We start from the raw sequence: 55,105 nt of genomic DNA, 5'->3' as shown, positions 1-55,105 counted from the left end.
CGCCGGGGCTGTTCCTCAGAGTCGCCAAGAAGTCGGCGGGCATCCCGTCGCTGACCGCGGCCGAGGCGGTCGAGGTGGCGCTGTGCCACGGCTGGATCGACGGCCGGGCCAACCGGGTGGACGACGACTGGTTCACCGTCCGGTACACGCCGCGGCGACCCAAGAGCGTCTGGTCGCAGAAGAACGTGCAGTCGGTGGCCCGGCTGACCGCGGAGGGGCGGATGCGCCCGGCGGGGCTGGCCGCGGTGGCGGCCGCGCAGGCCGACGGCCGCTGGGACCGGGCCTACGCCGGGCCCGCCACCATCACCGTGCCCGAGGACCTGACCGCCGCGCTGGCCGCTGAACCCGGGGCCGCCGAGGCGTTCGCCGGGCTGGACGGGGCGAACCGGTACGCCGTCCTGTGGCGGGTGCACACCGCGGCGACCCCACAGACCCGGGCGAAGCGGATCGCGGCCTGCGTCCAGCTGCTCGCCGAGGGCCGCCGCTTCCACGACTGAGCCCCGGCCCCGCTGCAGGGGCCCGCCGCGAGCTCGCGAGCGGTGGGGGCAGCGGGGTCCTTCCTCAGCCGGTGACGCGGCGGGCGCTGACGTAGCCGCCCTTGTCCACGCTGGTGACCGCGACCGGCCGGCCGGAGACGCTGGCGTGCACCATCTGGCCGTTGCCGATGTACATGCCCACGTGGCTGATCGGCGAGTAGAAGAAGACCAGGTCGCCGGGCTGCAGGTCGGCCCGCGAGACGGCGACGCCCAGCTGTGACTGGGCGCGGCTGGAGTGCGGCAGCGAGATGCCGGCCGCGGCGTAGGCGTACTGGGTGAGGCCGGAGCAGTCGAAGGAGTCCGGGCCCTCGGCGCCGATGCCGTACATGTCGCCGATCTGGGCGAGCGCGGTCTGCACGGCGACCCCGGCGGCCGCGGTGGGGGCCGGCGCGGGGGCGGGGGCGGCGACCTCGGGCCCGGAGATGACGTTGTGCACCCGCACCTGGTCGGCGGCCGACAGCCGGGCGAGGTCGGCCTGGTAGCCGGCGAGCTCGCCCTCCAGCTGCTCCTTCTGCGCCCGCAGTTCGGCCTCCGCCGCCGTGGCGGCCGCCGCGGCAGCGGTGGCCTCCTGCTGTGCCTGCTCGGCGGCGGTCCGGGCGGTGGCGGCCGTGGCGACGATGGCGTCGGCGTGCGTGGCCAGCTGGTCGAGGGTGTTCATCTGCTGGATCAGGTCGTCGGCCGAGCCGCTGGTCAGGAAGGCGGCGAGCCGGCCGCGGGTGGTGCCGACGTACCCGGTCTGGGCGATCGCCCGCAGCTGCGGCTCCAGCGCGACGAGCTGTGCCTGCGCCTGGGCGGCCGTGGCAGCGGCGGCGCCGGCGGCGGCCTGCTGCTGTTCGGCGGCGGCCTCGGCCTCGTGGACCTGCTCGTCCAGGGCGGTGATCTCCAGCCCGGCGTCGGTGACGGCCTTCCGGGCCTCGGCCGCGGTGGTCGGGGCGGCGGCGCCGATCGACGGGGTCAGGACGACGGCCGCGCCGACGGTCAGCGCGAGGGCGGCAGCGCGCGTCCACCGCCGGTTGGTCGATCGGTTCACTGGACCTCCGTCTGCGCACGTTCCGCCCGGGGAGGGGCGAGGGACTCCGTGCACGTCTCGACGGACGGTAGGGAGATCGCGCTCTTGTCAAGAGGCGCGGCGCGCCGGGACCGATCGGTCCACAGTCGACCCCAGTCCCACAGGCCTCGCGTGCCCCTCCCGTCCCGCGCGGGCGGCACGAGACGATCAGCGACGGCGCCCACCGCGCGCCGACGGCTGCGCCGGTGCCCCCGTGCACGACACGACACGGGCCGCCCGGAGTGCGGGCCGAGAACGACAGCGAGCCGCCCACCGGTTTCCCGGTGGGCGGCTCGGTCAGATCGGGTGGAGCTCAGCCGGCGGCCGGCTCCGAGGCGTCCAGGGCCTCGACCGCGGCGATGTCGCGCAGGATCGCGGACAGCTCCGTCGACGACCAGGCCTCGCAGCAGTCGCAGTCGCCGGTCTCGGTGAAGCTGCGCAGGCCGAGACTGCCACCGGCCTGGTCCTCGGCGAGGGAGAGCTGACCGTCCTCCGGGTTGCGGTGGCACCGGCACAGCGAGGCGCACATGCCCAGGCCCCAGCCGGAGACGATCACGGCCGGGCCGTTGTCGTGGACCTTGCCCACCTGGAAGATCGAGGGCTTCTGGCGGTACGTCATGTGGTGCTCCCCTCGCCGTCCTGCCGGGGAGGCAGGGGGTCGTCGTCGGCGTTCGTGGGGAAGTAGACATGAACCGCGTTTCATGTCCGTGACAACGGGGCATGAAACGCGGTTTCGACGACGCAGTGCACCCACCAGTCACGCGCATCCCGACCGTCACAGGGATCGCGTGCCGTACGCGCCGGTGCATCCACCGACGAGGAGCGGGGTAGGGCCGGGCCATGTCGATGAACGCACCGCTGGACCCCTTCCCGTCGAACCCGGACGACGGAATCCCCGCCGCCGACCCCGGTGCGGGGGCACCGCAGACTGCCGACGGCTTCGGCGTCGAGGGAGAGGAGCCGGCCGCCCCCGAGCAGAGCTCGGACGACGCCGAGGCGGCGCCGCCGACCGAGACGGCCTTCCCCACCCCGGACCCGGACGACGTCGGCCGCGGACCCGTCACGCCCTGACCGTTCCGGCCGGCCCGCACGCGGGTACCGGGCCGGCATGACCGAACCCGCCGGCTCCGACCCGGCCACCGAACCCACCTCCACGGACGCCGCCGCGCAGGGCCCCGAGCCGACCGGTGACCCGATAGACCCGGCGGTCGCCACCTCGAGCCCGGACCCCGGCCAGACGGGCCGCGACCGCCGCGAGCACTGACACCGTCCGGGCGGCGCACCGGCCGCCCGGACGAGTCGCCCGTCAGCTGGCCGGGCTGACCGAGCTCATGTTGAAGTCGGGGACCCGGAGCATCGGCATCGAGGCCCGGGTGAACCAGTCGTTCCACTCCCGCGGCAGGGTCCGCACGCTGCGGCTGGCCTCGGTGGCCCGGCCCAGCAGGTCGACCGGGGACTCGTTGAACCGGAAGTTGTTCACCGCGCCGGTCACCTCGCCGTCCTCCACGAGGAAGACGCCGTCGCGGGTCAGGCCGGTGACCAGCAGGGTCTGCGGGTCGACCTCCCGGATGTACCAGAGCGTGGTCAGCAGCAGGCCGCGCTCGGTGCGGGCGATCATCTCCGCCTGCGTGGCGGTGGCGTTCGGGTCCTCCAGGACGAGGTTGTCCACCGCCGCGGTCGCCGGTGCCGTCGTCTTCAGCGCCCAGGCCCGGGGCCGGATCAGGTTGGTCAGCACGCCGTCGCGGATCCAGTCGACGGCGGGTGTGGCCATGCCGTTGTCGAACACCGAGGCGCTCCCCGATGATCCGCCGACCACCTGGAACGGCGCGGTCTCCAGCCCGGGCGCGTACGGGTCGCTGCGCAGGGTCAGGGGGAGCTGCGCCAGCCGGTCACCGATCCGGTTGCCGCCCCCGGCCCGGGCGTACACGCTGCGGCCCTCGTCGGCGTCCCGGGCCTCCATCGCCCAGTAGGTCGGGATCATCAGGTCGCTGACCGTGGACGGCGGCAGCAGCGTCTCGTACCGCCCGGCCGGCAGCTCGACCCGCCGCTGCGACCAGGCCATCTTCTGCTGCACCTCGGCGGCGAGGTCGGCCACCGAGACGTCGGTGAAGTCGCGGGTGCCGACGCCGGCCCAGACGGACCGGCCGAAGTCGGTGCTCTTCCCGTTCAGCTCGACCCGCCCGGCGGGCTGGTCGTGCCGCAGCCGCAGGCCGGTGGAGGTGCCCAGGTAGGTGGTGGCGAGCTGGTGCTCGGCGAACCCGAAGAGCAGCTCCTCGCGGCTGCGCGCGGCGGCGAAGGCCTCACCCAGTCCGGGCGCAAAGCCGGCGAACACGTCGATGGAGGTGGTGGCCGCCTCGGCGTCCCAGTCGCCCGACCCGGCGGGGGCCTCGCTGATCAGCGGCATCGCGTCCTCGGCCGGCCCGGCGTCCCGCGCCGCGTGCTCGCTCATCCGCACCAGCTCGGCGATGTCCGGGGTGCCGGTCCGGGCCACCGTGCCGGTGGCCATGCCGGCGCCGCCGTCGACGAAGGAGATGACGACGACCTGCCGGGAGCGCATCGCGCCGTTGGTGGTCAGGCTGTTGCTCGCCCAGCGGAGGTTGGCCTCCGAGCTGTCGGTGACGTAGGTGATCTGCCCGTCCACCGTGGACGCCGCCAGCGCGGCCTCGACGAGCTGCTGCGGGGTCTGCGAGCTCATCGCCCACCCTCCTGCTTCGTGTTGAGGATGGTCGTGTTCTCGAACAGCGCGGTCGGGCAGCCGTGGCTGACCGGGGCGACCTGACCGGGCTGGGCCTTGCCGCAGTTGAAGGCGCCGCCGAGCACGTGGGTCTGCGGCCCGCCGACCGCCGTCATCGAGCCCCAGAAGTCCGTCGTCGTCGCCTGGTAGGCGACGTCCCGGAGCTGGCCGGCCAGCCGGCCGCCCTCGATCTTGTAGAACCGCTGGCCGGTGAACTGGAAGTTGTACCGCTGCATGTCGATCGACCAGCTGTTGTCCCCGACGACGTAGACGCCGCGCTCGACCCCGCCGATGATCTCCTCGGTCGAGGGGCCGTCGGGGGCGGGCTGCAGCGACACGTTCGCCATCCGCTGCACCGGCACGTGGGCGGCGGAGTCGGCGAAGGCGCAGCCGTTGGAGCGCTCCATCCCGCGCAGCCGGGCCATGTTGCGGTCGACCTGGTAGCCGACGAGCACGCCGTCGCGGACCAGGTCCCACTGCTGGCCGGCGACGCCCTCGTCGTCCCACCCGACGGTGGACAGGCCGTGCTCGGCGGTGCGGTCGCCGGTGACGTGCATCAGCGGCGAGCCGTACTGCAGCGTGCCGAGCTTGTCGACGGTCGCGAAGGACGTGCCGGCGTAGGCGGCCTCGTAGCCGAGCGCACGGTCCAGCTCGGTGGCGTGCCCGATCGACTCGTGGATGGTCAGCCACAGGTTGGACGGGTCGACGACCAGGTCGTAGCGGCCCGGGTCGACGGAGGGCGCCTTGACCTTCTCCCGCAGCAGCTCGGGGAGCTCGGCCAGCTCGGCCCGCCAGTCCCAGCCGGTGCCGGTGAGGTACTCCCAGCCGCGCCCCACCGGCGGGGCCAGCGTCCGCATCGACTCGAAGGTGCCGGTCGTGCGGTCGACGGTGAGCGCGGTGAACTCCGGGTTCACCCGGACCCGCTGCTGGTGGGTGCGCGTGCCGGCCGTGTCGGCGTAGAACTTCTGCTCCTTGACCTGCGAGACGCTGCTCTGCACGTGCTCGACGCCGTCGGCGGCCAGCAGCCCCTCGGAGAGCTCGACCAGCAGGGCGGTCTTCTCCGCGTCCGGGACGGCGAACGGGTCGACGTCGTAGGCCGACACCCACTCGCCGTCGGCGTACACCGGCTCGGGGGCCAGCTCGACGCGGTCGGTGTTCATCGCCGCGGAGACTCCGGCGACGGCGACGGCCTCCTCGGCCAGTCGGACCGCCTCGGCGGCGGTGAGCACCACGCCGGCGGCGAAGCCCCAGGTGCCCTCGTGCACGACGCGCACCGCCAGACCGAGGTCCTCACCGTCGGCCAGCGCCTCCAGCCGGGCGTCGCGCAGCCGGACGGCCTGGGTGCGGATCCGCTCGACCCGCAGGTCGGCGTGCTCGCAGCCCAGGTCGACCGCCCGGGTCAGCGCCGCATCGGCCAGCGCGGACAACGGGAGGGCGAGGAAGGACTCGTCGACGGATCGGGGCTGTGCCACGCCCCGTGTCTACCAGCCAGGGAAGACCGACGCCGTTGGTCACCCATTGCACCCTCCGGGGACGGGAGAGAGCATCCGGTGACCAACGGCGCATCCCCGGCGGGGAGTCGGGTATCCCGCTCCTCATGACCGTGCCCGGGGACGACGTCACGCTCACCTTCGGTGGCACCGCCACGACGCTGCTGCGCCTGGGCCCGTTCACGCTGCTGACCGACCCGAACTTCCTGCACCGCGGCCAGTGGGCACACCTGGGGTACGGGCTGCGCAGCCGGCGGCTGACCGACCCGGCGCTGGTGCCCGCCCAGCTGCCGGCGCTGGACGCCGTCCTGCTCAGCCACATGCACGGCGACCACTGGGACCGGGTGGCCACCCGGTCGCTGCCCAAGGAGACCCCGGTGGTGACCACCCCGGAGGCGGCCGGCTGCCTGGCGAAGCGGGGCTTCACCCAGACCTCGGACCTGCGGCCCTGGCAGACGCACGAGCTCAGTCAGGGCGGCGACACGCTGCGGATCACCAGCGTCCCCGGGGTGCACGGCCCCGGCCCGCTGGCCCGGCTGCTGCCGCAGGTGATGGGCAGCGTGCTGGAGCTGGTGCGCGACGGCACGGTGACCTGGCGCGGCTACGTCACCGGCGACAGCCTGTTCCGCCCGGTGCTCGGCGAGGTGCTGCAGCGCTGCGGACCGCTGGACGTGCTGATCCCGCACCTGGGCGGCACCAAGGTCGCCGGCATCACGGTCACCATGGACGCCCGGCAGGGCGCCGACCTGGTCGAGCTGCTGACGCCCCCGGTCACCGTGCCGGTGCACTACGACGACTACGGCCTCTTCAAGAGCCCGCTGGGCGACTTCGTCGCCGAGGTGGCCGCCCGCCGGGCACCGGGCGAGATCCGCGCCGTCGGCCGCGGTCAGACGGTCTCGCTGCGCGCCTGACCGCCCAGGGCCTCAGCCCAGCAGTGGGCGCACGTTCTCCGTCCAGACGTCCCAGCCGACCCGGCCGATCAACGCGGTGACGACGACCAGGAAGACGACCCGGATGAAGCGGCTGCCCCGAGCGGTCGCCGTCCGCGCGCCGAGGTAGGCCCCGAGCGTGTTGGCCGCGCCGAGCAGCAGCCCCAGGCCCCAGAAGACCGCGCCGTAGGGGACGAAGAAGAGCAACGCCCCCAGGTTGGTGGCGACGTTGACGATCTTCGCCTTGGCGCTGGCGTGGAGGAAGTCGTACCCGAGCAGCGACACCATGGCGAACACGAGGAACGACCCGGTGCCCGGTCCCAGGATGCCGTCGTAGAAGCCGATCGCGGCGCCCGTCGCCGCGGCGACGCCGTGGTGGCGACGTCCGCTGTGGCGCAGCGCGGTCACCTCCCCCAAGGCGGGACGCAGCACGGTGAACGCCGCGATCGCGACGAGCGCGACCACGATGACCGGTTTGAACACACTGGCGGGCAGCGCCGCGGCCACCGAGGCCCCCGCGAAGCTGCACGCCAGGGCGATCCCCGCCATCGGGAGGGCGGTCCGCAGGTCCGGGTGCACGCGGCGGTGGTAGGTGACGGCGCTCGTCGTGGTGCCGAAGATCGACGCCAGCTTGTTCGTCGCGAGGGCCTGGACCGGGCTGATCCCCGGGACCAGCAGCAGCGCGGGCAGCTGGAGGAGGCCGCCGCCACCGACGACGGCGTCGATCCACCCGGCGGCCAACGCGGTGAGCAGCACGAGCGCGAGCACCTCGGGGGTCAGGCCCTCGGGGAGGAGGCCACCCGGGACCACGTCGATCATCCCGGGGAGGATCTCATCCCCCGGGCCGGTCTCCGTCCCGCTGCCGGGACCGGCCGCTGCTCCGGGCGATCCGGCGGGCGGTGCGCCGGGCGTCCCGGTCGACGCCGTCGATGATCGAGGAGTTGACCCGGGTCTGCCACGGCAGCCCCATCCAGTGCAGCCCGGCCACCGGTGAGGCCCCGCAGCGGTGGACCGGCAGTCCGTCGGCGTCCAGCGCGCCCGGGACGTCGATCCAGCCGGTCTCCGGCAGGAAGCCGGTGCACCACAGCACGGCGGACACCTGCTCGGTCCGCCCGTCGTCCAGGTGGACCCGGTCGCCCCCCGCGCCGACCACCCGCCCGGTCCGCCAGCCGATGACGCCGTCGTCCCGGAGTCGGTGCAGCTCCCGGCCGATGATCGCGTCACCGCGCCGGCGGATGCCCCGGGCCACCCGGCTGTCGCCGCCGGCGTTGAGCACCCCGGACAGCAGCAGCCACCAGTAGACGCTCACCCCGAGCACCCGCTCCGGCAGGAACCGGGGTTCCCGCGGGCTGACCCCGGTGACCTCGTGGGTGGCCGACAGCTCGACGGCCAGCTGCGCCGCCGAGTTGCCGCCCCCGACGACGAGCACCGGGCCCGCGGGGAGGTCGGCGGGCCGGCAGTAGTCGGCGGAGTGCAGCTGGGCGACCGCCGGGTCCAGCTCCTGGGCCGCGGCCGGCACCCGCGGCCGGGCGAACGGGCCGGTGGCCAGCACCACGTGCCGGGCCAGCACCGGCCCCTCCCGGGTCTCGGCGCGGAAGCCCACCGGGTGCGTGGTCAGCCGGGTGACCGGGGTCCAGGGGCGCACCGGGACGTCGAGCCGGCGGGCGTAGCGGTGCAGGTAGTCCGCCATCTCGACCCGGTCGGGCGTCGGCGTCGCCCCGGCCGGGAACGGCACCCCGGGCAGGCTGCTGAACCGGCGGGGCGTGAACAGCTGCAGGCTCTCCCAGCGGCGCAGCCAGCTGCCCCCCACCTCGGCGGCGTCCACCACCACCACGTCGCGGACGCCCTTCCGGGCCAGCCACCAAGCCGTGCCCAGCCCGGCCTGGCCGGCGCCGACCACCAGCACGTCGTGCACCCGATCTGCCACGCCCGCGATCCTCCCCCGACCGGACGGCGCCGCGCCGGGTGCCCGCCTAGCGTGGGTCCGGTGACCCGAGGACGGACGTGGGACCTGCTCGTCATCGGCGGTGGCACCGCCGGGATCGTGGCGGCCACGACCGCCGCCGCCCTGGGCGCCCGGGTGCTGCTGACCGAGCGGGAACGCACCGGCGGCGACTGCCTGTGGACCGGGTGCGTGCCGTCGAAGGCGCTGCTGGCCTCGGCGACCGCGGCGGCCGACGCCCGCAGCGCCGCCCGGCTCGGGGTGGACGTCTCCGGCGTCGAGGTCGACTTCGCGCGGGTCATGATCCACGTGAAACAGGCCATCGCCACCATCGAGCCGGTCGACTCCCCTGAGACGCTGCGCAGCAAGGGCGTCACCGTGCTGACCGGCGACGCCGTGTTCACCGGGCCCGACCGGGCCACCGTCGACGGCCGGGAGATCAGGTTCCGGGCCGCGGTCATCGCCACCGGCTCGGGTCCGGTGCTCCCGCCCGTCCCCGGCCTGGCCGGCGTCGACCCGCTCACCAACGAGACCGTGTGGGACCTGACGACGCTGCCCACCCGGCTGGCGGTGCTCGGTGGCGGGCCGATCGGCTGCGAGCTCGGGCAGGCGTTCGCCCGGCTCGGCGCGCAGGTCACGGTGGTCGACTCCGCCGACCGGATGCTGGCCGTGGAGAGCGAGGAGGCCTCCGAGCTGGTCACCGCCGCGCTGGTCCGTGACGGCGTCGACGTGCGGAACGGCGCGCGGGCGATCGGGGTCACCGGCGACCGGGACGGCGGTGAGCTCCGGCTGGCCGACGGCGGCACCGTGCCCTTCGACCGGCTGCTGGTCGCCGTGGGGCGCCGGGCCCGCACCGAGGGCCTGGGCTGCGCCGCGGCCGGGGTGGAGCTGGCCGAGGACGGCAGCGTGGTCGTCGACGACGCCCTCCGCACCAGCAACCGGCGGATCTGGGCGGCCGGCGACGTCACCGGCGGCCCGCGGTTCACCCACGTCGCCGGCGTGCGCGGCAGCCTGGCCGCGAGCAACGCGGTGCTCGGGCTGCGCCGCCGGGTCGACCCCGTCGTCCCCCGGGTCACCTACACCTCCCCCGAGGTCGCCTCGGTCGGCATGAGCCCGGCCGAGGGGGCGGCCGCCGGGCTGACCGTGCGGCGCCTCCCGCACACCGAGATCGACCGGGCCATCGCCGAGGACCTCACCGCCGGCTCCGCGACGCTGGTGCACGACCGGCGCGGGCGGCTGCGCGGAGCGACCGTGATCGGCCCCCGGGCCGGGGAGAGCCTCGGCGAGCTGACCCTCGCCGTCCGACAGGGGCTGCGGGTGCAGGACGTCGCCGGCACCACGCACCCCTACCCGACCTACAACGACGCGGCGTGGAACGCCGCCCTCGCCGACGTGCGCGCCCGGCTGCGCGCCCCGGCGGTCCGGCTGGCGCTGCGCGGCCTGGTCCGGTTGCGCGCGGGGATGGATCAGCGCAGCGCCCGGTGACCCGCCCACATCCGGTGGACGGCGCTGATGCCCACCACCACCGCCCAGACCCAGGCCAGCTGCCAGGCGAACGCCGGCAGCAGCAGCCACAGCGCGTGCACCACGATCGTCTCGGTGCCCTCCGCCAGCCCGCCGAGGAAGGACAGCGACCGGCTGTCGTCCAACTGCCGGCCGGCCCGCTCGGCGAGCGAGGAGAAGGCGAGGAACGCCGCGCCGTTGACGTAGTAGGCGAGCAGGACGGCGGCGAAGGGCTCCCACGGGTCGCCCCGCCCGGCGGTCACCCCGAGGGCGACGCCCAGCACGCCGGCGCCGTAGACCAGGAAGTCCGCGGTGATGTCGAAGAACCCGCCGGCGCCGGCGTCCCCGGGGGCGCCGGCCGCGCGACGCCGCCGGGCCAGCGGGCCGTCCAGCCCGTCGGCCAGCCGGGAGAGCAGCCACAGCACCAGCGCCGGCCACCACAGGGTCACCGCCGCAGCGGCGGCGCTGCCCAGGCCCAGCACCAGGCCGACGGCGGTCAGCCGGTCCGGGCTCACCCAGGAGCGGTCCAGCACGCCGGCCGTCCGGGCGAGCGGCCGGTCGAGCACCCGCCGCGCGGCAGCGTCGAGCACCCGGGTCTCCGATCCTCGCCCAGCACGTCGACCCGGTGGCGGGGCACCATCGGGTAGGGCACGATCTTGGCGCAGCCCCTGGGCCGCGGCCACCCCGCCGGCAGGGCGGACCGACGCCAGGGAGGCAGACCCGTGACCGTGCTCCACCGCTGGTACGGCCGCGCGCTCGTCGCGGCGGGTGCCTCGGCCGTCGTCCTGACCGGGTGCGCCGCGCCGGACGCGGAGGCGCCGGCGGCCGAGGACCGCTCCTGGGACGACGTGCTCGCCGAGGCCGAGGGGCAGACGGTCGACCTGTGGATGTACGGCGGCGACGTGCAGGGCAACGCCTACGTCGACGACGTGCTGGCCCCGGCGGCGGCCGAGCTGGGGGTGACCCTGCGCCGGGTGCCGATCGCCGACACCGGGGACGCGGTCAACCGCGTCCTCTCCGAGCGGCAGGCCGGCGTCACCGAGGGCGAGGTGGACCTGGTCTGGGTGAACGGCGACAACTTCGCCACCGGTCGCCAGGCCGGCGCCTGGCTGTGCGACTGGACGTCGATGCTGCCGAACATGGCCGGCACCGATCCCGACGACCCGCTGCTGACCACCGACTTCGGCACCCCGGTCGACGGCTGCGAGGCGCCCTGGCACAAGGCCCAGTTCAGCCTGGTGTACGACGCCGCCCGGGTGCCCGACCCGCCGGCGACGCTGGCCGGCGTGCTGGACTGGGCGGAGGCGAACCCGGGCCGGTTCACCTACCCGGCCCCGCCGGACTTCACCGGCTCGGCGTTCCTGCGCCAGGTGCTCTACAGCGTGTCCGGCGGCGTCGAGGAGGTGCCCCTGGAGTACACGGACCAGGCCTACGACGAGCTGAGCCCGGCGCTCTACGACCGGCTGGCCGAGCTGGCGCCCGCGCTGTGGCGGGAGGGCGACACCTACCCGCAGAGCCAGCAGGAGCTCGACCGGCTGTTCGCCGACGGCCAGGTGGACATGACCATGACCTACGGCCCGGCGACCGTCGACGACCTGGTCGCCGACGGCACCTTCCCCGACACCACCCGGGTGCTCACCCTGGAGGAGGGCACGCTGGGCAACGCCAGCTTCCTGGCCATCCCCTCCACCTCCGGTGACCAGGCCGGCGCGATGGTGGTGGCCGACCTGGCGCTCTCGCCGGAGCAGCAGCTGGCCAAGGCCCGCCCCGAGGTCTGGGGGCAGTTCACCGTGCTGGACCTGGACCGGCTCGACGACGACGCGCGGGCCGGGTTCGAGGCGCTGCCCGACTCCGCGGTGGTGCCCAGCTACGAGGAGCTCTCCGCCGGTGCCGACCCGGAGCTCTCGGCCGACTGGGTGACCCCGCTGGACGACGGGTGGCGGCGCGAGGTCGCGGCCGGGTGACCGCAGCGGGCCGGCCCGGCGTCGGTGCCCGGCGCGCGACCCTGCTGGTGCTGCCCGCGGTGGTGCCGGTGGTGGTCGTCGTCGGCGCCGCCCTGACCTCCGCCGCCCTGCTGAGCCTGGGCCTGACCCCGCTGGTCGGCCGGCCGGAGCTGTCCCTGGACGCCTGGCGGGCCACCGAGCTGGGCACCTCGATCCGGCTGTCGCTGGCGATCGCGGCCGGGGCGACGGCGGTGGCCACGGTGGTCGGGCTCTTCCTGGCGCTGGCCGTGACCGCCGGGGCGCGCCGGAGCCGGCTGCTGGCCACGCTCAGCTCGCTGACCATCCCCGTCCCGCACCTGGTGGGCGCGGCGGCGATGGGGCTGCTGCTGGCCGACGCCGGGTTCCTGCCCCGGCTGCTGGGCATCGCCCCCGCGGACTGGCCGGCGCTGGTGGGCGGCCGCTGGTGGATCGCGGTGGGTGCGGAGTACGCCTGGAAGGAGTCGGCGTTCATCGCCCTGGTGGTCGCCGGGGCGCTGAGCAGCCGGGTGGCCTCCTACACCGAGACCGCCGCGCTGCTGGGCGCCGGCCGGTGGGCCCGGTTCCGGCACGTCACCCTCCCGCTGGCCGCCCCGGCGCTGGGCGCCTCGGCCGCGGTGAGCTTCGTCTACACGCTGGGCTCCTACGAGGTCGCCGCGCTGCTGGGCCGGCCGTCGCCGGAGCCGCTGCCGGTGCTGGCCGTCCGACTGTTCACCTCCATCGACCTCGCCGCCCGGCCCCAGGCCGCCGCGGTCGCGGTCACCACGTCGGCGCTGGGGCTGGTGGCGGTGCTGGTCTCGCTGCGGTCGCTGCGCCGGCTGGCGGCCGAGCAGTGAGCGCACCGGTGCTCGTCTCCCGGCTCGGTCGCGGCGCGCTCGCCGTCTGGCTGGTGCTCCCGCTGGTGCCGCTGCTGCTGTGGGCCGCCGCGGACCGCTGGTCGGCGCCGGCCCTGCTGCCCCAGGCCTGGGGGACGACCGGGCTGGCCGAGGCCCGGGCCGCCGGCGCCGGTCCCGCCGCCGTCCGGTCGGCGGTGCTCGGGACGGCGGTGGCCGTGCTGGCCACCCCGCTGGGCGCCCTGGCCGGCCGGGCGCTGACCTCGGGGGCGCTGCGCGCGCCCGGGCTGGTGTTCGCGGTGCTGCTCTCCCCGCTGGTGCTGCCGCCCTTCGCCGTCGCGCTCGGGCTGGACGTGCTGCTGCTGCGGCTGCGGGTGCCGGCGGAGGTCGGGCTGGTGCTGCTGCTGACCGTGGCGGCGATCCCGTACACGACCGTGGTGATGCGGGCCGCGTACGCCGCCCACGACCGGCACCACGACGAGGAGGCCCGGCTGCTCGGCGCCTCCGCCTGGCAGGTGGTGCGCTCGGTGCACCTGCCGCTGCTGGCCCCGGCGGTCGCGGGCGCGGCATTCCTGGCGTTCCTGGTCGGGTGGAGCGACTACGTCGTGACCCTGCTCGTCGGTGGGGGCCGGCTGGTCACCCTGCCGCTGCTGGTCGGCGCCGCCGCCTCGGCCACCGGCAACGACGCCCAGGTGGCGGTGCTGGCGCTGTCGGCGGTGCTGCCGCCGGTCGCGCTGCTCGTCGTGATCGGCTCGATCGGCCGGCGGGCCCGGCGGTGAGCGGCTCGCTGCAGCTGACCGGCCTCACCCGGGTGCACACCGCCGGGGCCCCGCCGGCCCTGGACGACCTGACCCTCGCCGTCCCGGCCGGGTCCTGCGTGGCGGTGCTGGGCCCGTCCGGCTCCGGGAAGAGCACGGTGCTGCGGCTGACCGCCGGGCTGGACGCCCCGACCCGCGGCACGGTGCACCTCGACGGCCGGGACCTGGCCGGCGTCGTCCCGGAGCGGCGCGGGATGGCGATGGTCTTCCAGCGCCCGCTGCTGTTCCCCCACCTGTCGGTGCGGGACAACGTGGGCTTCGCCGACCGGGTGCGCGGCCTGCCCCGGCGGGAGGTGCGCGAGCGCGCCGAGCACCACCTCGAGCTCGTCCAGCTGGGCGGGTTCGGCAACCGGCCGGCGCGGGCGCTGTCCGGCGGCCAGGCGCAGCGGGTGGCGCTGGCCCGGGCGCTCGCCGCCGAGCCCCGGGTGCTGCTGCTGGACGAGCCGTTCAGCGCGCTGGACACCGGGCTGCGCCAGGAGATGCACGAACTGCTGGCCGACCTCCGGCTGCGGCTGGCGCCCACGGTGCTGCTGGTCACCCACGACCCGGCGGAGGCCGACGCCCTGGCCGACACCGTCGCGGTGCTGGACGCCGGCCGGCTGCAGCAGCTGGGGCCGATGCGGGAGCTGTACGCGCGGCCCCGGTCCCTGGCGGTCAGCCGGCTGCTCGGCGGGCGCACCGAGGTGCCCGGCACCGTCACCGGCGGCCGGCACCGCTCCGCACTCGGCGACCTCGAGCTCCCAGCACCCGCCCCGGAGGGCCCCGGCGTGCTCGTCGTCCGCCCGGAGGCGGTCACCCTCGTCGCCGCCGCGGACGCCGACGCCCGCGGCACCGTGGTGCAGGTCCGCCGGCGCGGGCTGCGGGCGCTGGTCACCGTCGAGGTGGCCGGCCGCGGCACCGAGCCGGCCGCGGTGGCCGCCGAGCTGCCCCCCGGCGCGGAGGTCCCGGTCGGCGCCGAGGTCGGGCTGCGCATCCCGGTCACCGCCCGGTGCGTCGTCCCCCCGGCCGGCCTGTCGGAGGCGCGGGACGGTGCCTCAGCCCACGACCGTCAGCGGTAGCAGCTTTCGCAGCTGGGCGTTCTCGGCCAGGTCGAGCACGGAGTGCTGCGCGCAGGCCGGCACCAGCTGGCCGGTCTCCGGGTGGGCCATCGAGTAGGTGCAGGCGGCGAGCCGCTCCTGGGTGGCGCGCAGCTGCGGGTCGGCGGCCTGCTCCCCGCGCTGCATCAGCTCCCACGCCGGGCCGACCTGCGCGGCGTCCATGAAGCTGTGCACCTCGAAGGTCATCAGCCCGAGCGCGCCGGCGCGGGCGGCCCGCACCAGCGCCCGGGCGCCGCCGGCCCGGCGCACCGTGCGCCGCGCCCAACCCAGCGCGACGGGCAGGTCGCCGGGGTGCCGGCGCAGCACCCGGAGCACCTTGCCGACCAGCAGCAGCGGGGCCGTGCCGCCGAAGGCCACCCCGCCGAAGTGCGCGAAGAACCGGTCGCGGGCCGCGCGGTCGCGGGCATCGTCCGGGTCGATCACCCCGTGCCAGCGGCCGGCGACCAGGAACCCGAAGGCGACCCGGTTGCAGCGCGGGTCGCCGAACTCGATCCCCTCGTGCGGCACCCGGTGCCCCAGCGCCTGCTCCAGTTGCGCCCAGACCGCGTCGACGTCGACCGCGGTGTAGGACTCCTTCCACCGGCGGTCGTCCCCGACGTGCGCGGCGGGCTGGAAGCTCATCATCGAGAAGCCCATCGGCAGCACCGCGCGCACCGTCTCGGCCACCTGCTCGAGGTTGGCCGGGGTGACGGTCATGTTGTGCGCCAGGTAGTACCGCAGGCCCGTTTCGGCGCGCAGGTCGCGGAACATCTGCACGAACCGCGCGCGGAACGGGTGCAGCTCGGCCTCCGACCGGGGCTTCACCGCGCCGCGGCGGCCCCGCATCAGCATGTCGAAGTGCGCCGCGAAGCTCACCCGGTCGAACCGCAGGCCGCCGTCGTCGCCGGTCACCAGCGCACGCAGGTACTCGGGGTCGAAGTCACCGTGGGTCATCGACATCGGCGACCGCCCGTGCGCCCGCATCGCCTCGAGCGCCGCGGCGTGGTCGTCCGGCGGCAGCAGGCTCACCTCACCGCCGATCAGCTGGGCGTGGGCGTAGGGGCCGCGCCGCTGCTCGAGGTAGGCCATCTGCTGCTCGACCTGGTCGACGGTGTGCTGGCCGTCGATGCGCACCTTGTTGGCGTCGGCAGAGTGGTAGCAGGGCGTGCAGGTGAGGTTGCACTTCGGGAAGACGCCGTGCGTGCCCTCGCAACCGACCGCGTGCCGGCCCAGGCTCTGCGCCGGGGTCTGCACGTGCGCCGGCAGCGCCGCCCAGCGTTCGGCCAGCGCCCGCGCCGTCTCCGGGTGCACCGGCCGGGTGCGGGCGGCGATGCCCCGCAGTCGTCCGAGCAGCGTCATCGCAGTCTCCCGTCGTCCGCGCCGACAGCGCCTCGCCGCCCCACGGTAGCTGCGGCCCGCGGGGCCCACCGGCCGCGATGCCGGGCGGACACTGTGCGACTGCTGCCCGGGTCGGCGCCCGACCGGGCACGGGGCGCACAGTGCTCCCTGGGCACGCCTCGCTCAGCGGCCGAACAGCTCCCTGCGGCGTTGGTGGGCGGCTGCGATGTCGCGCTGGCAGGCGGCCGGCTCGCGGGTCAGCCGCGCGTAGCTGAAGCGCAGCACCAGCCAGCCGAGCGCGGCCAGTGCCGCGTCCCGCCGCAGATCGCGTTCCCGGGCCTCCCGGCTGCCGTGGAACGCCGCACCGTCGAGCTCCACCGCGAGCAGCAGCTCCGGCCAGGCGGCGTCCAGGAACGCCACGCCACGGGGCAGTTGCACGCGGTGCTGCTGCACGCACGGTGGGAGGCCGGGGACGTCGAGCACGTGGGCCATGCCCCAGATCTCCAGCTCGCTGTGCGACCCGCCGGCCACCTGCCCGACCAGCTCGACCAGCGCCGCCCGACCGGGCAGCTGCGGCCGCCGGGCCAGCTGCCCGTGCAGCACCGGCGCCGTGACCCGCCGGCCGCGGACCGCGGTGATCACCGCCGCCCGCGCGACGTCCTGGTCCCGCGAGCCTCGCCGTCCGCCGTGTGCCTGACCCCAGGCGTCCACCAGCGCCCGGGCCAGGGGGCTGACCGGCAGCCCAGCGACCCGGAGGGCGGACAGCCCGGTCACCCGGTGCACCGTCAGCAGGCGCATCCGGGCGGGGGCCCGGCGCCGCGCGTCGATCGACACGTGCACCCGATCGGCCTCCGGCCCCAGCCCGTGCGCCGTCAGCGCAGAGGCGTGGCTGAGCGCCCCGCCGGTGGACAGGACCGCGGCCAGCGCCCGGGTGCGCCAGCGCTCCGCGCACTCCGGCAGGACGACGACGTGCGGCAGCGGCCGCAGCAGCCGCCCGCCGGCGATCCACCGGGAGACGCTGGTCGAGCCGCTGCGCCCGGCGAGGTCGGAGATGCGCGCGACGCCGTCGGGCCCGAGGAGCGCGCGCAGGTCGACCACCACGGAGCGTGAGCGTGCCGGGTCAACGCCGGCGCCACCGACGCCCTGTGGACGGCGCCGGGCACTGTGCGCCCAGTGCCCGTTCAGCCGCCGGAACGGGCAGTCAGCGCACAGTGCCTCTCGGCGTCAGCCGGCGGCGAGGCGCATGGCGCGGGTCTGCACTTCCGCGCGGAGCTCCGCCTCGTCGACCGTCGTGGACACGCCGTCGGCCAGCACCTGCCGACCGGCGACCCAGGTGTCGCGCACGTGCCGGGAGCCCACCGACCAGACCAGGTGGGTCAGCAGGTCGGTGATCTCGCCGACCGGCACGAAGGCGATGTCCTCGGTGTCCACGTGCACCAGGTCCGCGCGCCGTCCGGCGGTGAGCTGGCCGAGGTCGTCGCGGCCGATCGCCGCGGCCGCCCCGCCGGTGGCCAGCCAGAACGCCTCCGGGGCGGTGAGCGCGGTGGCGTCCCGCTCGCGCAGCCGGGCCAGCTGGGCGGCGAGCCGGAGGTCCTCGAACAGGTCGAGGTTGTCGTTCGACGCCGGCCCGTCGGTGCCCATGCCCACCCGGATGCCGAGGTCGAGCATGTCCCGCAGCCGGGCGGTGCCGCTGGCCAGCTTGGTGTTGCTGCTCGGGCAGTGCCCGACGGCGACGTCGTACTCCCGCCAGAGCTCCAGGTCTCCGTCGTCCATGTGCACGCAGTGGGCGGCCAGCACCCGGCCGCCGAGCACGTCGTGCGCGGCGAGCAGCTGCGGCACGCTCAGACCGTGCTGGGCCAGCAGCCCGGCGCCCTCGGTGGTGGTCTCGGCGACGTGGGTGGTCAGCAGCAGGCCGTGCTCGCGCGCCACCTCGGCCGCCTGGGTGAGCACCGGCAGCGGCACGGTGTAGGCCGAGTGCGGGCCGATGCCCCACTCGACCTGCTCGTCGCCGGTGCCGGCCGACTCCGTGGCGCGGGCGAGCTGCTCGTCGAACGTGCCGAACCCGGGCAGGCCGATCAACGGGTGGGTGATGACCCCACGGGCGCCGGTGCGCCGCACGGCTGCGGCCATCCGGTCGGGGTGGAAGTACATCTCCACGCTGGTGGTCACGCCGTGCCGCAGCATCTCCGCGGACGCGGCGGTCATCGCCACCTCGACGTCCTCCGGGGTGAGCCGGCCCTCCCGCGGCCACATCACCTCCTGCAGCCACCGGTCCAGCGGCAGCCCCTCGCCCTGGCCGCGGAACAACACCATCGGCGCGTGCGAGTGGGTGTTGACCATGCCGGGGGTGAGCACCCCGGGCAGCGCGGTGACCTCGGCGTCCCCGGACGGCGGGGCCTCGGCAGCCGGCCCGACCCAGCGGATCAGGCCGTCCTCGACGTCCAGCACGGCATCGGGGACGACGGTGCCGGCGCGGTCCCCGACCACGGCGGCGCGAGCGGTGAAGCGGTGCACCATGAGCCCAGACCCTACGGTCGCCCCGGCCCGGTAGCAGGGCGGCGCACAGACGCCGCCGATACCGTGGGCCCATGTCCGTCCTCGCCGCCGCTGCATCCGACGAAGGCGGTATCACCGGCTTCCTGCTCGACCTCATCGACCGGCTCGGGGCGGTGGGCGTCGGCCTGACCATCCTGATCGAGACGGTCATCCCGCCGATCCCCAGTGAGGTCGTGCTGGGGGCCGCCGGGGTGCTGATCAACGACGGGCGGATGTCCCTCGTGCCGGTCATCCTCTGGGCGACCGTCGGCTCGGTGCTCGGGGCGCTCGTCCTCTACTGGGTGGGCCGGCTGTTCGGCCCCCGCCGGTCGCACGCCTTCCTCGACCGGCTGCCGCTGGTCGAGACCTCGGACGTGGACCGGACGTTCGAGTGGTTCGCCCGGCACGGTCGCGCCGCGGTCTTCTTCGGGCGGATGGTGCCGATCGTGCGCAGCTTCGTCTCGGTCCCGGCCGGCGTCGTCAAGATGCCGATGCTGCAGTTCCTGCTCTTCACCGCCGCCGGCAGCCTGATCTGGAACAGCCTGCTCATCGGCCTGGGCGTCGCCGCCGGCGACTTCGTGCAGGCCAACCTCCAGTACCTGGACTACGTGGTGGTGGTCGTGGCGGTCGCCGCGGTCGCCTGGTTCGTCTACAAGAAGGCGACCGGCCAGTTCCGGCGCCCGCCCACGGCCGGTGCCGACCTGCCCGTCGACGAGCGGGACCAGGCATGAGCACCCCGCGCACCCGGCCGGACGTCGTCGCCTTCGACGTCAACGAGACGCTGCTCGACATCAGCCCCCTCGGGGCGGCCCTCGCCGAGCAGGGCCAGTCGGCCGACCTGCTGCCCGCCGTCTTCTCCCGCGCCCTGCTGACCGGGTTCGCCGCCACCACGGCCGGCACCTGGTTCCCCTTCCGGGCCGCGTTCGAGACCTCGGTCGCCCAGGTGACCGGGTTGCCGGCCGACGCCTGCGCCGCGGTGGCCGGCTCCTTCATGGAGCTGTCCCCCCATCCGGACGTCGAGCCCGCACTCCGCCTGCTCACCGCGGCCGGGGTCCGGGTGGTGACGCTGAGCCACGGGTCGCCCGGGGTGGTCGAGGCGGGCCTGACCCGCGGCGGGGTGGCTGCGCTGGTCGAGCGGACGCTGACCTCGGAGTCGATCCGCGCGTGGAAGCCGAACCGGGAGGCCTACCTGTGGGCGGCCGGCGTCTGCGGCGTGGCACCGGAACGGATGGCGCTCGTCGCGGCGCACTCCTGGGACGTGCTCGGTGCCGGGCGGGCCGGGCTCACCACCGGCTTCACCTCCGGCCGGTCGGAGAAGGTGTTCGCCGACGTCTACGCGCCGCCGCACGTGCAGGGCGGGTCGCTGGTCGAGGTGGTCGAGGGGCTGCTCGCCCTGCCGCCGGCGTGATCACCGGGGAGGTCCCCACCCCGCTCGGCCCGGCCCACGTGCACCGCACGGAGCCAGCGGGCGATGCCCGCGGCACCCTCGTGCTGGGTCACGGCGCCGGCGGTGGGTCCGGCTCTGCGGACCTGCTGGCCGTCTCCGCCGCCGTCGGCGCGGCCGGCTGGCGGGTGCTCCGCGTGGACCAGCCGTGGGTGGTCGCCGGCAGGCGGATCGCCCCCGCCCCGGCCCGGCTGGACGAGGGCTGGACGGCGGTGCTCGGCGCCCTGCGCGCCGACGGCCTGCTGACCGGCCCGCTGGTGCTGGGCGGGCGCAGCGCGGGGGCCCGGGTGGCCTGCCGGACCGCGACGGCGCAGGGGGCCGCCGCCGTGCTCGCCCTGGCCTTCCCGCTGCACCCGCCGGGCCGGCCGGAGAAGAGCCGTGCGGCGGAACTGCACCAGGTCGCCGTCCCGCTGCTGGTGGTGCAGGGCGCCACCGACGCGTTCGGGCGCCCCGCGGAGGTGGTCACCGCGCTGGCCGGTCACCCGGGGGAGGTCCGGGCCGTTCCGGGCGACCACGGGCTGAGGAAGGACCCTGACCAGGTCGCTGCCGCCGTCGCGGACTGGCTGACCGGGCAGCCGTGGGACCACTCCCGCCAGGCGCCCACTCCGAACAGCCCCGTGAGCTCGGAGCCAGCCGACTGACGCCTGCCGGGCCAGCCAGGAGGGACCCCGAGCGCTTGTGCTCTGCTCACCAGGAGTGAGCAGAGCACAAGCGCCGCAGCGTGCTCCCTGTCCGGGCTCGCGCCCGGGGTGAGGTCAGCGCCGGCGGCGGCGCACCAGCAGGGCGATCAGCAGTGCCAGGACCGTCACGCCGGCCGCCGGGGCGGCGTACCGGATGACCGCCGCACCACCGGCCACCTCGAGCAGGTCGATCGGCTCCGGCTCGGCCGGGGTCAGCGGCCGCTGCGGCGAGCTGGGCGTGCTGCGCACGGGACCGCCACCGGCCGGGCGGTTCGGCGGGGCGGTGGTGCCGGCCGGCGGCTTGCTCGGCGCCTTGCGGGGAGCACCGACGGCGGCGTCGGCCGCCGTGGTCGAGGCGGGCTCGTCGTCGGGCGCCTGGTCCTCGACCGTCCCGGTGCCGGAGAACGGCGCGGCGTCTCCGGCGGCCGGGGCTGCGTCTCCGGCGGCGGGGGCGGTGTCACCGGCCGTGGGGGCGGTGGCGGCAGCGGCCGGCGTGCTCTTCGTCGGCGGGGTGAGCGGGTCGGGCACCGGCGCCTTGGCCGGTGCGCTCGCAGCCGGTGCGGCCTTCTTGGCCGGCTTCGCCGGTGCCGCCGCCGCCTCCTCCGCAGCTGCTGCCTTGTCCGTCGCGGCGGCGGCGGTCTTCTTCGCTGCGGCGCCGGCCTTCTTGGCCGCACCCGCCGCCGGGCTGTCGCCGGCAGCGCCCTCGACGCTCGCGGCGACCTCCTCCACCACGCCCGCGGTGGTCGCGGCGCCCTTGGCGGCAGCGGCGGTGGCCTTCCCCGCCACGGTCGGCTCCTGCGAGCCCACGGCAGCCGCGGCCCGGGAGGCGTCACCCTCGGCGTCGCCGCTGGCCAGCTGGGCGGAGAGCTTGTCGGCGAACTGGCCGAGCAGCTTGTTGCCGACGTCGGTCATGACGCCGCGGCCGAACTGTGCGGGCCGGCCGGTGATGTTCAGGTCGGTCAGGACGTCGACGCGGGTGGTGTCACCCTCGGCCGCGAGCGTGGCGGTGATGACGGCCGCCGCGGTGCCGTTGCCGCGCTGGTCCTTGCCGCGGGCGTCGATGACCGCACGGTGGGCCTCGTCGTCCTTCTCCACGAAGGACGCCTTGCCCTGGTAGGTCAGGTTGATCGGCCCGAGCTTGACCTTGACCCGGCCGGTGAAGTCGTCACCGGTCACCGAGTCCAGGGCGGCACCCGGCATACAGGGGGCGATGCGCTCGATGTCCAGCAGCACCCGCCACGCTTCGTCGATCGGCACCGGCACGGTGAACGCGTTCTCGAGCTGCACTGCAGGACCTCCGGGTGTGGGCAGCCCGGGCGGGAGGCGACGAGTCGGCGACGACCCGTCCGGGTGGTGCGGTGATCGAGGCGAGACGGCGACGTTACCGCGCCCCCGCTGCCCCGCTGACATCCGATCATGACCGGGGCGTCCTCGCAGGTGGGACGCCGACGGCGCGCCGGACCGGCTCCGTCACGACTGTGACGGACCGGTCCGGCCCTGCCGTCAGAGGCCCACTGCGGCGGCCACCGCCCGCCGGGTCAGCACCTGGGCCAGGTGCTGCCGGTAGTCGGCCTGGGCGTTGAGGTCGTTGCTGGGGCTGGTGCCCTCTGCGGCCTGCGCCGCCGCCGCGGTCACCGTCTCCATGCTGACGTCCACCCCGACCAGCGCCGCCTCGGTGGCCGACGCCCGCAGCGGGGTCGGCCCCATGTTGGTCAGCCCGATCCGCGCCTCGGCGATCCGGCCGTCCTCCCGCCGGACGGCCGCGGCCACCGCCACGATCGACCAGGCCTGGGCCACCCGGTTGAACTTCTCGTACCGCACGCCCCAGCCCTCGCCGAGCTTCGGCACCCGGATCTCGACCAGCAGCTCCCCCTCGTCCAGGGCAGTGGTGAGGTAGTCGACGAAGAAGTCCGTGGCGGGCACGGTGCGCCGCCCACCGGGCCCGGCGAGCACGAACTCCGCGTCCAGGGCGAGCGCCACCGCCGGGAGGTCCCCGGCCGGGTCGGCGTGCGCCAGCGCGCCGCCGAACGTGCCGCGCCGGCGCACCTGCCGGTCGGCCACGGTCTCGGTGGCCTGGACGATCAGCTGGCCGTACTGCGCCAGCAGCGGGTCGGTGAGGACGTCGGCGTGCGTGGTCATCGCCCCGATGACCAGCATGTCGCCGTCCTCGCGGACGCCGCGGAGCTCGGCCACCCGGGTCAGGTCGACGAGCGTCTCGGGCGCGGCGAGCCGCAGCCGCATGACCGGGATCAGCGACTGGCCACCGGCGAGGACCTTGACGTCCTCACCGCCGTCGGCGATCGCCTGCAGGGCCTCCTCGATCGTGCTCGGGCGGGTGTAGGCGAAGGGTGCGGGGATCATGGCTTCGCTCCAGAGTCGCTTCGGCGTATCACTGCTGTGCCTCCTGGATGCCGGACTCGGTCGTGCGGGCACCGCCGTAGGCGTTGCTGCCCTGGGCGGCGCGGTCGCCGCCGTCCCCACCGCCGTGGATCGCCCGCCACACCCGTTCCGGGGTGAGCGGCATCCGGATGTCGGTGACGCCGAGGTGCCGGACGGCGTCCAGCGCGGCGTTGACCACCGCCGGGGTGCTGGCGATGCAGCCGGCCTCCCCGACGCCCTTGGCGCCCAGCGGGTTGCTGGTCGCCACGTGCACGGTGTTGCCGGTGTCGAAGTGCGGCAGGTCCGAGGCGGCCGGGACCAGGTAGTCGACGAAGCTGCCGGTGGTCAGGTTGCCCTCGGCGTCGTAGATCGCCTCCTCGTACATCGCCTGGGCGATGCCCTGGGCCAGGCCGCCGTGCACCTGCCCCTCGACGATGAGCGGGTTGACGATCGTGCCGACGTCGTCGACGCAGGCGTACTTGCGGATCTTGGCGAACCCGGTCTCGGTGTCGATCTCCATCGCGCAGATGTGCGTGCCGTGCGGGAAGGAGAAGTTCTCCGGGTCGAAGGTGGCCTCGGCGTCGATGGAGGGCTCGATGCCCTCCGGGTAGTCGTGCGCGGCGAAGATCGCCAGGGCGACCTCCTGGATGCCGACCCCGGCGCCCGGCGTCCCCCGCACGGTGAACTTCCCGCCGGTGAACTCCAGGTCGTCGGCGTTGGCCTCCAGCAGGTGGGCAGCGATCACCCGGGCCTTCTCCACCACCTTCTCCGCGGCCTTCACCACCGCGGTGCCCCCGACGACCAGCGAGCGGGAGCCGTAGGTGTCCAGCCCGCGGGAGGAGATCGCGGTGTCGCCGTGCAGCACCTCGACGTCCTCGAACGGCACGCCCAGCTCGTCGGCGACGATCTGGCTCCACGCCGTCTCGTGCCCCTGGCCGTGCGGCGTGGACCCGGTGACCACCTCGACCTTGCCGGTGGGCAGCATCCGGATCGACGCCTGCTCCCAGCCACCGGCACCGAAGGCGAGCGAGCCGAGCACCCGGGAGGGGGCCAGCCCGCACATCTCGGTGAAGGTGGAGAAGCCGATGCCGAGCTGGACCGGGTCGTTCGAGTCGCGCCGGCGCTTCTGCTCGGCCCGCAGCTCGTCGTAGCCGAGCAGCTCCAGCGCCTGCTCGGTGGCCTGGTGGTAGTCGCCGGAGTCGTACTCCAGGCCGGCGACCGTGGTGAACGGGAACTCCTCGGTGTTGATCCAGTTCTTCCGGCGCAGCTCCAGCGGGTCCATGCCGAGCTCGACGGCGAGCTCGTCCATGATCCGCTCGATCGCGAACGTCGCCTCGGGCCGGCCGGCGCCGCGGTAGGCGTCGGTGGGCACCTTGTTGGTGAAGACGCCGTCGCACTCGAACCGGTAGGCCGGGAACTTGTAGATCCCCGGGAACATGAACGCGCCCAGGGCCGGGACGCCGGGGGTGATCAGTCGCAGGTAGGCGCCCATGTCGGCCAGCAGCCGCACCCGCAGACCGCGCACCGTGCCGTCGCGATCGGCGGCGACGTCGATGAACTGCACCTGGTCGCGGCCGTGGTGGGCGGTCATCAGCGACTCACCGCGCGTCTCGGTCCACTTCACAGGCTTGCCCAGCCGCCGTGCGATGAGCAGGCAGAGGATCTCCTCCGGGTTGACCTGCAGCTTGCCGCCGAACCCGCCCCCGACGTCGGGGGCGATCACCCGCAGCTTGTGCTCCGGGATGCCGGTGACCATCGCGGCCATCACCCGCAGGATGTGCGGGATCTGGGTGGCCGACCACATCGTGTAGCTGTCCCCGGAGGGCTGGACGACGACCGAGCGGGGCTCCATGAACGCCGGGATGAGCCGCTGCTGGACGAACCGGCGGCTGACCGTGACCTCGGCGTCGGCGAACGCCTGCTCGGTGTCCCCGCCGGTGCCGGCCTCGCCGGCGTCGAAGACGAAGTGGTAGCTGGTGTTGGACGAGGTGTGGTCGTGCACCAGGGGCGAGCCCTCCTGCACGGCCTGCTCCATGTCCAGCACGACCGGCAGCGGCTCGTAGTCGACGTCGATCGCCTCGAGGGCGTCGGCGGCGGCGGTGCGACTGCGGGCCACGACGATCGCGACCGCCTCGCCCACGTGGTTGACCTGCTCGACCGCGATCGAGGGGTGCCCCGGGTTGACCATCTCCGGGGTGACCGGCCAGGCGCAGGGCAGCGAGCCCTGCTCCTCGGCGAAGTCGGCCCCGGTGTAGACGGCGACGACGTTCGGCCGCTCCTTGGCGGCGCTGACGTCCAGGTGGGTGATCCGGCCGTGGGCCACCGGGCTGCGCAGCACCGCCAGGTGCAGCATCCCGGGCAGCACCATGTTGTCGGTCCAGGTGGTCTTGCCGGTGATCAGCCGGGCGTCCTCCTTGCGGCGACGCGCCTGTCCGACCTCCTTCGCCGGCGGCAGGTCGACCGCGGAGGTCGGGTCCTCGACGGCGGTCATGCCTGGGCCGCCACGTGGTCGGCGGCGGCCGTGTCGACGGCGGCCGGCTGGGCCTGCGGGTCGTCAGCGGCCTTGCCGGACATCTCCGCCGCGGCCTGGCGGACCGCCCGGACGATGTTCTGGTACCCGGTGCAGCGGCAGAGGTTGCCCTCGATGCCCTCCCGGACCTCCTCGTCGCTGGGGTCCGGGTTCTCCTTCAGCAGGTCGATCGAGGCCATGATCATCCCGGGCGTGCAGAACCCGCACTGCAGGCCGTGCATCTCGTGGAAGGCCCGCTGCACCGGGTGCAGGGTCGCGCTCTCGCCCTCGCCGGTGGCGACGCCCTCGATCGTGGTGACCTGGCAGCCGTCGGCCTGCACGGCGAAGACGGTGCAGGACTTCACGGCCTGGCCGTCCAGGTGCACGGTGCAGGCGCCGCAGTTGCTGGTGTCGCACCCGACGACGGTGCCGACCTTGCCGAGCTGTTCCCTCAGGTAGTGGACCAACAGGGTCCGTGGCTCGACGTCGTCCGTGTAGGACGACCCGTCGACCCGCACGTTGATCTGGGTCACGTGTCCTCCGCATCGTTGCTTCGGCTGTGCACCGCGGTCGTCCCGCGGGTCCGTCGGCAGTGTGACAACCGACACGTGAGTTAGGCCACACTCACTTCTCCGCACCGGGCCCGCCAGGAGCCGGTCGTCGGCGCTGCGAGCCCAGGACACGCGGATGTCCGGGCCCCTCCGACGCCGTCCGGCAACGTTGCACCTCGTTGCAGTCCGGACCGCCGCCCGTCGCCGGGGCCTCAGCTGCGGGCGGTGCCGCGCCCGCCCGCGCGCAGCCGCTGCACCTGGGCGGCGGCAGCGCTGCGCCGTCCCCCGGGCGGCAGGAGCGCCAGGCAGGCCTGCCAGACCGCCAGGTCCTCGGCCGCCTCGGGCCGCTCGCTGTACCGGAGGAGGAGGTCCGGTCGGCCGGAGGCCAGCACGGCGCCCCGCAGGTCGTCGGCCAGCCGCGCGCGGGCGACCCGCACGCCTGGCGCCCGGGAACCGGGGAGCAGCGGGCCGCGGTACCGGTCCAGCGCGGCGGCCGGGGCGCCCCGGGCGAGCTGGGTGCGCACCTCCTCGACGTCGGTGCGCACCGGTCCGAGCAGCCGGTACGGCCGGGACCCGACCACGTCACCGCCCACCAGCCGGCGGAGCCGGGAGAGCTCGGCGCGCACGGTGACCGTCGCGCCGGCACCGCCGTGGCACTCCGCGGCCAGTTGCTCGGCCGTCCGACCCTCGCCCCGGGCGGCCGCCTCGGCGAGCAGCACCAGGAGCTCCGAGTGCCGCAGCGACAGCTCCTGCACGGTCGTCGACGTGGCCAGCCGGGCCCGGTCCCGGCCCAGCACCTCCAGCCGTGCGGCCCCGGACGCGGGGTCGGCCGGCGCGGGGTGGTGCCGGGACAGCCACCGCAGCTCGGCCTCCGCCGCCGCCGCGGTGGCCCGGACGAGGGTGAGCACGTGCGGGCTCGCCACGTGGTCGCCGCCGGTGACGTCGATGGCGCCCAGCAGGGCGCCGGTGCGCGGGTCGTGCACCGGCGCCGCGGAGCAGCTCCAGGGCTGGACCGGCCGCCGGTAGTGCTCGCCGCCGTAGATCTGCACGGCGTGGTCCAGCGCCAGCGCCGTGCCCGGGGCGTTGGTGCCGGCGACGTCCTCACCCCACGAGGCGCCCTCGACGAAGTGCATCCCGGCGGCCCGGTCCCGCAGCCTCGCGTCGCCCTCGACCCACAACATCCGGCCGGCGGCGTCGGTGACCGCCACGATCATCCGGTCGACCTCGGCGTCGGCCACCAGCAGCCGGCGGATCACCGGCATGACCGCCGCCAGCGGGTGACCCGCCCGGTAGGAGGCCAGGTCGCCGTCCAGCAGGTCGACCGGCGGCGCCGCCCCGTCGGGGTCGACTCCGCTGTCCAGCGAGCGGCGCCACGAGTCCCAGACCACCGTGCGCACCTGGGCCGGGACGGGCGCGTCGACCCGCGTGACCAGCGCCTCGTGCGCCGCCCGCAGCCGCCGGGCGACCACCGGGCTCGGGCTCCCGTCGGGGAGCGCCAGCCACGGGTTCACGGCCGACACGGCGCGGGGTCCCCGGGGCTGAGGCTCATGGTGGCCCCATCGTGACCGCTGTCACGGGATGGCGCCACCAGCTCGGCCACGGCTCGGCCGGATCAGGGCGCGCGCAGCTCCCGGCGGCGCAGCACCGCGGACGCGGCCAGGAAGCCCAGCCCGAGGACGGCGAGCCCGGCACCGACCACGCTCGGCGCCCGGTAGCCCAGGCCGGCGGCGATGACCAGGCCCCCGAGCCAGGCGCCCAGGGCATTGGCGGCGTTGAGCGCCGAGTGGTTCAGCGCGGCGCCGAGCATCTGCGCCTCACCGGCGACCTCCATCAGCCGCAGCTGGAGGAGCACGACCATCGTGGAGGCGGCCGCGGCGATGGTGAACACCGTGACGATCAGCGCCAGGGCGTTGCCGGCGGCCACCGCCATCACGCCGAGGAGCACGCCGGTGGCGACGGTCGCCCCGACCAGCGAGCGGAACAGCGCCCGGTCGGCGAGCCGCCCGCCCAGCACCGTCCCGAGCACGCCACCCACCCCGAAGGCCAGCAGCACGACCGGCACGAAGCCGGCCGACCGGCCGGCCACCTCGGTGACGATCGGCGCGATGTAGCTGTACATGGCGAACATGCCGCCGAACCCGACGGTGGCGACCAGCAGGGTCAGGATCACCTGGGGACGGCGCAGCGCCCCCAGCTCGTCGCGGATCGTCGCCTCCGAGCGCCCCGGCACCGAGGGGACGACGGTGAGCACGGCCAGCAAGGTCAGCGCGCCGATGACCACGACCGCCCAGTAGGCCGAGCGCCAGCCCAGCTGCTGGCCCAACCACGTCGCGGCGGGCACCCCGGCGACGTTGGCGGCCGCCAGCCCGAGCATCACCGAGCTGACCGCGCGGCCCCGCAGGTGGGCCGGCACCAGGGACGCGGCGATCAGCGAGGCGACGCCGAAGTAGGCGCCGTGCGGGAGGCCGGCGACGAAGCGGGAGAGCACCAGGGAGCCGTAGCCGGGGGCCAGCGCGCTGAGGGTGTTGCCGACGACGAACGCCACCATCAGCCCCATCGCCAGGCGCCGGCGTGGCAGCCGCGCGCCCAGCGCGGCGAGCACCGGGGCGCCGACGACGACGCCGAGGGCGTAGGCGGAGATGACGTGCCCGGCCTCGGGGATGCTCGCGCCCACGCCGCGGGCGATGTCGGGCAGCAGCCCCATGGTCACGAACTCGGTGGTGCCGATGGCGAACCCACCGAGCGCGAGGGCGACGATCGCCAGCACCGCGGTGCGGGTGGAGGGTGCGGTGGGAGCCGACGTCGTCGAGACGGCGGGGGGTGCGCTCACAGCTGGCCCAAGACGTCGCCCGGCGTGGCCATTCCCGCCGCCGCGACCCGTTCGGGTGGTTCGGCGCGAGCCGGGGCCCCTCCGTGCCGATGCTCCCTTGAGCACCGGGAGGGAGCTGTCATGGCCGAACAGAGACGACGCACCGCAGGCAGCCGCCCCGTGGCCCGGCGGCGCGCCCCCGTCCGGCGGCGCCGGGACCACACCCGCTGGCTGGTCCCGCTGCTGGCGGTGACCGTCGGCGCGGTCGTGCTCGCCCCGCAGCTCACCCCCGTGCTGGTCGACCTGACCGCCACGGACGCACCGGTGGTGCAGGTGCCCGCCGCCGTCCCGGCCCCTGCTCCGGCCCCCGTGTCGGCGGAGGTGCCGGTGCTCGCGGAGGCGCAGGGTGTGGACACCCTGGCCGACGTCGCCGCGGCACGCGCCGAGCGCGCCACCCGCGCGGGGGCCGCCTCCCGCGCCGACGTCGCGACCGACGGCGGGCTGGTCGTCCCCCAGCCGCCGCGGCCGGGGCGGATCTCGATCATGCCCAACGCGTCGATCGGCAGATCGCCGGTCTACGAGCTGGAGCCCGACGGCTGCGGTGGCGCCGGCACCACGCCCCGCCGGATCGTGCCCGGCGTCGTCCCCGGGCCGGGGTCGGCGACGCTGGACTGGATGTCGGACAACCGGCCCGAGGTGGTCGGCTACCGGGTGCAGGCGGTCAGCCAGCGCCTGATCGGTGGGCAGCAGCCCCCGCCGGTGGTGCGGGCCGTCGCCCAGGTCGAGGGCTGCCAGCCGATGACCGTCACGGTCGACGGGCTCACCCCCGGCGAGCCCTACGTCTTCTGGTTCGAGGAGCAGGTGACCAGCGCCAGCACCGGGGTGACCCGGCTCGTGCAGGTGGGCACGACCGGCGCCGTCGTCATCGGCTGACCGGGGTCGCCACTCAGTGCGCGGCGACCGCAGCCACCTCGGGGTCGGGCTCCTCGAGCTGCCACGGCCGGACGACGACCACCAGGACGACGATCGCCAGCGACAGCGACCCCACGATCACCGCGCCCATCGCGACCGCGTCGTTGCCCAGCAGGCCGACCAGCGGCGAGACCGCAGCGCCCACGCCGAACTGCACGGCGCCGAGCAGCGCGGCTGCGGTGCCCGCCGCCTCGCCGTGCCGGGACAGGGCGAGCGCCGGGGCGTTGGGCAGCGCCAGCCCGCAGGCGAACAGCACCGCCCACAGCGGGATCGCGACCGCGAACAACCCGCCGGTCTCGGTGGCCGCGAGCACCGTGAGGGTGAGTCCGGAGAGCGCGCCCCCGATGGTGCCGGCGACCAGCACCTGCGCGGGGGAGAACCAGCGCAGCAGCAGCGGGTTGAGCTGGGTGGCGGCGATCAGCCAGAACGCGCCGGCGCCGAAGAGCAGCCCGAACTCCTGCTCGTCCAGGCCGAACTGGCGCTGGTAGACGAAGGAGGAGCCGGAGACGTAGGCGAACAGGCCCGCCATGGTCAGGCCGGCGACCAGCACCAGGCCGACGTAGGCGCGGTCACCGAACAGCGACCGGTAGCCGCGCAGCGTGCCGCCGACCCCCTCGGTGCTGCGCCGCTCGGGCGGCAGGGTCTCCCGGATCAGGAAGAAACCGATGGCCAGCAGCGCCACGCCGTAGAGCGCGAGGATCAGGAAGACCCCGCGCCAGGAGGTGAAGCGGAGCACCTCCCCGCCGATCGTGGGCGCCAGCACCGGCGCGGCCCCGAGCACCAGGAACAGCCGGGAGAGCATCGTCGCCGCCGCACGGCCGACGAACAGGTCGCGGACGACGGCGATCGCGATCACCGCACCGGCCGCGGTGCCCATGCCCTGCAGCACCCGCAGGGCACCCAGGACGGCGATGTTCGGCGCGAGCAGCACCAGCAACGACGCGACCACGTGCACCGCCGTGCCGGCCAACAGCGGACGGCGGCGGCCGAACCGGTCGGACAGCGGACCGAGCACGAGCTGGCCGAGCGCGAGACCGATCAGCGTGCCGGTGAGCGTGAGCTGCACCGCCGCGGACGTCGTCTCCAGGTCGGTGGCGATCGTCGGCAGGGCCGGCAGGTACATGTCGATGGTCAGCGGCCCGAGGGCGACGAACGCGCCCAGGGTCAGCGCGAGCCGGGCGGTCTTCGGCTTCTCCACCTGCGGGTCGGACGGCCCGGAGACGTCGACCGGGGCGCCGGCGGCCTGGTCGGGTGCGGTCAGGTCGGGCGCGGCCTGGTCCGTTCGTGCGGAGTGCTGTGTGGCGGTCATCGATCCCCCTGGTCGGTGCTGTGCTCCCGCGGGACCGACGCTGGCCACGTTCGCAGTACCTCGGCGACAAGGCTGCACGATGCAACTGCATTCCTGCCGGACGCAGTGTTCAGTCGCACGTCACCCCGACGTCACCGGCGCGGGGCGACCGGCTCGGGCGGGGCGGGCAGCAGGGCGCGGACGTCGCGGGCCTGCAGCACGCCCCACCAGAGCCCGGCCCCGTAGGCCAGGTCCTCCAGCCGGCGGCCGGCCGCGAAGGCGAGCAGGTCGATCTCCCGGCGGTGCGGCCACCAACCGGCCACCGCGTCGGCGACCGCGATCGCTCCGGCCGCCCGCCGCGCCCGGCGGGAGACGACCGCCGCCGCCACGGCCAACGGCCAGTGGTGCCGGGTCACGGTGCGGCCCAGCGCCCGTCCGGACGACGCCGTCCCGCGCAGCACCAGGCCGGCCGCCCAGCTGATCGGCGGCGGCTGGCCGGGGGCGGCCACCCGCCGGGCGAGCAGCACGCTGGCCCGGCCCAGCACACCGACGCTGCCCAGCAGCCCCAGCCGGCCGCCGAGCACCGGGAGCACCCAGGCCGCCAGCGACCAGGGCGAGATCACCAGCGGGGCGACCGCCGCGCCGTGCCGCTGGGCGAGCAGCGCCGCGCCGGTGCCGTAGAAGGCCCGGCGCCGCAGCCAGTCGCGCAGCTCGACCCGGTGGTCGTGGGCGACCCGGGCGGCCGGCTCGTAGCGCACCCGCCAGCCTGCGCCGGTCAGCCGCCACACCAGGTCGACGTCCTCGGCGACCGGCATCGCCTCGTCGAAGCCCGCCCCCAGCGCCGCCCGCCGGGCCAGCAGCGCCGCGCTGGGCACGTAGGAGACGCCGGTGCCGGGCGCGACCGGCGCCGCGGCCGGGCCCATGTCCAGGGCGCTGGCCAGCTCCTCGTACCGGGCCACCCAGCCGGGCTGCGCCGGGTCCAGCGCGGTGATCCGCGGCGCGACCAGGGCCAGCCGTGGATCGGCCAGGTGCCCGGCGAGCGTGCCCAGCCAGCCGGCCTCGGGCACGCAGTCGGAGTCGACGAACGCCACCGCCTCGGTGCCGGCCACCCGCAGGCCGGCGTTGCGGGCGGCGGCCGGGCCGCGGGCACGCTCGTGCCGGATCAGCCGCGTCCCGGCGGCCACCGCGGCCACCGCGGCGGGGTCGGCCGAGCCGTCGTCCACGACCACCACGGCGCACCCGGCCGTGCCGGGGTCGGCGCGCAGGGCGGCCAGCAGCCGCGCCAGCCCGTCGGTCCGGTCCTTGACCGGGACGACGACCGTGACGTCGGGCCGCGGCACCGCCGGCACCTCGGGCGCGGCGACGCCCGCGTCGAGCAGCCGGGCCGCCAGTGCGGCGCTGCGGGCGTCGGTGACCGCCAGCCGGTCGCCGGTCAGCAGCGTCCGCGCGGCCGGGGCCAGCCGGAGCAGCCGGGCCGGGGAGCCGCCGAGCAGCGCCGTCCCGCCCTCCCGGCGCTCGACGCCGGGGCCGAGCACGACGGTGAAGCCGTCGGGCAGCCGGTCCGGGGGCGGCGGGGGCAGGCTCATCGGCCGGCGAGCACCGCGTCGGTGGTGGTGAGGGTGATCAGCGGCGCGTAGAGCGCCATCGCGGCCAGCGCCCGGTCGTGGTCGGCGTCGCTGGCGCCCGCGCAGGCGTCGGTGACCACCTGCACCGGCACCCCGGCGTCCGCGGCGGGCAGGGCGGTGGAGAGCACGCAGCAGTCGGTGGAGACCCCGGCCAGCACCAGCGGCCCGGCCCCGACCAGGGCGCCGAGCTCGGGGCCCCACTTGCCGAAGGTGGTCGCGTCGAGCACCGGGGCGTCGCCCGGGTCGTCGACCAGCGCGTACAGCGGCGCGTCCGGGGACGTGAGGGCGAAGGGGAACTGCGCGTAGTAGGGCACCCAGGCCCCGGTCGGCTCGGCCGGCGCGACGAACCGGGTGTGCACCACACGCCCGGCGAACGCCCTGGTCAGCCGGCGGATCGCGGGGTGCACCTCGGCGAACCGGGGCGCGCCCCACGGCGAGTCCCGGTCGGCGAAGACGTGCTGGACGTCGACCACCACCAGCACGCGGTCGGGCACCGGGCCGCTCACCCCGCCTCCTGCTGCTGGACCGCCCCGCGGCGCAGCAGCAGCGTGCCGGCGAACCCGACCGCCAGCGCGACCAGGACACCGAGGTTGGCGAACGCCCAGTCGCCGTCCTTGCCACCCAGGCCCACCGGGCCGAGCAGGTAGCCCTGCCAGGTCAGCCAGCTGGCGTAGGTGTTGGTGACCAGCCCCCAGCCGAGCACCGTGCCCAGCCCGAGGAGGGTCAGCGGGACGGGGGGCACCGAGCCGTAGCGCCCCCGCCGGTCGTACAGCTCGGCCTCGGCGTAGTCGCGGCGGCGCAGCAGCAGGTCGGCCAGCACGATCCCGCACCAGGCCGCGACCGGGACACCGAGGGTGATCAGGAAGCCCTGGAACTGGACGAAGAAGTCACCCTCGGCCAGGAAGACCACCCAGATGGCGCCGAGCACCATCAGCAGGCCGTCGATCGAGGCGGCGACCGGGCGGGGGACCCGCACGCCGGCGGCGAGGAGGGACAGGCCGGAGGAGTAGATGTCCAGCAGGGCGCCGCCGACCAGCCCCAGGACGGCGACCAGGGCGAAGGGCACCAGGAACCAGGTGGGCAGCAGGGCGGCCAGCGCGCCGATCGGGTCGGCGCTGATCGCCGCCGCCAGGTCGGTCGACGAGCCGGCCAGCAGCAGCCCGACGACCAGCAGGACGACGGGGGCGAGCGCGGAGCCGAACGTCGTCCAGCCCACGACCCCGCGGGTCGAGGCGGTGCGCGGCAGGTAGCGGGAGTAGTCGGCCGCGGCGTTGACCCAGCCGAACCCGTAGCCGGTCATGACGAACACCAGCGCGCCGATGAACGCCTGGGTGGAGCCGGCGGGCAGGTCGCTGACCACCGCCCAGTCGATCTCGTCGGCGACCAGGATCAGGTAGCCGACGGTCAGCACGCCGGTGACGACGGTGATCACCGTCTGCATCCGCATGATCAGGTCGAAGCCCAGCACCCCGCCGACGACCACCAGGGCGGCCACGACCAGCAAGGCGACGACCTGGGTCGTCGTCCCGCCACCCCAGCCGAGCTGGGTGAACACCGTGGCGGTGGCGAGGGTGGCCAGCGAGGCGAGCACCGTCTCCCAGCCGACGGTGAGGATCCAGGAGAGGACGGCGGGCACCCGGCCCCCGGTGACCCCGAACGCGGCGCGGCTGAGCACCAGGGTGGGCGCCGAGCCTCGCTTGCCGGCGATGGCGATCAAACCGCAGAGGGCGAAGCTGAGCACGATGCCGACGACGCCGGCGACGACGGCCTGCCAGAACGAGATGCCGAAGCCGAGGACGAACGCGCCGTAGGCCAGGCCCAGGACGCTGACGTTCGCGCCGAACCACGGCCAGAACAGCTGGCGCGGGGTGCCCTTGCGCTCGGCCTCGGCGATCACGTTGATGCCGTTGGTCTCCACCGCCACCCGCGGGGTCGGGGACTCCGCCGGCGCACCGGTCTCCCCCGTCGCCTGGTGCGCCATCCGCGTGCTCCGTCCTCACCGGCAGGACCTCGAGCCCCGCTCCCGGTGCCGGACCCTAACCGCGGCTGCCGACACCGCCACCGGACTCCGTGCGCCGATGCATCGACAGCCGATGCATGGCGCGCTAACGTCCCGCCATGGACGTCCGGCCGCTCACCGAGCCGACCTTCTTCGTGCTGGCGGCCCTGGCCGACCAGCCGCGGCACGGGTACGGGGTGATCGGCGAGGTCCAGGGGCTGTCCGGCGGCCGGGTGACGCTGCGGGTCGGCACGCTCTACGGGGTGCTCGACCGGCTGGTCGCCGAGGGCCAGGTGGCGCTGGACCGGGAGGAGGTGCACGCCGGCCGGCTGCGCCGCTACTTCCGGCTCACCGACGCCGGCCGGCTGGCGCTGGAGACGGAGGTCGCCCGGCAGGAGGCCAACGCCCGCGCCGCCCGGGCCCGGCTGGCGGTCCGGCCGGCATGAGCCCGCTGGAGGAGCGCTACCGCCGGCTGCTGGCCTGGCTGCCCGAGCCGGCCCGGTCGCGCTGGGCCGACGACATGACCGAGACCTACCTGCAGGTGGAGACCGCCGACGATCCCGAGTACGCGGAGTTCGGCAGCCCGTCGCTGACCGACCGGCTGGACGTCGCCCGACTGGCGCTGAGCCTCCGGCTCGGCGCGCCGGGCGCCTCGGTGCGCGCGGTCGCGACCGGTCAGACGGTGCGGCTGGTCGCCGTCGCCGGCACGGTGGCGCTCGCCTCGCAGGCCCTGCTCGGACTGTTCTCGACGGCGTGGCTGCACGGCCGGCTCCCGTTCATCGACGCTCCGGACCTCGGTGACCGGCTGCTGTGGGGGCCGGCGAACGCCGTCCACACCGTCGTCAGTGCGCTCACCGTCGTCCTGGCGGTCTGCGCCGTCCGCGGGCTGGCCGCCACCCGCCCCCTGGCGGTCGTCGTGCTCATCGGGCAGCTGGTGCCGGCGGTCGTCTCGGTGATCCGCCCGCTGGAGCTGCTGTTCCAGCTGACGATCGCCGTCCCACTGGTGGCAGCCGCGCTCATGCCCCCGGGCCGCCCGATGCACCGGCCGCTGTGGCTGGTCCCGATCCCACTGGTCGCCTCGGTGTCGTTGGCGGCGCTCGGCCCGGGCGAGCCGCCGGAGTGGACCTGGGGGCTCTTCGACCCGGTGGTGCAGTGGGCGCTGCTGACGGTCGTGGCCGGTGCCGTGCTGCTGCTGCGCCGCGGGCGGGCGCGGGGGCCGGCCGAGCTGGCGGTGGCGGTGCTGGCCCTGGCGACGGTGCCGGCGCTGGCCAGCCGCTGGCCGTACGACACCCCGCCCGGCTACGCGACCGTCGTGGTGCTGGCCACCCTCGCCGCCGCGGCCACCGCGGTCGCCACCGGCGCCGTCGGCCTGCGCGCCCTCCGAGCCCTGCCGGTGGTGCCGGCCGACCACTGACGGGCCCACTGACACGACGACGCCCCCGCCGGCCCGGGCGGGCCGACGAGGGCGTCGGGCGAACGGTGCGTCAGCTGCGGGTGCGCGCGCCGAACCGCTGGTTGAACTTCTCGACCCGGCCGGCGGTGTCGAGCACCCGCTGGTTGCCGGTCCAGAACGGGTGCGAGGAGGCGCTGATCTCGACCGGGACCACCGGCAACGTCTCGCCGTCCAGCTCGATGGTCCGGCTGGTCTGCACGGTGCTGCGGGTGCGGAAGGTGGCCCCGGTCGCGGTGTCCTGGAACACGACGGTGCGGTACTCGGGGTGGATGCCGTTCTGCATGGCTGGTCCTCTCGGTCTGCGCGGGACGTCCACCCCCGTTGGGCGGGCTGATCGCGACTGTGGGGGTAACCCACCAGCACCCCGCCGTGTTCCTGCCGTCAGTCGCCCCATGGGGAGCTCCCTGGACTCATCCTTGGAAACGTCTACCCAAGTCCACCGCCTGCGAGAGCGCGGTCACCGCGACAGTCTCATCACCCTCCCTGCGATAAGGAACGTCATCGACGTAAGAGACTTCCCGCATGATCGGTACGGAGATCACGATCACGCCAAGTCCTCGATACTCGTGGTAGTCAATATTGGCGAGCAGTGCATCCCGTAGTGATGTCGGGGAGATATTCGCGCTACGAATAGCGTTTTTCCATCGCGAAAAGTACTCTTCGACAGTTTCACCGAGAACTGCGGCTTCCCTATTGACTCCCACAACGTATCGAGCGCCTACCGGAACAGGTTGCACGCCGTCGAGCTCCCGCACCCGATCCGCATCGGCCGCGTCATCGGTGACGCCAATCAACACAGTTCCAGACCGATTGCCGCCGTTGTTTGCCATAGCGCACAGCGTTCTAACGACCTTGCCAGGAAGGTCCGAGTTGACTGAGCGTTGCGGATTCAGGTTAAGCAATCCCTGCTTAAGCTCGTAGTGTGGAAGCTCAATTCGTGACCGTTGGATAATGTTGTCAATATCGACAGACGAGTGGGCGCCATAAATAGCGGATGTTGACCCCTCGACTACATGAGCGTCAATTAGCCCCTTGACAACGTTGACGTTTCGGCGGCGCTCATCGGCGGTTCGCCCGGACGATAGGCGGCCGTTCAGGCCCGTCAGACTGTCCTTAACTGCTGCGTGATCTGCGATCTTTTTACTCTCAGCGATGAGCTTTTCATGCAATGCCACCACCAAAATGGCGAACACCGAGGGGAACGAGTTATTGGTCCCCTCAGGGTAGATGACATCCCGCAGCTTAGAAGGAGCCGATCCGCCGCTGCAGATAGCCATAATCTCGTCGATGCAGTACTTCAATTCCGTCTTCAGCTTATCGGATCCATGCGTGACCAGACCCGTCAGTACACGGTTACTCTCTGGCGTGTCCGGTGCATAGACGGCGTCAAGTGCGTCCTTAGAACGCTCGATCATGGCTCCGCCAGCGATGATTGCCGCAATGTCGGAAAGGCACTGCTCGTCCATCGAATCGCGCAAGTCTGTTGATCGAAGGACACCCTGGTTAACCCAGAAAGTAGACGACGCTGCAGTCCCGTAGCCATGTCGAGCCATCGGCAGATCGATGCTGATACTCGGCATCAACGAAAGGTCGACGATCGGTTCGGGGGAAACATCTTGCCTGAGCTGGGTCGCGAGCTCGCGCACCGTGTCCGCAAAGGCCGACTGCACACCAGCTTGACGCCGCTCTTGATCACTCAGCCGGTGCCCATAGGTGTTGATTCGCCCAAAGACGTCATCGATCTCAGACTCCGAAGCATCCCGCATAACCGTAATAGCTAGCGAATAGTCCAGGAATGCCGCCACCTCCATGGATCCGATCTTCGAATCCTGTCCCGTTATCTCAAACGCCCCTGAATCCGCCCGATTCTTAGCGGTCACAAAGCTCGAAACGTCGAAATACTCTTCATCCAGCGTCGCGAAAGCGGTTTCGACAAATGAGACGATGGCATGCAGGCGCTGCAGTCCATCGATGATCTCGTAGCCGTCGTCCCGGGCGGCCAGCAGGATCGCAGGTACGGGGTACCTCTTCATCACCGACTCTATTAGCTTCTGCTTCTCCTTGGTCGTCCAAACCAGCTTGCGCTGGTACCGACGGTTCACCTTTAGCTGCCCCTGGCTATACCAAGAATAGACAGACTGAATCGAGCGGGGACTCGCGTCGAGCTGCGCCATGGCCGGATGGTCTCACGAAAGCACGGCGAGTCCCCTGCGGCACGCGGCAGCGTCCATTCCGTGGGCTTGACGGAGCTGTCGCTGCACCGACTGATTCCCGAGGATTGACAGGGGCAAGTCAGAGCCGCGGGTCGACCGGCTCCGACTCCAGTGCCAGGACGGCGAAGACGCACTCGTGCACCCGCCACATCGGCTCGCCCCGGGCCAACCGCTCCAGGCCCTCCAGCCCGAGGGCGTACTCCCGCAGGGCCAGGCCCCGCTTGCGCCCTAGGTTGCGCTCCCGGAGCCGGGACAGGTTCGCCGGCTCGGTGTACTCGGGGCCGTAGACCAGCCGCAGGTACTCGCGGCCGCGCACCTTCAGCCCGGGCTGCACCAGGCCCCGGCGCCCGCGGGTGAGGTTGGCGGCCGGCTTGACCACCATCCCTTCCCCACCGCCGGCGGTCAGCTCCGTCCACCAGTCGGTGGCGGCCTGCTCGCTGACCGGGTCGGTGACGTCGACCGCACGGTGCTGCGTCCGGCGCAGCAGCTCCGGGTCGGCCTCGGCCAGCCGGTCGGCGAGGGCCAGGTGCTCCCCGTGCGGCCGATCGCTGAAGGTCGCCCCGGCCGCGGCGAGCAGCTGGAACGGCGCGAAGGCGGTGCCGCTCAGCCCGTCGGTGGGCCAGCAGAAGCGCCGGTAGGCGGTGGTGAACCCCTCGACGTCGACCCGGCGGGCCCGCTGGCGGGTCAGCAGCTCGCCGACGTCCAGCCCCCGGCCGGCGGCCTGCACCAGCACCGCCTCGGCGACCGGCAGCGCGGCCCGGGCCGCGGCGCCCACGGCGGCGTACTGGCCGCGGATCAGGTCACCGGCCTTGACCGACCAGGGCAGCAGCTCACCGTCCAGCAGCACCCAGTCGCTGCCCAGCTCCGTGAACAGCCCGGCACCCTCGACCGCCCGGGCGACCCGGGCCAGGAACTCCCTGGTCAGCTCCTCGCCGAGGAACGCGCGGCCGGTGCGGGTGTACAGCGCTCCGCGCTCCCCCACCGGCCGGTCGGGGTCGCCTGCCGCGTCCTGCCGTCGCACCAGCGCGACGGCCCGCGAACCCATGTGCTTCTCCTGGCAGACGACCTGGTCGACCCCCTCGCCGCGGTAGTAGGCGAACGCCTCCGCCGGGTGCTCCAGCAGGTTCGGGTGCGCCGCGGTCGCCACCGGGCTCATCGTCGGCGGCAGGTAGGCCAGCTGCTGGGGAGCGAGGGCGAACCGGCTCATCACCTCGATCGCCGCGGCGGCGTTCTCCGCCCGCACGGTGACCCGGCCGGACAACCGGGTCTCCACGATCCGCTTGCCCAGCACGTCGGCGACGTCGAGCACCTCGTCGGGCCGCTCCGGCGTCGCGTCGTCCTCGGAGAGGAACGGGCGGGCCGGCTCGTACCAGGTGCGGTGCGCCGGGACGTCGACGAGCTCTCGCTCCGGGTAGCGCAGTGCGGTCAGCCGGCCGCCGAACACGCAGCCGGTGTCCAGGCACATCGTGTTGTTGACCCACTCGGGCTCGGGCACCGGGGTGTGGCCGTAGAGCACCATCGCCCGGCCGCGGTAGTCCTGGGCCCACGGGTAGCGGACCGGCAGGCCGAACTCGTCGGTCTCACCGGTCGTGTCCCCGTACAGGGCGAAGCTGCGCACCCGTCCGCTGGCCCGCCCGTGCAGCTCCTCGGTCAGCCCGGCGTGCGCCACGACCAGCGCGCCGCCGTCCAGCACGTAGTGGCTGACCAGCCCGTAGCAGAAGTCCTCGACCTCGCGGCGGAACTCCGGGGTCTCCGCCTCCAGCTGGGCGAGGGTGGTCTCCAGCCCGTGGGTGATCTGCACGTCGCGCCCGCGGAGCGCCTTGACCAGCTTGTTCTCGTGGTTGCCCGGGACGCAGAGCGCGTGCCCTGCGCTCACCATGCCCATCACCAGTCGGAGCACGCCGGGGGAGTCCGGGCCCCGGTCGACGAGGTCGCCGAGGAAGACCGCGCGCCGTCCGGCGGGCGGGACGGCGTCCACCGGCCGGCCCTGCGGGTCGCGGACGAGCTCGTACCCCAGCCGGCCGAGCAGCTCCTCCAGCTCCGCGCGGCAGCCGTGCACGTCACCGACGACGTCGAACGGGCCGGTCTCGGCGCGCAGGTCGCTGTAGGCCTTCTCGTAGGTGAGGACGGCGGCGTCGACCTCCTCCGGGCTGCTCAGCAGGTGCACCTTGCGGAACCCCTCCCGGCTCAGCCCGCGCAGCCCACGCCGCAGCTCGGCGCGCTGCCGGCTGACCACGGTGGGGGCGAGGTCCCGGTCGGGGCGGGCGGCGTTGCGCGCGAGACAGACGCCCTCCGCGACGTCCAGCACGATCGCCAGCGGCAGCACGTCGTGGTCGCGCGCCAGCTGCACCAGCGACGCCCGGTCCTCGCGCTTGACGTTGGTCGCGTCCACGACGGTGAGCCGGCCGGCGCGCAGCCGCGCCGCCGCGATCGCGTGCAGCACGGCGAACGCGGCCGGCGTCGCCGACTGGTCGTTCTCGTCGTCGGCGACCAGGCCCCGGCAGACGTCGCTGGAGAGCACCTGCGTGTGCCGGAAGTGCTTCCTGGCGAAGGTGGACTTGCCCGAGCCGGAGGCGCCGATCAGCACGACCAGGGAGAGCTCGGGGACGGCGAGCTCGCGGACGTCGCTCATGCCGCCACCTCCTGCCCCGCCGCGCGGGTGAAGACCGCCACCTGGGTGGGCGGGCCGACCTCCGGGTCGTCGCCGCCGACACCGAGGTACCGGACCGCGTACCCCCGACGGGCGGCCACGCCGTCGGCCCACTCGGCGAACTCGGCGCGGGTCCACTCGAACCGGTGGTCCCGGTGCCGCAGGCCGCCGCCGGCCAGGGCCGGGTACCGCACGTTGTGCTCGGCGTTGGGCGTGGTGACCACGACGGTCGACGGCGCGGCGGCGGCGAAGACGGCGTGCTCCAGCGCCGGCAGCCGGTCGGGGTCCAGGTGCTCGACGACCTCCATCAGCACCGCCGCGTCGTACCCGGCCAGCCGGGCGTCGGTGTAGGTGAGCGCGCTCTGCAGCAGGCTGATCCGGGCGCGCTGACGTTCGGGCATCCGGTCCAGGCGCAGCCGGCGGGCCGCCACCTCGAGCGCGCGGGAGCTGACGTCGACCCCCACCACCTCGGTGAGGGACGGCTCGGCCAGCAGGGCGGGGAGCAGCGCCCCGGAGCCGCAGCCGAGGTCGAGCACCCGGTGGGCGCCGGCCGCCCGGAGCACGGCGAGGACGGCGCCCTGCCGCAGCTGGGCCAGGGGCGCCGGACGCTCGGGGACCTCGGGCGTCGCGGCGACCGCGTCATCGAAGGTGTCGACGTCGGCGTCGTCGACCTCGGCGAGCCGGGCCATCGCCTGGCCGGACAGTGCGCGCTGGTGGGCCAGGTAGCGCTGGGTGATCAGCTCGCGGTCCGGGTGGCCGGCCAGCCACCCGCTGCCGGCGCGCAGCAGCTTGTCGATCTCGTCGGTGCTCACCCAGTAGTGCTTCGCGTCGTCGAGCACGGGCAGCGCGACGTACAGCTGGTTGATCGCGTCGGCGAGCCGCTGGGTGCCGCGCAGCCGCAGGTCGACGTGGCGGGAGTCGCCCCACTCGGGGAACTGCTCGTCGAGCGGGACGGCCCGGGCCTCGACCTGCCAGCCCAGCGGCGCGAAGAACCGCTCGGCCAGCTCGGCACCGCCCCGGCAGGACAGCGCCGGCAGGTGCACCTCCAGCGGCAGCGCCTGGTCGACCAGGTCGGGCCGCTCCTTGCTCACCCCGCGGCGGGCGCTGGCGAAGGCCTTGCCCAGCGCGACGGCCAGCAGGCTGGACGCGGCGTACGGCCGGTCGTTGACGTGCTGACCCAGGGCGAAGCCCTCGTTCCCCCGGTTCCCGCGCACCAACGCGATCGGGTCGACCTCCAGCAGCAGCGCGACGGTGCACCGCTCGTCGGTCGCCTCCGGGTAGAAGACGTGCGCCGTCCCGGTCGAGACCTCGACCTGCTGCGCCCGTGCGGGGTTCTTGTGCAGCAGGAAGCCCAGGTCCGTCGCCGGCCGGTGGGTGGTGGACAGGGTCATCAGCACCCCGGCAGTCTTGCCGGTCGCCGGGCCGGGGACCACCGACGTGCGGGTGCGGCGTGGCGGCAGCCCCCGGGCATGGGACCCGACCGCGGCCGTCCTGCTCCGCCACGGTGACCGGACCGTGACCTCCGTGTGCTTAGGTCAGCCTCACCTGATCCACCGAAGGAGCTCGCATGTCCCGCTTCGCCCTCCGCGGCACCGCCCTGCTGGCCGCTGCGCTCGTCATCACGAGCTGCGGCTCCGACACCGGCGACGACACCACCGCCGAGGGCGCCGACCCGACCACCGGCTCGTCGGACGCCTTCCCGGTCACGGTCGAGACCGCCTTCGGTGACGTGACGGTCGAGGAGGAGCCGACCCGGGTCGTCGCCCTCGGCTGGGGCGACGCCGAGACGGCGCTGGCCCTCGGCGTCCAGCCGGTCGGCGCGAGCGACTGGCTCGGCTTCGGCGGCGAGGGCGTGGGCCCGTGGGCCGAGGGGCTGTACGACGAGGCCCCGGAGATCATCGAGACGCTGGAGCCCAGCATCGAGGCGATCGCCGCGCTGGACCCCGACCTGATCCTGGACACCCGGTCCGACGCCACGCAGGAGCGCTACGACGCGCTCAGCCAGATCGCGCCGACCATCGGCCAGCCCGAGGGCGTCGAGCAGTACCAGACCAGCTGGCGGCAGCAGCTCGAGCTGGTCGGCCAGGCGCTGGGCCGGGACGAGGCGGCCGACGAGCTCGAGGCCGAGGTCGACCAGGACTTCGCCGACGCCGCTGAGGCGAACCCCGAGTTCGACGGCACCGAGGTCGCCGTGGCCGCCTACACCTCCGAGGGCTTCGGCGCCTACGTCAGCGGTGATTCACGGGTCGACTTCATGGAGCAACTCGGCTTCGTGAACAAGCCGGCGATCGAGGAGCTGGCGACCGACAGCTTCTACGTGCCGGTGAGCGAGGAGCAGCTCCCCCTGCTGGACGCCGGCCTGACCGTCGCCTTCCCGATCTTCGTCGAGCCCAGCGAGATCACTGACAACCCGCTGTGGCAGGCGATCCCGTCCGTGCAGTCCGGCAACGCAGTGGTGCTCGACGACGCAACGCTGACCAACGCCTTCTCCAGCGGCACCCCGCTGGGCATCCAGTACGCCCTGGAGAACGCCGTCCCGCAGTTCGCCGACGCCCTCGGCTGATCCCGCACCACCTGAGCTCAGCACCACCACCTGTCCGCACCGGCGCCGCCGGGCAGCACCTGGCTCAGCCCAGGAGCCGCCCGGCGGCGTCGGCGTCCCAGGCCCCGACCGCGGCCACCAGCCGCCCGGCGAGCGAGCGCACCAGCTGCGCCCCCTCGGCCGCCGACGCACCGGCGGGATCGCCGAGCACGCCGTCCGGGCTCACCGCGCGCACACCCTCGGCCCGCAGCCGGGGCAGCAGCTCCGCGATCGGCGCGGTCTCCCCCGCGGCGGCGAACTCCGGGCGGACCCCAGCAGGTTCCACGTGCAACATCAGTGACGTCTCGGTGCGCCCGGCGTGCGCATCGCCCCCGGCCACGCCACAGGGGAACCAGACGACGTCCCGGCCCTCGGCCCGCAGCTGCGGCACCGCTGCCCGCAGGGCGTCGAGGTTGCCGCCGTGCCCATTGACCACGAGCAGCCGGCCCGCCCAGCGTCCGGCCGAGCGGCCGTACTCGACCAGCACGGTGGTCAGCGCCGCGGTGCCGAGCGAGATCGTGCCGGGGAACCCCTCGTGTTCACCGCTGGCGCCGTACGCGAGCGCCGGGGCGAGCACCGCGCCGTCCAGCTCCGCGACGGCGGCCTCCGCCACCGCCTGCGCGACCACGGTGTCGGTGGTCAGCGGCAGGTGCCGGCCGTGCTGCTCGACCGACCCGAGCGGGACGACGAGCAGCGGACGACCCGCCATGTCGGGCCAGGTCGCCCCGGTCAGCCGCACGCCGTCGCCCACGGCCGGGCACCCTGCCAGAGCAGGGGTGTCACCGGCCGCCGTTGCGGGCAGGGCAGCTGCATGACCACTGAGGACACCCGCGCTGAGGACACGCGCGCTGCCGACACCCGCAAGGTCGCGGAGCTGCTGAAGGACGAGCGGATCGCCGTGTTCACCACGATCACCCCCGACGGCACGCTGATGAGCCGGCCGATGTCGATGCAGCAGGTCGAGTTCGACGGCGACCTGTGGTTCTTCGCCAGCCGGAGCTCCCGCAAGGTCGCCCAGGTCACCGCCAACCCACAGGTCAACGTGGCCACCTCCGGCAGCGACAGCTGGGTCTCGCTGACCGGGCACGCCGTGGTGTTCGACGACCTGGCGAGGAAGCAGCAGCTGTGGAACCCCGTGGTCGAGGCCTGGTTCCCGAACGGCCCGGAGGACACCGACGTGGTGCTGCTCCGGGTGGACGCCGCCTCCGCCGAGTACTGGGACTCCCCCGGCGGACGGCTGGCCAGCGTCTTCAGCTTCGCCAAGGCCAAGGTCACCGGGCAGCCGTACTCCGGCGGGGAGAACGAGACCGTCGCGCTCTGACCGGCCCTCCCAGCAGGGGCACAGGGAACACCCCGCCGACGTCCAGCGGGTGGGGGGACCGTGGAGGTCCACCCACCCCTGGAGGTCCTGATGGTCACCGTCGCCGTCCTCGCCGCGTTCTTCGCCCTGCTGACCGTCGCCGACCTGCTGCCCCACCAGGCCGACGCCCCCGGCCTGGTCGCCCCGCTCCGCTGAGCTCGGCGCCCCGGCCGGGGCGGTGCGGTCAGCCGAGCTGCAGCCCGGCCAGCGGCGACTCGTCGCAGATCTTGGCGGGCGGGATCGCGGGCATGCCCAGCAGCGTGGGCTGACCGCGCACCGGGCCGGTGTGCGAGTGGTCGAGGTGGCTGCGGGGCGTGACCAGCTCGGTGTCGCGGGCGGCCAGCGCGCTCTCCCCGTAGCCCTGCACGCACTCGGGGTCGGGCCCGTCCAGCGGGAGGCCGGTGAAGAACTTCGCCGCCATGCACCCGCCGCGGCAGGAGTCGAAGTGCTGGCACTTGGTGCAGGCGCCGCCGGTCTGCGGGTTGCGCAGGTCGGCGAAGAGCTCGCTGTTCTGCCACACCTGCTGGAAACCGCCGGGGGAGCGCACGTTGCCGGCCAGGAAGTTCTCGTGGATGGCGAACGGGCAGGCGTAGACGTCCCCGACCGGGTCGATCAGGCAGACGACCCGGCCCGCGCCGCACAGGTTCAGCCCCGGCAGGGCCTCGCCGAACGCGGACAGGTGGAAGAACGAGTCGCCGGTGAGCACGTTGTCGCCGTTGGCCAGCAGCCAGGAGTAGAGGTCCTTCTGCTGGGCCATCGTGGGGTGCAGCTGCTCCCAGACGTCGGCCCCGCGGCCCGAGGGCCGCAACCGGGTGATCCGCAGCTGGGCGCCGTAGGAGTCGGTGAGCGCCTTGAACTCGTCCAGTTGCCCGGCGTTCTCCCGGGTGACGACGACGGAGACCTTGAAGTCCTTCATCCCCGCCTCGGCCAGGTTCTCCAGCGCCTTCGTGGCGGTGGCGAACGAGCCGGTGCCGCGGACCCGGTCGTTGACCTCGGCGGTGGCGCCGTCCAGGGAGATCTGCACGTCGACGTAGTCGGTGCGGGCCAGCTGCGCGGCCCGGGCCTTGTCCAGCTTGACGCCGTTGGTGGAGAACTTCACCCCGACGTCGTGCCCGATGGCGTAGTCCAGCAGGTGCCAGAAGTCCGGCCGCACCGTGGGCTCGCCGCCGCCGACGTTGACGTAGAAGACCTGCATCCGCTGCAGCTCGTCGATCACCGCCTCCGCCTCGGCGGTGGACAGCTCGCGCGGGTCGCGCCGTCCCGAGGAGGACAGGCAGTGCACGCACGCCAGGTTGCAGGCGTAGGTGAGCTCCCAGGTGAGGCAGATCGGGGCGTCCAGGCCGTACTCGAACTGGTCGATGAGCCGCCCGCCGGTGGGGCGCTCGGCGGGGCGGGAGGGGAGGACGGCGGTCATGCTGAACGCCTCTCGATCATCTGGGAACGGGCCAGGTCGGCCAGCGCCTTGACGTAGCTGGCGCGCTGGGGCTCCGGCACCTCGAACGCGAGGAGGGCGGCCGTGGCGGTGGGGTGGTCGGCGAGGGTCTCCACGACCCGGACCAGCGTCTTCGACTTCAGGAAGGACAGCTTCCGGGTGCCGAAGTGGTAGACCAGCGCCCCGAAGGGCTCCGGCCGCAGCGCCACCGACCGCGCGCGCTGCCAGGGCAGCTCCGGGTCGAACACCGCTGGGTCGATCGCCACTGGGGCCGGAGCCGGTGAGGTCATCGGGCGGGGATCAGTAGACGCCGCACATGCCGTCGATGGAGACCTCCTCCACGAGGGACTCCTCGACGAGCACCTCCTCGGCGGCTGCGGGGGTCTCGACGGTGAGCTCGTCCTGCGTCGTCTCGGGCACGGTGCCTCCGGGTGAACTGGGTCACGGACCTGACCCGGCAGACCGTAGGTGACACCCAGTGCCACGAGCAAGCGCTGCGACCGGGAGCGCGGCGCCGGGCGGTCACCGCTCCACCTGGGGGCAGGATGGGGACCGTGACCGAGACGATGGTCGCGGCCGACGCCCGCGAGGAGACCCGCGCCCGGATCGAGCAGGCTGCCCTCGACCTGTTCACCGCGCAGGGGTTCGAGGCGGTGACCATCGACGAGGTGGCCGACGCCGCCGGGATCAGCCGGCGCACCTTCTTCCGCCACTGCGGCACCAAGGCCGACGCGGTCTGGGGCCAGTTCGACGGCCACGTCGTCCGGCTGGAGGGGATGCTCGCCGCCGCTGCGGCCGACCAGCCGGTGCTCGCCTCGGTCTCCGCCGCCTACGTCGAGGTCAACGACTACGCCGAGGCCGACCTGCCGATGCTGCGCCAGCGGATGCGGCTGATCCTGACCGAACCGGCGCTGCTGGCGCACTCCCAGGTGCGCTACGCCGACGTCGACCGGGTCGTCGCCGCACACGTGGCGCGGCGGACCGGCGTGGCGCCGGACGCACTGGTGCCGCGGCTGGTCGCGACCAGCACCCGGGCCGCGGCGACGACGGCGTTCGAGCTGTGGCTGGCCGACGGCCGGATCACCCTGGGCGCCGCACTGCACCAGGCCTTCGACGAGCTGGCCGCCGGCTTCCCCAGCCTGCGCTGACCGGCCGCCACCGACCCGTCCCGCGACCTGCGGGGCCGGGTCGGTCACGGGCCGGTCGGCTCAGACGGTGGAGCTGGTCGCGGTGATGCCGCGCAGCACCTCCGACGGGCGCTGCTGCTCACCCGCGTAGGAGCTGACGACGACGAGGGCGCCGGTGAGCGCCGGCACGACCCACTGCAGCTGGTCGAGCCGCTCCTGGGCGGCCGCGATCTCGCCCCGGGCCCGCTTGGAGGGCTTGGTGGCGCGCCGGGACGGGGTGGCGCCGCCCTGGTCGACGACCTTGCCGAGCAGCCGGCTGTAGGCGGTGACGCCCAGCGCGGCCGCCGTGAGCACGGTCTTCGCCGTCGACATGGCGCGCACGCCCTGCTGCTCGGCGACCCGCCGCTTGTTGGCCTGCAGCTGGCCGATGCTGCCGATCAGGTGCGCCCCGATGGCGGCGGCGTTGACCGGCGTCCACCGGTCCCAGCCGGCGTTGGCCACGGCGCCGGTGCCGCGGGCGCTGCCCGCCTCGCCGGAGGCCGGGTTCAGCGCCACGGCGTTGGCGAGCGTGCCGCCGAACCAGGCGGCGAGGCCGACGTCGTGCAGGGAACGGGACAGGGTGTTGCGGGCCATCGTGGGGCTCCTCGGATCGGCAGCGTGCGGACGCGGTCGGTGACCGAGGAGGGCGACCACCCCGGTCTGCGTGGTCATCCCGGTACCCGCCGGTCTCGGATGCACCCGTCCGTTCGCCGACGGGTCTGCGCCTCGTCCGCCGACCCGCGTCGGCCCACTGGCCGGCCGCTGCGAGGATGCCCGGATGGACAGCCTCACCCATGCCGACTCCGTCGTCGTCCGCTCGTCCCCGGAGGTGGTCTACGACCTCGTGTCCGACGTGACCCGGACCGGCGAGTGGAGCCCCATCTGCACGTCCTGCTGGTGGGACGAGGGGCACTCGGCGCAGGTGGGCGCCTGGTTCACCGGGCGCAACGAGGTGCCTGGGCGCACCTGGGAGACCCGCAGCCAGGTGGTCGCCGCCGAGCCGGGTCAGGAGTTCGCGTTCCTGGTCGGCGGGAAGCTGGTCCGGTGGGGCTTCACCATGGAGCCGGTCGAGGGCGGCACCCGGCTGACCGAGTCCTGGGAGTTCCTCCCCGCCGGCCAGCACTTCTTCGCCGAGCGGTACGGCGCCGACGCGCAGGCGCAGATCGAGGACCGCACCCGCTCGGCCCACGAGAGCATCCCGGCGACGTTGGCCGCGATCAAGCGGATCGCCGAAGCCGGCTGAACGGGCGTCAGCCCGCGGTGAACTCCTGCAGCGCGGCGAGCAGCCGGTCGATGTCGGCGTCGTCGCTGTACGGGGCGAGCCCGACCCGCAGACCACCGGTGTCGCCCAGCCCCAGGTGGCGGCTGGCCTCGAGCGCGTAGAACGAGCCGGCCGGGGCGTTGACGCCGCGTTCGGCCAGGAAGCGGTAGGCCTCGGCCGCCTCGCGGCCGGCGAAGGTCAGCAGCAGGGTCGGGGTGCGCCGGGCCGCCCGGGACCACAGCGTCACCCCGGGCAGCGCCCGGACGCCGTCCTCGATCCGCTCCCGCAGCACGTCCTCGTGCTGCTCGACGGCGGCCATCGCGGCGACCAGCCGGCTGCGGCGGTCGCCCTCGGGGCCGGCCTGGGCGGCGAGCAGGTCGATCGCCGCCGTCGTGCCGGCCAGCAGCTCGTAGGGCAGCGTGCCCAGCTCGAACCGCTCCGGGACGGCGTTGCTGGAGGGCAGCAGCTTGTCCGGGTGCAGCGTCTCCAGCAGCTCCGGCGCGGCGACCAGGCAGCCGCAGTGCGGGCCGAGGAACTTGTAGGGCGAGCAGACGAGGAAGTCCGCACCCAGCGCGGTGACGTCGACCGGCGCGTGCGCGGTCAGGTGCACGCCGTCCACCCAGGTCAGCGCCCCGACCTCGTGCGCCAGCGCGGCGATCGCGGCGACGTCGGGCCGGGTGCCGATCAGGTTGGAGGCGCCGGTGACGGCGACCAGCCGGGTGCGGTCGGACAGCAGCGCCCCGACGGTCGCGGGGTCGAGCTCTCCGGTGGCGGGGTCGAAGTCGGCCCAGCGCACGGTGGCGCCGCGGGCCTCGGCGGCCTGCACCCAAGGGCGGATGTTCGCGTCGTGGTCCAGCCGGGTCACCACCACCTCGTCACCGGGCCCCCAGCCGGCGGACAGCACCCGGGACAGGTCGTAGGTCAGCGCGGTGGCGCTGCGCCCGAAGACGACGCCGCCGGGATCGCCACCAGTCAGGTCGGCCACCGCCTGGCGGGCCTCCCGCACCACCGCGTCGGCGTTGCGCTCGGCCTGGGTGACCGAGCCGCGGTTGGCCATCGGCTGGGTCATGGCGGCCGCGACCGCCTGCGCGACGACGTCCGGCGTCTGCGAGCCGCCCGGGCCGTCGAAGTGCGCGGCCCCGTCGGTGAGGGCGGGGAAGTGGGCGCGGAGTGCTGCGACGTCGAAGCTCACCCGGTCACGCTAGCCGCGGGCGGCGGCGGCCACGATCCGGTCCGGGCGCACCAGCACCGAACGGCCGCCGAGCCAGCCGACCAGCTCCGGCGAGCCGAGCTGGTCGGCCCGCACCACGGGACCCGGCCAGTCCGCGGGCACCGGCCCGCCGGTGCTGAGCACTGCCCAGCCGTCCCCGAGCAGCTCGTCCAGCCGCTGGGCGCCCGCGACCGGGGGCTGCGGCAGGAGCGACCCGACCGGCGAGCCGGGCGCGAGGAGAGGCCGACGCACCAGCGGGCCGCGACGCAGCGGCGGCGTCCGGCTGGCGGCGGCGAAGGCGGCCAGCCGCGGCAGCCGGCGCACCCCGGTCAGCACCGCCCGGCGCACCAGTGCCGCCCGGTCGCCCCCGCCGGTCATCAGCCGGCCGAGCAGCACCGCGACCCGGATCAGCGCCCGCGCGTGCGGTGCCCGCTCGGCCTGGTGGGTCTCCAGCAGCGCGTCGTCCGCGCCGTCGAGCACCGCCGCCAGCTTCCAGGCGAGCTGGTGCACGTCGCGCAGGCCCAGGCCGAGACCCTGGCCGATGAACGGCGGGGTCAGGTGGGCGGCGTCGCCGCAGAGCAGCACCCGCCGGTCCCGCCAGCGGTCGGTCACCTGAGCGGCGTAGGTGTACTCCGCGGTGCGGACGACGGTGCACCCCTGCGCGCCGAACCGGCCGAGCTGCGCCGGGAGGTCGAACTCGGCGGCGGACTCCCCCGCCGCCAGCCGGAACTCGGCGCGGTAGCGGTCGCCGGCGATCGGCATGAACGTGGCCGGGCGCACCGCGTCGCAGACCTGCTGCACGCCGGGCCAGACGTCCAGCGGGGCATCGGCGGCCAGGTCGACCACCAGCCAGCGCTCGGCGGGACCGAGGTCGTGCATCCACGACCCGATCAGCCGGCGCACCGTGCTGTTCGCCCCGTCGCAGCCCAGCACGGCGTCGGCGACCAGCTCCTCCTCGACGCCGGTGGCCCGGTCGCGGACGGTGAGACGCACAGGTCCGGCTTGTTCCACGTGCAACACCTCGACCCCGCCGCGCAGCTCGGCCCGGGGCTCGGCGGCCAGTGCGTCGCGCAGGACCGCCTCCAGGTCCGGCTGGCTGAACATCGACGCCTGCGGCCAGCCGTGCTCGCCGTCCCCGCGCCCGAACTCCACGAGCGTGCGGTGCTCCCCGTCCAGCAGGCGGAGCCCGGCCATCGGCCGGCTGACCGCGGCGAACGCCTCGGCCACACCGGCGGCCTGCAGCACCCGCAGCGACTCGTCGTCCAGGTGCACCGCCCGCGGCTGCGGATAGGCGGCCGGGTGCCGGTCCAGCACCAGGACGTCGACGCCCCGGCGGGCCAGCAGCAGCGCCGCCGTCACCCCGACCGGCCCGGCACCGACCACCACCACCGTCACGGCGATGAGTCTGCCCGTGGCCTGATCCCGGGACAGTCGGCGGGATGGGGGCCAGGATGCCGGGCATGGACCTGCACCTGACCGCGCCGTTCACCATCGACACCTGGGACGCGGTCGGTGACCCGGAGTCCGCCGAGCCCGGTGCGCCGGCCACCGGGCGGGTGGTGCTCGCGAAGACCTACGAGGGCGAGGACCTGACCGGCTCGGCCACCGGACATGCGCTCACCACCCAGGGCGAGCGCGGCGCGTCCTACGTGGCGCAGGAGCGGATCACCGGCGCCCTGGCCGGACGGCGGGGCAGCTTCGTGCTGGAGCACGGCGCCGCCATGGGCGAGGGCGTGGAGACCACCCAGTGGGCCCGGGTGGTCGCCGGTTCCGGCACCGCCGCGCTGGCCGGTCTGATCGGTACGGGGACGGTCGCCCACGAGCTGCTCACCCTGGACGTCGTCCTGCCCGACTGACACCCCGCCCCGGCAGGGGGCGGGGTGCCGGCCGGGTCAGGGGTTGTCGGGGGTCCGGTTCGGGTCGGGAACCATGTCCGTGTGCTCCCGGCCGTCGCTGGGTGCCCGGCCGGTCGTGGCGCTGTCCGCGGGCGACCCGGCCGTGTCGACGAGCTCGTTGTTGGGCTTCCCGGGCGACCGCCGCATCGCGATGATCAGCGCGGCGACCGCGACCAGCAGGACGGCCAGCCACAGCGTGCTCAGGTTGGCCCCGAACCCGTAGATCAGCACCAGCGAGATGCCACCGGCCATCAGGCAGTAGTAGATCGTCGGCAGGACGGTCTTGCGGATCAGGTCGCCCTCCCGCCCGATCAGGCCGACGGTGGCCGACGCCGCCACGATGTTGTGCACCGTGATCATGTTCCCGGCCGCGCCGCCGACCGCCTGCGTGGCGACGACGGTCTCCGGGGTCACCCCGATCTCCACCGCGGTGGAGAACTGGAAGAGCGAGAACATCAGGTTGCTCACCGTGTTGCTGCCGGCGACGAACGCCCCGAGCGCGCCGATCCACGGGGCGAACGCCGGCCAGGTGTCGCCCGCGATGGACGCGGCGCCCTCGGCCAGGACCAGCGGCATCGACGCCAGGCCGGACTCGTTGAAGTCGGCCCCGGAGTTGATGAACACCCGGACCAGCGGCAGCGCGAAGAGCAGCGCCACCGCCGCGCCGGCCAGCTGGCTCCCGGCCACCTTCCACGACGCGGCGATGTCGGCCGGCCGCATCCGGTGGATGGCGTAGGTGATCAGGCAGGTGAGGATGAACAGGAAGCCGGGCAGGTAGACCATCTGCAGCGCCTGGGCGATGCCGGTGCCGAAGATGTCGTCGACGGTGACGACCCGCCAGCCGGTGGTCAGGAACTCGGTGATCGGGTCGATGGTCCGGCTCAGCACCAGCAGGACGGCGACGATGACGTACGGCGTCCAGGCCAGCCAGATGCTCATCTTCTTGCCCGCGACGTCCTTCTCGTCCTCCGGGGAGAGGTTGCCCATCCAGTTGGTCGCCCACCGCTGCCGGGCCGGGAAGTCCCAGATCTCCTTCGGCATCAGGAAGCCGCGGCTGGACGCGAACATCACGATGACCAGGCCGATCAGGCCGCCGAGCAGCGACGGGAACTCCGGCCCGAGCACCGCGGCGACGGTCACGTACGGCACGGTCATCGCGAAGGCGGCGAACAGCGCGAACGGCCAGATCGCCAGGCCGTCGGCGAACCGCTTCCGCTCACCGAAGAAGCCGCAGAGCATGCAGGCGAGGATCAGTGGGATGAGCGTGCCGATGGTGGCGTGGATGGCGGCCACCTGGAAGCCGATCCGCTCCAGGAACTCGGGGAACTCGATGCCGAGGAACACCGTCCGCTCCTCGACGGCGTCCGCACCGGTCAGCCCGCCGCTGACGCCGACCAGGATGGGCGTGCCGACGGCGCCGAAGCTCACCGGCGTGCTCTGGATGATCAGGCCCACCATGACCGCGGCCATGGCCGGGAAGCCCAGCGCCAGCAGCAGCGGGGCGACGACGGCGGCCGGGGTCCCGAAGCCGGACGCGCCCTCGATGAAGCTGCCGAACAGCCAGCCGATGATGATCGCCTGCACCCGGCGGTCGGGGCTGATGCTGGTGAACCCGGCGCGGATGGTCGCCATCGCACCGCTCTTGGTGAGGGTCTCGAGCAGCAGCAGCGCGCCGAAGACGATGTAGAGCAGCGTCAGGGCCAGCAGCAGCCCCTGGACCGCTGACGCGGCGACCGCGGTCGGGCTCATCTCCCACACGAACAGGGCGATGACGACCACCACCACGAAGCCGATGGGCATGGCGCGTTTTGCCGGCCATCTCAGCCCGGCCAGCAGCACCCCCACCACGATGATGGGGAGCAGAGCCAGCAGGCTCAGCACAGCGAGGTTGTCCACGTTGACGCCTCTCGTCGGCAGAGATCCGCGTCTCTCGCGCGGATGCTGGTGCACTGTGACTCACCACACCGCCGTCCGCCAGCCCTCTCTCCGGACGCGTGGGCGGCCGGTGACGCGGCCTCCCCGCCATCCCGCCTTGACGTCGCCCTCCTCCCTCCGCAGTCTGTGAGCGAGACCACATCAACGACGACGTGGTCGCAGCAGACCTGGAGGACATCAGTTGAAGACCAAGGGCGCCATCCTGTGGGGAGTCGGCCAGGAGTGGTCGATCGAGGAGATCGAGATCGGGGACCCCCGCGCCAACGAGGTCACCGTGGAACTGGCGGCCTCCGGGCTGTGCCACTCCGACGAGCACCTGGTCACCGGGGGCACCCCGGTCGGCTCCTACCCGGTGCTCGGCGGGCACGAGGGCGCCGGCGTCATCACCGAGGTGGGCCCGGGCGTCACCGGGCTGGCCGTCGGCGACCACGTCGTCACCGCGTTCATCCCGGCCTGCGGGCAGTGCCCGCCGTGTTCCAACGGCCACCAGAACCTGTGCGACCTCGGCGCCAGCCTGCTGGCCGGGACGTCGATCTCCGACGGCTCCTACCGGGTCCAGGCCGGCGGCAAGGACGTCGTCCCGATGTGCCTGCTCGGCACGTTCGCGCCCTACATCACCGTGCACCAGGCGTCGGTGGTCAAGATCGACCCGAGCATCCCGCTGGAGGTGGCCGCACTGGTCGGCTGCGGCGTGACCACGGGCTGGGGCTCGGCGACCAAGGTGGCCGACGTCCGGCCGGGTGAGACGGTCGTGATCATGGGCGCCGGCGGCGTGGGCATGAACGCCATCCAGGGCGCCGCGGCCGCCGGGGCGCTGCGGGTGGTGGTGATCGAGCCGGTCGCCGGGAAGCACCAGTGGGCCAAGGACTTCGGCGCCACCCACGTTTTCTCCAGCGTCGAGGAGGCCACCCCGGTGGTCAACGAGATGACCT

At 74.4% G+C, this 55,105-nt stretch carries 54 protein-coding genes (2 of these 54 running past the window's edge); 22 read left to right on the top strand and 32 right to left on the bottom strand.

Annotated elements, in window-relative coordinates:
* Positions 1-497, top strand: partial view of a YdeI/OmpD-associated family protein gene (locus O2W16_RS06070; protein WP_269157909.1) — the 3' portion only. Its footprint begins 85 nt before the window's first position; the window shows 497 of its 582 coding nt (coding positions 86-582); its start codon lies off the left edge, out of view; it ends in the stop codon at positions 495-497.
* A 64-nt stretch (positions 498-561) separates the two neighbouring features.
* On the opposite strand, the gene O2W16_RS06065 is transcribed toward O2W16_RS06070, so the two are convergent.
* Both O2W16_RS06065 and O2W16_RS06060 read right to left on the bottom strand, forming a co-directional pair.
* Entirely contained in the window at positions 562-1,566 is a 1,005-nt protein-coding gene (locus O2W16_RS06065) for a C40 family peptidase (RefSeq protein WP_269157908.1), read from the bottom strand.
* Between the two features lie 331 nt (positions 1,567-1,897).
* Positions 1,898-2,203 (bottom strand): hypothetical protein, encoded by a 306-nt coding sequence (locus O2W16_RS06060; RefSeq protein ID WP_269157907.1) that lies wholly within the window; start codon positions 2,201-2,203, stop codon positions 1,898-1,900.
* A 221-nt stretch (positions 2,204-2,424) separates the two neighbouring features.
* Between O2W16_RS06060 and O2W16_RS06055 the strand changes: the two genes are divergently transcribed.
* Together O2W16_RS06055 and O2W16_RS06050 are read left to right on the top strand one after the other, a co-directional pair.
* Positions 2,425-2,655, top strand: a complete 231-nt coding sequence (locus O2W16_RS06055) for a hypothetical protein (protein WP_269157906.1) — start codon at positions 2,425-2,427, stop codon at positions 2,653-2,655.
* A 37-nt stretch (positions 2,656-2,692) separates the two neighbouring features.
* Positions 2,693-2,848 carry a hypothetical protein gene (locus O2W16_RS06050; protein WP_269157905.1) on the top strand — a complete coding sequence of 52 codons (156 nt, stop codon included), beginning with the start codon at positions 2,693-2,695 and terminating at the stop codon, positions 2,846-2,848.
* Between the two features lie 42 nt (positions 2,849-2,890).
* Here O2W16_RS06050 and O2W16_RS06045 read toward each other — a convergent pair whose 3' ends face one another.
* Positions 2,891-4,279, bottom strand: coding sequence for a metallopeptidase TldD-related protein (locus tag O2W16_RS06045; protein ID WP_269157904.1), 1,389 nt, complete (start codon positions 4,277-4,279; stop codon positions 2,891-2,893).
* Positions 4,276-5,790: a TldD/PmbA family protein gene (locus O2W16_RS06040; protein ID WP_269157903.1), complete on the bottom strand. Its 1,515-nt coding sequence runs from the start codon at positions 5,788-5,790 to the stop codon at positions 4,276-4,278. The genes O2W16_RS06045 and O2W16_RS06040 overlap by 4 nt, the downstream gene beginning before the upstream one ends.
* Before the next feature lie 125 nt (positions 5,791-5,915).
* On the opposite strand from O2W16_RS06040, the gene O2W16_RS06035 reads away from it, so the two are divergent.
* Positions 5,916-6,719 (top strand): MBL fold metallo-hydrolase, encoded by an 804-nt coding sequence (locus tag O2W16_RS06035; RefSeq protein ID WP_269157902.1) that lies wholly within the window; start codon positions 5,916-5,918, stop codon positions 6,717-6,719.
* A 12-nt stretch (positions 6,720-6,731) separates the two neighbouring features.
* Here the strand turns inward: O2W16_RS06035 and O2W16_RS06030 are convergent, their stop codons facing one another.
* A complete protein-coding gene (locus tag O2W16_RS06030; RefSeq protein WP_269157901.1) occupies positions 6,732-7,556 on the bottom strand; it encodes a sulfite exporter TauE/SafE family protein in 825 nt (274 codons plus the stop codon).
* A 13-nt stretch (positions 7,557-7,569) separates the two neighbouring features.
* Positions 7,570-8,664, bottom strand: a complete 1,095-nt coding sequence (locus O2W16_RS06025; RefSeq protein WP_269157900.1) for a flavin-containing monooxygenase — start codon at positions 8,662-8,664, stop codon at positions 7,570-7,572.
* A gap of 60 nt (positions 8,665-8,724) precedes the next feature.
* On the opposite strand from O2W16_RS06025, the gene O2W16_RS06020 reads away from it, so the two are divergent.
* Positions 8,725-10,164 (top strand): dihydrolipoyl dehydrogenase family protein, encoded by a 1,440-nt coding sequence (locus O2W16_RS06020; protein ID WP_269157899.1) that lies wholly within the window; start codon positions 8,725-8,727, stop codon positions 10,162-10,164.
* On the opposite strand, the gene O2W16_RS06015 is transcribed toward O2W16_RS06020, so the two are convergent.
* Positions 10,146-10,772, bottom strand: coding sequence for a CDP-alcohol phosphatidyltransferase family protein (locus tag O2W16_RS06015; protein ID WP_269157898.1), 627 nt, complete (start codon positions 10,770-10,772; stop codon positions 10,146-10,148). The two genes, O2W16_RS06020 and O2W16_RS06015, sit on opposite strands and share 19 nt — an antisense overlap.
* A 132-nt stretch (positions 10,773-10,904) precedes the next feature.
* On the opposite strand from O2W16_RS06015, the gene O2W16_RS06010 reads away from it, so the two are divergent.
* Genes O2W16_RS06010 through O2W16_RS05995 form a run of 4 tightly spaced genes read left to right on the top strand, consistent with a single transcriptional unit; the run spans position 10,905 to position 14,870 of the window.
* Positions 10,905-12,146 carry an ABC transporter substrate-binding protein gene (locus O2W16_RS06010; RefSeq protein WP_269157897.1) on the top strand — a complete coding sequence of 414 codons (1,242 nt, stop codon included), beginning with the start codon at positions 10,905-10,907 and terminating at the stop codon, positions 12,144-12,146.
* The gene (locus tag O2W16_RS06005; RefSeq protein WP_269157896.1) at positions 12,143-12,997 is read left to right on the top strand and encodes an ABC transporter permease subunit; all 855 of its coding nucleotides are present in this window, start codon (positions 12,143-12,145) and stop codon (positions 12,995-12,997) included. The genes O2W16_RS06010 and O2W16_RS06005 overlap by 4 nt, the downstream gene beginning before the upstream one ends.
* Positions 12,994-13,773 (top strand): ABC transporter permease, encoded by a 780-nt coding sequence (locus O2W16_RS06000; RefSeq protein WP_269157895.1) that lies wholly within the window; start codon positions 12,994-12,996, stop codon positions 13,771-13,773. The genes O2W16_RS06005 and O2W16_RS06000 overlap by 4 nt, the downstream gene beginning before the upstream one ends.
* Complete coding sequence (locus tag O2W16_RS05995) at positions 13,770-14,870, top strand: ABC transporter ATP-binding protein (RefSeq protein WP_269157894.1); 1,101 nt, start codon at positions 13,770-13,772, stop codon at positions 14,868-14,870. Before O2W16_RS06000 ends, O2W16_RS05995 begins: the two co-directional genes overlap by 4 nt.
* Here O2W16_RS05995 and O2W16_RS05990 read toward each other — a convergent pair.
* The 3 genes from O2W16_RS05990 to O2W16_RS05980 form a co-directional block, all read right to left on the bottom strand.
* Positions 14,847-16,247: a radical SAM domain-containing protein gene (locus O2W16_RS05990; protein WP_269157893.1), complete on the bottom strand. Its 1,401-nt coding sequence runs from the start codon at positions 16,245-16,247 to the stop codon at positions 14,847-14,849. The genes O2W16_RS05995 and O2W16_RS05990 overlap by 24 nt on opposite strands.
* Before the next feature lie 162 nt (positions 16,248-16,409).
* Positions 16,410-17,327: a DUF559 domain-containing protein gene (locus O2W16_RS05985; protein ID WP_269157892.1), complete on the bottom strand. Its 918-nt coding sequence runs from the start codon at positions 17,325-17,327 to the stop codon at positions 16,410-16,412.
* Between the two features lie 123 nt (positions 17,328-17,450).
* On the bottom strand, positions 17,451-18,743 hold the full coding sequence (locus O2W16_RS05980) for an amidohydrolase family protein (protein WP_269157891.1): 1,293 nt from the start codon (positions 18,741-18,743) through the stop codon (positions 17,451-17,453).
* Between the two features lie 71 nt (positions 18,744-18,814).
* On the opposite strand from O2W16_RS05980, the gene O2W16_RS05975 reads away from it, so the two are divergent.
* From O2W16_RS05975 to O2W16_RS05965, 3 genes are read left to right on the top strand one after another with little or no spacing between them, the layout of a single operon-like run.
* A complete protein-coding gene (locus O2W16_RS05975; protein WP_269157890.1) occupies positions 18,815-19,492 on the top strand; it encodes a DedA family protein in 678 nt (225 codons plus the stop codon).
* Positions 19,489-20,169, top strand: a complete 681-nt coding sequence (locus O2W16_RS05970) for an HAD family hydrolase (RefSeq protein WP_269157889.1) — start codon at positions 19,489-19,491, stop codon at positions 20,167-20,169. Before O2W16_RS05975 ends, O2W16_RS05970 begins: the two co-directional genes overlap by 4 nt.
* Complete coding sequence (locus tag O2W16_RS05965; RefSeq protein WP_269157888.1) at positions 20,166-20,846, top strand: alpha/beta hydrolase family protein; 681 nt, start codon at positions 20,166-20,168, stop codon at positions 20,844-20,846. The genes O2W16_RS05970 and O2W16_RS05965 overlap by 4 nt, the downstream gene beginning before the upstream one ends.
* 114 nt (positions 20,847-20,960) lie before the next feature.
* Here O2W16_RS05965 and O2W16_RS05960 read toward each other — a convergent pair whose 3' ends face one another.
* From O2W16_RS05960 to O2W16_RS05935, 6 genes are all read right to left on the bottom strand, one after another.
* Positions 20,961-22,172, bottom strand: a complete 1,212-nt coding sequence (locus O2W16_RS05960) for an SRPBCC family protein (protein WP_269157887.1) — start codon at positions 22,170-22,172, stop codon at positions 20,961-20,963.
* A 216-nt stretch (positions 22,173-22,388) separates the two neighbouring features.
* Positions 22,389-23,246 (bottom strand): FAD binding domain-containing protein, encoded by an 858-nt coding sequence (locus tag O2W16_RS05955; protein WP_269157886.1) that lies wholly within the window; start codon positions 23,244-23,246, stop codon positions 22,389-22,391.
* A 28-nt stretch (positions 23,247-23,274) separates the two neighbouring features.
* Positions 23,275-25,755: a xanthine dehydrogenase family protein molybdopterin-binding subunit gene (locus O2W16_RS05950; protein ID WP_269157885.1), complete on the bottom strand. Its 2,481-nt coding sequence runs from the start codon at positions 25,753-25,755 to the stop codon at positions 23,275-23,277.
* Positions 25,752-26,306: a (2Fe-2S)-binding protein gene (locus O2W16_RS05945; protein WP_269157884.1), complete on the bottom strand. Its 555-nt coding sequence runs from the start codon at positions 26,304-26,306 to the stop codon at positions 25,752-25,754. The genes O2W16_RS05950 and O2W16_RS05945 overlap by 4 nt, the downstream gene beginning before the upstream one ends.
* A 230-nt stretch (positions 26,307-26,536) precedes the next feature.
* Positions 26,537-27,844, bottom strand: coding sequence for a GAF domain-containing protein (locus O2W16_RS05940; protein WP_269157883.1), 1,308 nt, complete (start codon positions 27,842-27,844; stop codon positions 26,537-26,539).
* A gap of 92 nt (positions 27,845-27,936) precedes the next feature.
* Positions 27,937-29,154 carry an MFS transporter gene (locus O2W16_RS05935; protein ID WP_269157882.1) on the bottom strand — a complete coding sequence of 406 codons (1,218 nt, stop codon included), beginning with the start codon at positions 29,152-29,154 and terminating at the stop codon, positions 27,937-27,939.
* 120 nt (positions 29,155-29,274) lie between these two features.
* Here O2W16_RS05935 and O2W16_RS05930 point away from each other — a divergent pair, with 120 nt between their 5' ends.
* Complete coding sequence (locus O2W16_RS05930; RefSeq protein ID WP_269157881.1) at positions 29,275-30,066, top strand: hypothetical protein; 792 nt, start codon at positions 29,275-29,277, stop codon at positions 30,064-30,066.
* 13 nt (positions 30,067-30,079) lie between these two features.
* Here the strand turns inward: O2W16_RS05930 and O2W16_RS05925 are convergent, their stop codons facing one another.
* From O2W16_RS05925 to O2W16_RS05910, 4 genes are all read right to left on the bottom strand, one after another.
* Entirely contained in the window at positions 30,080-31,414 is a 1,335-nt protein-coding gene (locus O2W16_RS05925; protein WP_269157880.1) for a multidrug effflux MFS transporter, read from the bottom strand.
* A 131-nt stretch (positions 31,415-31,545) separates the two neighbouring features.
* Entirely contained in the window at positions 31,546-32,979 is a 1,434-nt protein-coding gene (gene mftF, locus O2W16_RS05920; protein WP_269157879.1) for a mycofactocin biosynthesis glycosyltransferase MftF, read from the bottom strand.
* Complete coding sequence (locus O2W16_RS05915; RefSeq protein WP_269157878.1) at positions 32,976-33,524, bottom strand: cysteine hydrolase family protein; 549 nt, start codon at positions 33,522-33,524, stop codon at positions 32,976-32,978. Before O2W16_RS05915 ends, mftF begins: the two co-directional genes overlap by 4 nt.
* Positions 33,521-34,999 carry a purine-cytosine permease family protein gene (locus O2W16_RS05910; RefSeq protein WP_269157877.1) on the bottom strand — a complete coding sequence of 493 codons (1,479 nt, stop codon included), beginning with the start codon at positions 34,997-34,999 and terminating at the stop codon, positions 33,521-33,523. The genes O2W16_RS05915 and O2W16_RS05910 overlap by 4 nt, the downstream gene beginning before the upstream one ends.
* Before the next feature lie 137 nt (positions 35,000-35,136).
* On the opposite strand from O2W16_RS05910, the gene O2W16_RS05905 reads away from it, so the two are divergent.
* Both O2W16_RS05905 and O2W16_RS05900 read left to right on the top strand, forming a co-directional pair.
* Positions 35,137-35,463, top strand: coding sequence for a PadR family transcriptional regulator (locus tag O2W16_RS05905; RefSeq protein WP_269157876.1), 327 nt, complete (start codon positions 35,137-35,139; stop codon positions 35,461-35,463).
* The gene (locus O2W16_RS05900) at positions 35,460-36,431 is read left to right on the top strand and encodes a hypothetical protein (RefSeq protein WP_269157875.1); all 972 of its coding nucleotides are present in this window, start codon (positions 35,460-35,462) and stop codon (positions 36,429-36,431) included. Before O2W16_RS05905 ends, O2W16_RS05900 begins: the two co-directional genes overlap by 4 nt.
* 70 nt (positions 36,432-36,501) lie before the next feature.
* On the opposite strand, the gene O2W16_RS05895 is transcribed toward O2W16_RS05900, so the two are convergent.
* From O2W16_RS05895 to O2W16_RS05880, 4 genes are all read right to left on the bottom strand, one after another.
* Positions 36,502-36,753 (bottom strand): type B 50S ribosomal protein L31, encoded by a 252-nt coding sequence (locus tag O2W16_RS05895; protein WP_269157874.1) that lies wholly within the window; start codon positions 36,751-36,753, stop codon positions 36,502-36,504.
* A gap of 127 nt (positions 36,754-36,880) precedes the next feature.
* Entirely contained in the window at positions 36,881-38,644 is a 1,764-nt protein-coding gene (locus tag O2W16_RS05890; protein WP_269157873.1) for a GmrSD restriction endonuclease domain-containing protein, read from the bottom strand.
* Positions 38,645-38,762: 118 nt separating this feature from the next.
* A complete protein-coding gene (locus tag O2W16_RS05885; protein ID WP_269157872.1) occupies positions 38,763-41,315 on the bottom strand; it encodes a polynucleotide kinase-phosphatase in 2,553 nt (850 codons plus the stop codon).
* Complete coding sequence (locus O2W16_RS05880; protein ID WP_269157871.1) at positions 41,312-42,724, bottom strand: 3' terminal RNA ribose 2'-O-methyltransferase Hen1; 1,413 nt, start codon at positions 42,722-42,724, stop codon at positions 41,312-41,314. Before O2W16_RS05880 ends, O2W16_RS05885 begins: the two co-directional genes overlap by 4 nt.
* A gap of 176 nt (positions 42,725-42,900) precedes the next feature.
* Here O2W16_RS05880 and O2W16_RS05875 point away from each other — a divergent pair, with 176 nt between their 5' ends.
* Positions 42,901-43,896: an ABC transporter substrate-binding protein gene (locus tag O2W16_RS05875; RefSeq protein ID WP_269157870.1), complete on the top strand. Its 996-nt coding sequence runs from the start codon at positions 42,901-42,903 to the stop codon at positions 43,894-43,896.
* 64 nt (positions 43,897-43,960) lie between these two features.
* Here the strand turns inward: O2W16_RS05875 and mftE are convergent, their stop codons facing one another.
* The gene (gene mftE, locus O2W16_RS05870; protein WP_269157869.1) at positions 43,961-44,665 is read right to left on the bottom strand and encodes a mycofactocin biosynthesis peptidyl-dipeptidase MftE; all 705 of its coding nucleotides are present in this window, start codon (positions 44,663-44,665) and stop codon (positions 43,961-43,963) included.
* Between the two features lie 60 nt (positions 44,666-44,725).
* On the opposite strand from mftE, the gene O2W16_RS05865 reads away from it, so the two are divergent.
* Positions 44,726-45,235, top strand: a complete 510-nt coding sequence (locus tag O2W16_RS05865) for a pyridoxamine 5'-phosphate oxidase family protein (protein WP_269157868.1) — start codon at positions 44,726-44,728, stop codon at positions 45,233-45,235.
* A 60-nt stretch (positions 45,236-45,295) separates the two neighbouring features.
* On the top strand, positions 45,296-45,430 hold the full coding sequence (locus O2W16_RS05860) for a hypothetical protein (protein ID WP_269157867.1): 135 nt from the start codon (positions 45,296-45,298) through the stop codon (positions 45,428-45,430).
* 28 nt (positions 45,431-45,458) lie between these two features.
* Here O2W16_RS05860 and mftC read toward each other — a convergent pair whose 3' ends face one another.
* Genes mftC through mftA form a run of 3 tightly spaced genes read right to left on the bottom strand, consistent with a single transcriptional unit; the run spans position 45,459 to position 47,126 of the window.
* Positions 45,459-46,688, bottom strand: coding sequence for a mycofactocin radical SAM maturase (gene mftC / locus O2W16_RS05855; RefSeq protein ID WP_269157866.1), 1,230 nt, complete (start codon positions 46,686-46,688; stop codon positions 45,459-45,461).
* Positions 46,685-46,996: a mycofactocin biosynthesis chaperone MftB gene (gene mftB / locus O2W16_RS05850; protein ID WP_269157865.1), complete on the bottom strand. Its 312-nt coding sequence runs from the start codon at positions 46,994-46,996 to the stop codon at positions 46,685-46,687. Before mftB ends, mftC begins: the two co-directional genes overlap by 4 nt.
* Positions 46,997-47,006: 10 nt before the next feature.
* Positions 47,007-47,126, bottom strand: a complete 120-nt coding sequence (mftA, locus tag O2W16_RS05845) for a mycofactocin precursor MftA (protein WP_269157864.1) — start codon at positions 47,124-47,126, stop codon at positions 47,007-47,009.
* A gap of 125 nt (positions 47,127-47,251) precedes the next feature.
* On the opposite strand from mftA, the gene mftR reads away from it, so the two are divergent.
* The gene (mftR, locus tag O2W16_RS05840) at positions 47,252-47,854 is read left to right on the top strand and encodes a mycofactocin system transcriptional regulator (protein WP_269157863.1); all 603 of its coding nucleotides are present in this window, start codon (positions 47,252-47,254) and stop codon (positions 47,852-47,854) included.
* 60 nt (positions 47,855-47,914) lie between these two features.
* Here the strand turns inward: mftR and O2W16_RS05835 are convergent, their stop codons facing one another.
* The gene (locus tag O2W16_RS05835) at positions 47,915-48,466 is read right to left on the bottom strand and encodes a hypothetical protein (protein WP_269157862.1); all 552 of its coding nucleotides are present in this window, start codon (positions 48,464-48,466) and stop codon (positions 47,915-47,917) included.
* A gap of 184 nt (positions 48,467-48,650) precedes the next feature.
* On the opposite strand from O2W16_RS05835, the gene O2W16_RS05830 reads away from it, so the two are divergent.
* The gene (locus O2W16_RS05830) at positions 48,651-49,115 is read left to right on the top strand and encodes an SRPBCC family protein (protein ID WP_269157861.1); all 465 of its coding nucleotides are present in this window, start codon (positions 48,651-48,653) and stop codon (positions 49,113-49,115) included.
* Positions 49,116-49,122: 7 nt separating this feature from the next.
* On the opposite strand, the gene O2W16_RS05825 is transcribed toward O2W16_RS05830, so the two are convergent.
* Together O2W16_RS05825 and O2W16_RS05820 are read right to left on the bottom strand one after the other, a co-directional pair.
* Positions 49,123-50,325: a cysteine desulfurase-like protein gene (locus O2W16_RS05825; RefSeq protein ID WP_269157860.1), complete on the bottom strand. Its 1,203-nt coding sequence runs from the start codon at positions 50,323-50,325 to the stop codon at positions 49,123-49,125.
* Between the two features lie 9 nt (positions 50,326-50,334).
* A complete protein-coding gene (locus O2W16_RS05820; RefSeq protein WP_269157859.1) occupies positions 50,335-51,738 on the bottom strand; it encodes a bifunctional 3-(3-hydroxy-phenyl)propionate/3-hydroxycinnamic acid hydroxylase in 1,404 nt (467 codons plus the stop codon).
* Between the two features lie 65 nt (positions 51,739-51,803).
* On the opposite strand from O2W16_RS05820, the gene O2W16_RS05815 reads away from it, so the two are divergent.
* On the top strand, positions 51,804-52,199 hold the full coding sequence (locus O2W16_RS05815; protein ID WP_269157858.1) for a DUF3224 domain-containing protein: 396 nt from the start codon (positions 51,804-51,806) through the stop codon (positions 52,197-52,199).
* Between the two features lie 36 nt (positions 52,200-52,235).
* Here O2W16_RS05815 and O2W16_RS05810 read toward each other — a convergent pair whose 3' ends face one another.
* Complete coding sequence (locus O2W16_RS05810; protein WP_269157857.1) at positions 52,236-54,134, bottom strand: L-lactate permease; 1,899 nt, start codon at positions 54,132-54,134, stop codon at positions 52,236-52,238.
* 220 nt (positions 54,135-54,354) lie between these two features.
* Between O2W16_RS05810 and O2W16_RS05805 the strand changes: the two genes are divergently transcribed.
* Positions 54,355-55,105, top strand: partial view of an NDMA-dependent alcohol dehydrogenase gene (locus tag O2W16_RS05805; RefSeq protein WP_269157856.1) — the 5' portion only. It continues 377 nt past the right edge of the window; only the first 751 of its 1,128 coding nucleotides appear in the window; it begins with the start codon at positions 54,355-54,357; the stop codon falls past the right edge of the window.

The sequence above is a fragment of the Modestobacter sp. VKM Ac-2984 genome (genome assembly GCF_026967985.1).
Lineage (GTDB): Bacteria > Actinomycetota > Actinomycetes > Mycobacteriales > Geodermatophilaceae > Modestobacter.
This window is presented reverse-complemented; position numbering and strand designations above follow the sequence as displayed.

Excerpts from the sequence above, each read along its gene's own strand:
- O2W16_RS06055 (WP_269157906.1), top strand. The coding sequence starts at position 2,425 with ATGTCGATGAACGCACCGCTGGACCCCTTCCCGTCGAACCCGGACGAC.
- O2W16_RS05885 (WP_269157872.1), bottom strand. The coding sequence starts at position 41,315 with ATGAGCGACGTCCGCGAGCTCGCCGTCCCCGAGCTCTCCCTGGTCGTG.
- mftB (WP_269157865.1), bottom strand. The coding sequence starts at position 46,996 with ATGACCTCACCGGCTCCGGCCCCAGTGGCGATCGACCCAGCGGTGTTC.
- O2W16_RS05955 (WP_269157886.1), bottom strand. The coding sequence starts at position 23,246 with ATGATCCCCGCACCCTTCGCCTACACCCGCCCGAGCACGATCGAGGAG.
- O2W16_RS05890 (WP_269157873.1), bottom strand. The coding sequence starts at position 38,644 with ATGGCGCAGCTCGACGCGAGTCCCCGCTCGATTCAGTCTGTCTATTCT.
- O2W16_RS06050 (WP_269157905.1), top strand. The coding sequence starts at position 2,693 with ATGACCGAACCCGCCGGCTCCGACCCGGCCACCGAACCCACCTCCACG.
- O2W16_RS05865 (WP_269157868.1), top strand. The coding sequence starts at position 44,726 with ATGACCACTGAGGACACCCGCGCTGAGGACACGCGCGCTGCCGACACC.
- O2W16_RS05905 (WP_269157876.1), top strand. The coding sequence starts at position 35,137 with ATGGACGTCCGGCCGCTCACCGAGCCGACCTTCTTCGTGCTGGCGGCC.
- mftR (WP_269157863.1), top strand. The coding sequence starts at position 47,252 with ATGGGGACCGTGACCGAGACGATGGTCGCGGCCGACGCCCGCGAGGAG.
- O2W16_RS05880 (WP_269157871.1), bottom strand. The coding sequence starts at position 42,724 with ATGACCCTGTCCACCACCCACCGGCCGGCGACGGACCTGGGCTTCCTG.
- O2W16_RS06060 (WP_269157907.1), bottom strand. The coding sequence starts at position 2,203 with ATGACGTACCGCCAGAAGCCCTCGATCTTCCAGGTGGGCAAGGTCCAC.
- O2W16_RS06045 (WP_269157904.1), bottom strand. The coding sequence starts at position 4,279 with ATGAGCTCGCAGACCCCGCAGCAGCTCGTCGAGGCCGCGCTGGCGGCG.
- O2W16_RS05875 (WP_269157870.1), top strand. The coding sequence starts at position 42,901 with ATGTCCCGCTTCGCCCTCCGCGGCACCGCCCTGCTGGCCGCTGCGCTC.
- O2W16_RS05990 (WP_269157893.1), bottom strand. The coding sequence starts at position 16,247 with ATGACGCTGCTCGGACGACTGCGGGGCATCGCCGCCCGCACCCGGCCG.
- O2W16_RS05980 (WP_269157891.1), bottom strand. The coding sequence starts at position 18,743 with ATGGTGCACCGCTTCACCGCTCGCGCCGCCGTGGTCGGGGACCGCGCC.
- O2W16_RS05835 (WP_269157862.1), bottom strand. The coding sequence starts at position 48,466 with ATGGCCCGCAACACCCTGTCCCGTTCCCTGCACGACGTCGGCCTCGCC.
- O2W16_RS05910 (WP_269157877.1), bottom strand. The coding sequence starts at position 34,999 with ATGGCGCACCAGGCGACGGGGGAGACCGGTGCGCCGGCGGAGTCCCCG.
- O2W16_RS05925 (WP_269157880.1), bottom strand. The coding sequence starts at position 31,414 with ATGACCGCCACACAGCACTCCGCACGAACGGACCAGGCCGCGCCCGAC.
- mftC (WP_269157866.1), bottom strand. The coding sequence starts at position 46,688 with ATGACCGCCGTCCTCCCCTCCCGCCCCGCCGAGCGCCCCACCGGCGGG.
- O2W16_RS05830 (WP_269157861.1), top strand. The coding sequence starts at position 48,651 with ATGGACAGCCTCACCCATGCCGACTCCGTCGTCGTCCGCTCGTCCCCG.
- O2W16_RS05975 (WP_269157890.1), top strand. The coding sequence starts at position 18,815 with ATGTCCGTCCTCGCCGCCGCTGCATCCGACGAAGGCGGTATCACCGGC.
- O2W16_RS05970 (WP_269157889.1), top strand. The coding sequence starts at position 19,489 with ATGAGCACCCCGCGCACCCGGCCGGACGTCGTCGCCTTCGACGTCAAC.
- O2W16_RS05815 (WP_269157858.1), top strand. The coding sequence starts at position 51,804 with ATGGACCTGCACCTGACCGCGCCGTTCACCATCGACACCTGGGACGCG.
- O2W16_RS05895 (WP_269157874.1), bottom strand. The coding sequence starts at position 36,753 with ATGCAGAACGGCATCCACCCCGAGTACCGCACCGTCGTGTTCCAGGAC.
- O2W16_RS05930 (WP_269157881.1), top strand. The coding sequence starts at position 29,275 with ATGGCCGAACAGAGACGACGCACCGCAGGCAGCCGCCCCGTGGCCCGG.
- O2W16_RS05900 (WP_269157875.1), top strand. The coding sequence starts at position 35,460 with ATGAGCCCGCTGGAGGAGCGCTACCGCCGGCTGCTGGCCTGGCTGCCC.
- O2W16_RS06035 (WP_269157902.1), top strand. The coding sequence starts at position 5,916 with ATGACCGTGCCCGGGGACGACGTCACGCTCACCTTCGGTGGCACCGCC.
- O2W16_RS06030 (WP_269157901.1), bottom strand. The coding sequence starts at position 7,556 with ATGATCGACGTGGTCCCGGGTGGCCTCCTCCCCGAGGGCCTGACCCCC.
- O2W16_RS05950 (WP_269157885.1), bottom strand. The coding sequence starts at position 25,755 with ATGACCGCCGTCGAGGACCCGACCTCCGCGGTCGACCTGCCGCCGGCG.
- mftF (WP_269157879.1), bottom strand. The coding sequence starts at position 32,979 with ATGAGCCTGCCCCCGCCGCCCCCGGACCGGCTGCCCGACGGCTTCACC.